This is a genomic window from Marinomonas gallaica (assembly GCF_049821165.1).
Taxonomy (GTDB): domain Bacteria; phylum Pseudomonadota; class Gammaproteobacteria; order Pseudomonadales; family Marinomonadaceae; genus Marinomonas; species Marinomonas gallaica.
In genome coordinates this window covers 3,698,186-3,755,856 of the sequence record NZ_CP187511.1, presented here as the reverse complement: position 1 = coordinate 3,755,856, position 57,671 = coordinate 3,698,186, and the positions used below count along the sequence as shown (strand labels likewise).

General features: G+C 44.8%; 55 protein-coding genes and 2 tRNA genes (2 of these 57 running past the window's edge). 37 read left to right on the top strand and 20 right to left on the bottom strand.

Annotated elements, in window-relative coordinates:
- The 12 genes from glmM to pnp all read left to right on the top strand — a co-directional run.
- Positions 1-110, top strand: partial view of a phosphoglucosamine mutase gene (gene glmM / locus ACPUEK_RS17800; RefSeq protein WP_425641674.1) — the 3' end only. Its footprint begins 1,249 nt before the window's first position; 110 of the gene's 1,359 nt are visible here — the last part of the coding sequence; the start codon falls outside the window, past its left edge; its stop codon occupies positions 108-110.
- A gap of 78 nt (positions 111-188) precedes the next feature.
- Entirely contained in the window at positions 189-932 is a 744-nt protein-coding gene (tpiA, locus tag ACPUEK_RS17795; RefSeq protein WP_425641672.1) for a triose-phosphate isomerase, read from the top strand.
- Between the two features lie 5 nt (positions 933-937).
- Positions 938-1,297 carry a preprotein translocase subunit SecG gene (gene secG, locus ACPUEK_RS17790; protein ID WP_067032268.1) on the top strand — a complete coding sequence of 120 codons (360 nt, stop codon included), beginning with the start codon at positions 938-940 and terminating at the stop codon, positions 1,295-1,297.
- A 19-nt stretch (positions 1,298-1,316) separates the two neighbouring features.
- A tRNA-Leu gene (locus ACPUEK_RS17785) sits at positions 1,317-1,402 on the top strand.
- Between the two features lie 47 nt (positions 1,403-1,449).
- A tRNA-Met gene (locus tag ACPUEK_RS17780) sits at positions 1,450-1,526 on the top strand.
- A 153-nt stretch (positions 1,527-1,679) separates the two neighbouring features.
- Positions 1,680-2,141, top strand: coding sequence for a ribosome maturation factor RimP (rimP, locus tag ACPUEK_RS17775; protein ID WP_067032266.1), 462 nt, complete (start codon positions 1,680-1,682; stop codon positions 2,139-2,141).
- Positions 2,142-2,171: 30 nt separating this feature from the next.
- Positions 2,172-3,662, top strand: a complete 1,491-nt coding sequence (nusA, locus tag ACPUEK_RS17770; protein WP_067216712.1) for a transcription termination factor NusA — start codon at positions 2,172-2,174, stop codon at positions 3,660-3,662.
- A gap of 25 nt (positions 3,663-3,687) precedes the next feature.
- Positions 3,688-6,261: a translation initiation factor IF-2 gene (gene infB / locus ACPUEK_RS17765; RefSeq protein WP_067032261.1), complete on the top strand. Its 2,574-nt coding sequence runs from the start codon at positions 3,688-3,690 to the stop codon at positions 6,259-6,261.
- 12 nt (positions 6,262-6,273) lie between these two features.
- A complete protein-coding gene (gene rbfA / locus ACPUEK_RS17760) occupies positions 6,274-6,657 on the top strand; it encodes a 30S ribosome-binding factor RbfA (protein ID WP_067032259.1) in 384 nt (127 codons plus the stop codon).
- 9 nt (positions 6,658-6,666) lie between these two features.
- Positions 6,667-7,596 carry a tRNA pseudouridine(55) synthase TruB gene (gene truB, locus ACPUEK_RS17755; RefSeq protein WP_082866112.1) on the top strand — a complete coding sequence of 310 codons (930 nt, stop codon included), beginning with the start codon at positions 6,667-6,669 and terminating at the stop codon, positions 7,594-7,596.
- Positions 7,597-7,682: 86 nt separating this feature from the next.
- Positions 7,683-7,952 (top strand): 30S ribosomal protein S15, encoded by a 270-nt coding sequence (gene rpsO, locus ACPUEK_RS17750; protein ID WP_067032253.1) that lies wholly within the window; start codon positions 7,683-7,685, stop codon positions 7,950-7,952.
- Positions 7,953-8,118: 166 nt separating this feature from the next.
- Entirely contained in the window at positions 8,119-10,230 is a 2,112-nt protein-coding gene (gene pnp / locus ACPUEK_RS17745) for a polyribonucleotide nucleotidyltransferase (protein WP_067032249.1), read from the top strand.
- A 111-nt stretch (positions 10,231-10,341) separates the two neighbouring features.
- On the opposite strand, the gene ACPUEK_RS17740 is transcribed toward pnp, so the two are convergent.
- Positions 10,342-12,804, bottom strand: coding sequence for an EAL domain-containing protein (locus ACPUEK_RS17740; RefSeq protein ID WP_425641670.1), 2,463 nt, complete (start codon positions 12,802-12,804; stop codon positions 10,342-10,344).
- Positions 12,805-12,943: 139 nt separating this feature from the next.
- On the opposite strand from ACPUEK_RS17740, the gene ACPUEK_RS17735 reads away from it, so the two are divergent.
- Complete coding sequence (locus ACPUEK_RS17735; protein ID WP_067216694.1) at positions 12,944-13,357, top strand: hypothetical protein; 414 nt, start codon at positions 12,944-12,946, stop codon at positions 13,355-13,357.
- A gap of 97 nt (positions 13,358-13,454) precedes the next feature.
- A complete protein-coding gene (locus ACPUEK_RS17730; protein ID WP_425641669.1) occupies positions 13,455-14,375 on the top strand; it encodes an AraC family transcriptional regulator in 921 nt (306 codons plus the stop codon).
- Between the two features lie 121 nt (positions 14,376-14,496).
- On the opposite strand, the gene ACPUEK_RS17725 is transcribed toward ACPUEK_RS17730, so the two are convergent.
- The 3 genes from ACPUEK_RS17725 to ACPUEK_RS17715 form a co-directional block, all read right to left on the bottom strand.
- Positions 14,497-14,811, bottom strand: a complete 315-nt coding sequence (locus ACPUEK_RS17725; RefSeq protein WP_425641668.1) for a DUF1840 domain-containing protein — start codon at positions 14,809-14,811, stop codon at positions 14,497-14,499.
- A gap of 242 nt (positions 14,812-15,053) precedes the next feature.
- A complete protein-coding gene (locus ACPUEK_RS17720; RefSeq protein ID WP_067216690.1) occupies positions 15,054-16,274 on the bottom strand; it encodes a phosphoribosyltransferase family protein in 1,221 nt (406 codons plus the stop codon).
- 373 nt (positions 16,275-16,647) lie between these two features.
- Positions 16,648-18,681 carry a methyl-accepting chemotaxis protein gene (locus tag ACPUEK_RS17715; protein WP_425641667.1) on the bottom strand — a complete coding sequence of 678 codons (2,034 nt, stop codon included), beginning with the start codon at positions 18,679-18,681 and terminating at the stop codon, positions 16,648-16,650.
- 210 nt (positions 18,682-18,891) lie between these two features.
- Between ACPUEK_RS17715 and ACPUEK_RS17710 the strand changes: the two genes are divergently transcribed.
- From ACPUEK_RS17710 to ACPUEK_RS17700, 3 genes are all read left to right on the top strand, one after another.
- Entirely contained in the window at positions 18,892-19,122 is a 231-nt protein-coding gene (locus ACPUEK_RS17710; protein ID WP_067032219.1) for a DUF2789 domain-containing protein, read from the top strand.
- Positions 19,123-19,272: 150 nt separating this feature from the next.
- Entirely contained in the window at positions 19,273-19,941 is a 669-nt protein-coding gene (locus tag ACPUEK_RS17705; protein ID WP_425641666.1) for an SDR family oxidoreductase, read from the top strand.
- Between the two features lie 66 nt (positions 19,942-20,007).
- A complete protein-coding gene (locus ACPUEK_RS17700) occupies positions 20,008-20,703 on the top strand; it encodes a phosphoglycolate phosphatase (protein WP_425641664.1) in 696 nt (231 codons plus the stop codon).
- A gap of 98 nt (positions 20,704-20,801) precedes the next feature.
- Here ACPUEK_RS17700 and ACPUEK_RS17695 read toward each other — a convergent pair whose 3' ends face one another.
- On the bottom strand, positions 20,802-22,268 hold the full coding sequence (locus ACPUEK_RS17695; RefSeq protein ID WP_425641662.1) for an anion permease: 1,467 nt from the start codon (positions 22,266-22,268) through the stop codon (positions 20,802-20,804).
- Positions 22,269-22,589: 321 nt separating this feature from the next.
- Between ACPUEK_RS17695 and ACPUEK_RS17690 the strand changes: the two genes are divergently transcribed.
- Complete coding sequence (locus ACPUEK_RS17690; RefSeq protein WP_425641661.1) at positions 22,590-23,288, top strand: DUF1287 domain-containing protein; 699 nt, start codon at positions 22,590-22,592, stop codon at positions 23,286-23,288.
- Positions 23,289-23,320: 32 nt separating this feature from the next.
- Here the strand turns inward: ACPUEK_RS17690 and ACPUEK_RS17685 are convergent, their stop codons facing one another.
- Positions 23,321-24,820 carry an FAD-dependent oxidoreductase gene (locus ACPUEK_RS17685; protein WP_425641660.1) on the bottom strand — a complete coding sequence of 500 codons (1,500 nt, stop codon included), beginning with the start codon at positions 24,818-24,820 and terminating at the stop codon, positions 23,321-23,323.
- A gap of 313 nt (positions 24,821-25,133) precedes the next feature.
- On the opposite strand from ACPUEK_RS17685, the gene ACPUEK_RS17680 reads away from it, so the two are divergent.
- Positions 25,134-25,616 carry an NUDIX domain-containing protein gene (locus ACPUEK_RS17680; RefSeq protein ID WP_067216667.1) on the top strand — a complete coding sequence of 161 codons (483 nt, stop codon included), beginning with the start codon at positions 25,134-25,136 and terminating at the stop codon, positions 25,614-25,616.
- Positions 25,617-25,626: 10 nt separating this feature from the next.
- Here ACPUEK_RS17680 and ACPUEK_RS17675 read toward each other — a convergent pair whose 3' ends face one another.
- Complete coding sequence (locus ACPUEK_RS17675; RefSeq protein ID WP_067032197.1) at positions 25,627-25,878, bottom strand: DUF2164 domain-containing protein; 252 nt, start codon at positions 25,876-25,878, stop codon at positions 25,627-25,629.
- Between the two features lie 204 nt (positions 25,879-26,082).
- Between ACPUEK_RS17675 and ACPUEK_RS17670 the strand changes: the two genes are divergently transcribed.
- The 3 genes from ACPUEK_RS17670 to ACPUEK_RS17660 all read left to right on the top strand — a co-directional run bounded on the left by ACPUEK_RS17670 (position 26,083) and on the right by ACPUEK_RS17660 (position 28,382).
- Entirely contained in the window at positions 26,083-27,546 is a 1,464-nt protein-coding gene (locus ACPUEK_RS17670) for an FAD-dependent oxidoreductase (RefSeq protein WP_425641659.1), read from the top strand.
- Between the two features lie 18 nt (positions 27,547-27,564).
- Positions 27,565-28,101 (top strand): DUF924 family protein, encoded by a 537-nt coding sequence (locus ACPUEK_RS17665; protein WP_067095399.1) that lies wholly within the window; start codon positions 27,565-27,567, stop codon positions 28,099-28,101.
- Between the two features lie 62 nt (positions 28,102-28,163).
- Positions 28,164-28,382, top strand: a complete 219-nt coding sequence (locus tag ACPUEK_RS17660) for a VF530 family DNA-binding protein (protein ID WP_067032191.1) — start codon at positions 28,164-28,166, stop codon at positions 28,380-28,382.
- Positions 28,383-28,394: 12 nt separating this feature from the next.
- On the opposite strand, the gene ACPUEK_RS17655 is transcribed toward ACPUEK_RS17660, so the two are convergent.
- A complete protein-coding gene (locus ACPUEK_RS17655) occupies positions 28,395-28,820 on the bottom strand; it encodes a hypothetical protein (protein ID WP_425641658.1) in 426 nt (141 codons plus the stop codon).
- Positions 28,821-28,946: 126 nt separating this feature from the next.
- The gene (locus tag ACPUEK_RS17650; RefSeq protein ID WP_231872552.1) at positions 28,947-29,348 is read right to left on the bottom strand and encodes an acyl-CoA thioesterase; all 402 of its coding nucleotides are present in this window, start codon (positions 29,346-29,348) and stop codon (positions 28,947-28,949) included.
- On the opposite strand from ACPUEK_RS17650, the gene ACPUEK_RS17645 reads away from it, so the two are divergent.
- A complete protein-coding gene (locus ACPUEK_RS17645) occupies positions 29,347-30,372 on the top strand; it encodes a DUF3080 family protein (RefSeq protein WP_425641657.1) in 1,026 nt (341 codons plus the stop codon). The two genes, ACPUEK_RS17650 and ACPUEK_RS17645, sit on opposite strands and share 2 nt — an antisense overlap.
- Here ACPUEK_RS17645 and ACPUEK_RS17640 read toward each other — a convergent pair.
- The gene (locus ACPUEK_RS17640) at positions 30,369-30,692 is read right to left on the bottom strand and encodes a hypothetical protein (RefSeq protein WP_425641656.1); all 324 of its coding nucleotides are present in this window, start codon (positions 30,690-30,692) and stop codon (positions 30,369-30,371) included. The two genes, ACPUEK_RS17645 and ACPUEK_RS17640, sit on opposite strands and share 4 nt — an antisense overlap.
- Before the next feature lie 208 nt (positions 30,693-30,900).
- Here ACPUEK_RS17640 and ACPUEK_RS17635 point away from each other — a divergent pair, with 208 nt between their 5' ends.
- The 5 genes from ACPUEK_RS17635 to ACPUEK_RS17615 all read left to right on the top strand — a co-directional run bounded on the left by ACPUEK_RS17635 (position 30,901) and on the right by ACPUEK_RS17615 (position 36,193).
- Positions 30,901-31,965 carry a GGDEF domain-containing protein gene (locus ACPUEK_RS17635; protein ID WP_425641654.1) on the top strand — a complete coding sequence of 355 codons (1,065 nt, stop codon included), beginning with the start codon at positions 30,901-30,903 and terminating at the stop codon, positions 31,963-31,965.
- A 108-nt stretch (positions 31,966-32,073) separates the two neighbouring features.
- Positions 32,074-33,048, top strand: coding sequence for a glucokinase (gene glk / locus ACPUEK_RS17630; protein ID WP_425641653.1), 975 nt, complete (start codon positions 32,074-32,076; stop codon positions 33,046-33,048).
- 19 nt (positions 33,049-33,067) lie between these two features.
- A complete protein-coding gene (gene zwf / locus ACPUEK_RS17625) occupies positions 33,068-34,543 on the top strand; it encodes a glucose-6-phosphate dehydrogenase (protein WP_067216645.1) in 1,476 nt (491 codons plus the stop codon).
- Positions 34,544-34,558: 15 nt separating this feature from the next.
- The gene (locus tag ACPUEK_RS17620; RefSeq protein WP_425641652.1) at positions 34,559-35,182 is read left to right on the top strand and encodes a bifunctional 4-hydroxy-2-oxoglutarate aldolase/2-dehydro-3-deoxy-phosphogluconate aldolase; all 624 of its coding nucleotides are present in this window, start codon (positions 34,559-34,561) and stop codon (positions 35,180-35,182) included.
- A 147-nt stretch (positions 35,183-35,329) separates the two neighbouring features.
- Entirely contained in the window at positions 35,330-36,193 is an 864-nt protein-coding gene (locus ACPUEK_RS17615; RefSeq protein ID WP_425641651.1) for an N-acetyltransferase, read from the top strand.
- Positions 36,194-36,199: 6 nt separating this feature from the next.
- Here the strand turns inward: ACPUEK_RS17615 and ACPUEK_RS17610 are convergent, their stop codons facing one another.
- From ACPUEK_RS17610 to ACPUEK_RS17600, 3 genes are all read right to left on the bottom strand, one after another.
- Complete coding sequence (locus ACPUEK_RS17610) at positions 36,200-36,640, bottom strand: pseudoazurin (protein WP_425641650.1); 441 nt, start codon at positions 36,638-36,640, stop codon at positions 36,200-36,202.
- Positions 36,641-36,706: 66 nt separating this feature from the next.
- Positions 36,707-37,801, bottom strand: coding sequence for an ABC transporter substrate-binding protein (locus ACPUEK_RS17605; protein ID WP_425641648.1), 1,095 nt, complete (start codon positions 37,799-37,801; stop codon positions 36,707-36,709).
- 215 nt (positions 37,802-38,016) lie between these two features.
- Positions 38,017-38,388, bottom strand: coding sequence for a glutathione S-transferase N-terminal domain-containing protein (locus ACPUEK_RS17600; protein ID WP_067032164.1), 372 nt, complete (start codon positions 38,386-38,388; stop codon positions 38,017-38,019).
- Between the two features lie 270 nt (positions 38,389-38,658).
- Here ACPUEK_RS17600 and ACPUEK_RS17595 point away from each other — a divergent pair, with 270 nt between their 5' ends.
- Entirely contained in the window at positions 38,659-39,180 is a 522-nt protein-coding gene (locus ACPUEK_RS17595) for an acyltransferase (protein ID WP_425641647.1), read from the top strand.
- 37 nt (positions 39,181-39,217) lie between these two features.
- Here ACPUEK_RS17595 and ACPUEK_RS17590 read toward each other — a convergent pair whose 3' ends face one another.
- Both ACPUEK_RS17590 and ACPUEK_RS17585 read right to left on the bottom strand, forming a co-directional pair.
- Positions 39,218-41,644: a putative bifunctional diguanylate cyclase/phosphodiesterase gene (locus ACPUEK_RS17590; protein ID WP_425641646.1), complete on the bottom strand. Its 2,427-nt coding sequence runs from the start codon at positions 41,642-41,644 to the stop codon at positions 39,218-39,220.
- A gap of 17 nt (positions 41,645-41,661) precedes the next feature.
- Positions 41,662-42,462 carry a substrate-binding periplasmic protein gene (locus ACPUEK_RS17585; RefSeq protein WP_156489026.1) on the bottom strand — a complete coding sequence of 267 codons (801 nt, stop codon included), beginning with the start codon at positions 42,460-42,462 and terminating at the stop codon, positions 41,662-41,664.
- Between the two features lie 357 nt (positions 42,463-42,819).
- On the opposite strand from ACPUEK_RS17585, the gene ACPUEK_RS17580 reads away from it, so the two are divergent.
- From ACPUEK_RS17580 to ACPUEK_RS17555, 6 genes are all read left to right on the top strand, one after another.
- On the top strand, positions 42,820-44,160 hold the full coding sequence (locus ACPUEK_RS17580; protein WP_425641643.1) for an aspartate aminotransferase family protein: 1,341 nt from the start codon (positions 42,820-42,822) through the stop codon (positions 44,158-44,160).
- 41 nt (positions 44,161-44,201) lie between these two features.
- Positions 44,202-45,698, top strand: a complete 1,497-nt coding sequence (locus ACPUEK_RS17575) for a CoA-acylating methylmalonate-semialdehyde dehydrogenase (protein ID WP_425641642.1) — start codon at positions 44,202-44,204, stop codon at positions 45,696-45,698.
- 134 nt (positions 45,699-45,832) lie between these two features.
- Positions 45,833-46,525 (top strand): aspartate/glutamate racemase family protein, encoded by a 693-nt coding sequence (locus ACPUEK_RS17570; RefSeq protein WP_067032136.1) that lies wholly within the window; start codon positions 45,833-45,835, stop codon positions 46,523-46,525.
- A gap of 114 nt (positions 46,526-46,639) precedes the next feature.
- Positions 46,640-47,173 (top strand): NADPH-dependent FMN reductase, encoded by a 534-nt coding sequence (locus ACPUEK_RS17565; RefSeq protein ID WP_067216600.1) that lies wholly within the window; start codon positions 46,640-46,642, stop codon positions 47,171-47,173.
- Between the two features lie 144 nt (positions 47,174-47,317).
- Positions 47,318-48,343, top strand: a complete 1,026-nt coding sequence (locus tag ACPUEK_RS17560; RefSeq protein WP_425641641.1) for a YjgN family protein — start codon at positions 47,318-47,320, stop codon at positions 48,341-48,343.
- A 12-nt stretch (positions 48,344-48,355) separates the two neighbouring features.
- Positions 48,356-49,393, top strand: coding sequence for a M48 family metallopeptidase (locus tag ACPUEK_RS17555; protein ID WP_425641640.1), 1,038 nt, complete (start codon positions 48,356-48,358; stop codon positions 49,391-49,393).
- Positions 49,394-49,440: 47 nt separating this feature from the next.
- Here the strand turns inward: ACPUEK_RS17555 and ACPUEK_RS17550 are convergent, their stop codons facing one another.
- The 5 genes from ACPUEK_RS17550 to rpsU form a co-directional block, all read right to left on the bottom strand.
- Positions 49,441-50,838 (bottom strand): PhoH family protein, encoded by a 1,398-nt coding sequence (locus ACPUEK_RS17550; RefSeq protein WP_067216589.1) that lies wholly within the window; start codon positions 50,836-50,838, stop codon positions 49,441-49,443.
- Between the two features lie 365 nt (positions 50,839-51,203).
- Entirely contained in the window at positions 51,204-53,048 is a 1,845-nt protein-coding gene (rpoD, locus tag ACPUEK_RS17545; protein ID WP_067216585.1) for an RNA polymerase sigma factor RpoD, read from the bottom strand.
- Between the two features lie 109 nt (positions 53,049-53,157).
- On the bottom strand, positions 53,158-55,185 hold the full coding sequence (dnaG, locus tag ACPUEK_RS17540; protein ID WP_425641638.1) for a DNA primase: 2,028 nt from the start codon (positions 55,183-55,185) through the stop codon (positions 53,158-53,160).
- A 9-nt stretch (positions 55,186-55,194) separates the two neighbouring features.
- Positions 55,195-55,641, bottom strand: a complete 447-nt coding sequence (locus ACPUEK_RS17535) for a GatB/YqeY domain-containing protein (RefSeq protein ID WP_067032114.1) — start codon at positions 55,639-55,641, stop codon at positions 55,195-55,197.
- A gap of 139 nt (positions 55,642-55,780) precedes the next feature.
- On the bottom strand, positions 55,781-55,996 hold the full coding sequence (rpsU, locus tag ACPUEK_RS17530; protein WP_067032111.1) for a 30S ribosomal protein S21: 216 nt from the start codon (positions 55,994-55,996) through the stop codon (positions 55,781-55,783).
- A gap of 291 nt (positions 55,997-56,287) precedes the next feature.
- Here rpsU and tsaD point away from each other — a divergent pair, with 291 nt between their 5' ends.
- Together tsaD and folB are read left to right on the top strand one after the other, a co-directional pair.
- Positions 56,288-57,328: a tRNA (adenosine(37)-N6)-threonylcarbamoyltransferase complex transferase subunit TsaD gene (tsaD, locus tag ACPUEK_RS17525; RefSeq protein WP_425641636.1), complete on the top strand. Its 1,041-nt coding sequence runs from the start codon at positions 56,288-56,290 to the stop codon at positions 57,326-57,328.
- 2 nt (positions 57,329-57,330) lie between these two features.
- Positions 57,331-57,671, top strand: partial view of a dihydroneopterin aldolase gene (gene folB, locus ACPUEK_RS17520; RefSeq protein WP_067032105.1) — the 5' portion only. Its footprint extends 13 nt past the window's final position; 341 of the gene's 354 nt are visible here — the first part of the coding sequence; it begins with the start codon at positions 57,331-57,333; the stop codon falls past the right edge of the window.

The following is a 57,671-nucleotide window of genomic DNA, read 5'->3' as shown; positions in this document are numbered from 1 at the left end:
TGATGGTAGAAGGTCGTGATCAGGAAATGGTTGACGAGCTTGTAGACTATTTAGCAGCTGAAGTTGAGCGGGTTGCTCAAGACAAGAGTAAGCAATTGGCTGATTCCTAACTCAAAAATCAAAAAATAGCGCTTGATCTAGGTAGTACAATTACCTAGAATAAGCGCCTCTAAATCAAGGGTATCGCTATGACACGTCGCAAGATAGTCGCTGGTAACTGGAAAATGAATGGCTCAGTAGAGTCGGTTGTTGAACTGGTTGAAAGTATTCAAGCCAATGATGCCGTTGATGTAGTGGTTGCACCGAGCTATGTATATTTGCCTTTGGTAGCCCAATCTCTGACTGGATCAGAGGTTATGTTGGCTGCGCAAAATGTATCAGAATTTGCAAAAGGTGCGTTCACTGGGGAAGTCAGCTTATCAATGCTGAAAGATTTCTCTGTGTCTCATGTTATTTTGGGGCACTCCGAGCGTCGTTCTCTGTTCGCAGAAAGTGATGCTCAAGTGGCGAGGAAAGTAGCCTCGACACTAGAAGCGGGTCTAACGCCAATATTATGTGTTGGTGAAACACTGGAGCAACGCGAAGCGGGAACAACCTTAACGGTCTGTAACGCTCAAGTGGATGCTGTGTTGGAAGAGATCGGCATTGAGTTGTTTGAAAAAGTGGTGATTGCGTACGAGCCTGTTTGGGCGATTGGTACCGGCAAATCTGCTTCTTCTGAACAAGCTCAAGAAGTACATAAAGGTATTCGAGATAACATTGCTAAACGTTCCTCAAAAGTTGCAGAGAAAGTTGCGATTTTATACGGTGGCAGTGTTAAAGCATCTAACAGCGCTGAGCTATTTGCTCAGGCTGACATCGATGGCGCGCTAATAGGCGGTGCATCGCTGGATGCTACAGAATTTAATTCGATTATAGAATCTGCGAAGTAAATTAAATGGAAGCTTTAGTTTTAGTTGTTCATGTATTAGCGGCCGTTGCTATTATCGGGTTGGTGTTAATACAGCAAGGTAAAGGTGCTGATGCAGGTGCTTCCTTTGGTGGTGGCTCTTCTCAAACTGTATTTGGTAGTCAAGGTGGCGGTAGCTTCTTTGGTAAACTAACTGCACTGTTTGCCGTTGTGTTCTTTTTGACGAGCTTTGGTCTAGCGTTTTTCGCTAGCGAGCAAGCCAAAACAGTTGGTGGTGGTTTGGAATACGTTCCTACAGCATCACAAGTTGAAGAAACTGTGGAAATGCCAGAGCTTGATAGCGCGGCAGAATCTACAGGTGGTCAAGATATTCCTACAGTAGATTAATTATCTACTCTACGATTATGCCGATGTGGTGGAATTGGTAGACACGCTATCTTGAGGGGGTAGTGGCCTACGGCTGTGCCGGTTCGAGTCCGGCCATCGGCACCATTTCTTGAAGAGTAACGCATTCCTGTAGTAGAATGTATTCTCGTTGTCGCGGGATGGAGCAGTCTGGTAGCTCGTCGGGCTCATAACCCGAAGGTCGTCGGTTCGAATCCGGCTCCCGCAACCAACCTAGTCTTATTATGGTTACATAGTAAGATTAAGGTCTGAGAAGATCTTATAGTTTGGATGGCCCCTATATGGGGTTTTTTGCTATCTGAACTGCAGTTAAATGGGCCTTGAGCCCGTTTTTTGTTTCTACGCTTTTTATCGGAGAAGTCATTTGTCTACTAAGTTCACACAATTAGAAGAGCTTATCAGGCCCGTTGTTGAAGGTTTAGGCTTTGAATTTTGGGGGCTCGAATACCTATCTCACGGCAAGGATTCTGTTCTACGTGTTTTCATTGAAACAGACTCCGAAGAAGGTATTGATGTGGAGGCTTGTGCATCGGTTAGTCGTCAAGTAAGTGCGATTATGGATGTAGAAGACCCTATTTCCGGCGAATACAACCTTGAGGTTTCATCACCAGGTCTAGATCGCCCATTATTTGAACTCAGCCAGTACCAACGTTTTCTTGGTTCTGTTGTGTCATTACGCTTGCGTGTGCCGTTTGATGGTCGCCGCAAATTTAAAGGTCAGCTCACCAGTATTGAAGGTGATGAAGTAGTGCTGCTCGTAGATAACGAAGAGTACTTGCTGCCAATCGAGTTGATTGAAAAAGCAAACATAGTTCCTCAGTTTTAATTTATTCAACCTTTGAGAGAGGCTAAAAGGATGAGCAAAGAAATTCTTTTGGTAGTAGAAGCGGTATCCAACGAAAAAGATGTGCCTAAACAGGTGATTTTTGAGGCCGTAGAAACTGCACTAGCAAGCGCTGCAAAACGACGTTTTGAAGGCGAAGCCAAAGTACGTGTATCGATTGACCAACGTACTGGTGATTACAAAACATACCGTCAATGGGACATCGTAGTAGATGAAGATTACTCTACTCCAGATTCTGAATTGACGACTGATGACATGGAAGAAATGGGTCTGGCATTGGGTGCTGGCGAAATTTTTGAAGAAGAAATCGAATCTGAAGCGTTCGGCCGTATCGCGGCACAAACTGCTAAGCAAGTGATCGTACAAAAAGTACGTGAAGCAGAGCGTGCGAAAATGGTGGCTCAGTACAGCGACAAAGTGGGCAAGCTTGTTCATGGTCAAGTTAAGAAAGTCACTCGTGACAGTCTGATTATTGATTTGGGTGAGAACGCGGAAGCGTCTTTACCAAAAGAACATTTAATCAATCGCGAAACGTTCCGTTTAAACGATCGTATTCGTGCGTTGTTATTAGAGATTCGTGAAGACAACCGTGGTTCTCAGTTAGTACTTTCACGTACGGCACCTGAGTACATGGTTGAGTTATTCCGTTTGGAAGTGCCTGAGATCTCTGAAGAAGTGATCGACATCCGTGGCGCGGCTCGTGATCCTGGCCTTCGTGCAAAAATCGCTGTGAAAACAAGCGATCGTCGTATTGACCCGATCGGTGCCTGTGTCGGCATGCGTGGCGCACGTGTGCAAGCGGTTTCTAACGAAATGAACGGTGAGCGTGTTGATATTGTGCTTTGGGATGACAACCCAGCACAATTAGTAATCAATGCGATGGCACCTGCAGAAGTTGACTCAATCGTTATTGATGAAGACTCACACGCTATGGATGTAGCGGTTAAGAGTGACAATCTTGCTCAAGCGATTGGTCGTAATGGTCAAAACGTTCGCCTAGCGTCAGCTTTGACAGGCTGGACTTTGAATGTAATGACTGCTGAAGATGCTGAAGCGAAACAACAAGAAGAATCACAAAAGCTGATTGATCTGTTTGTGTCTGCTTTGGACATTGATGATGACCTAGCGATTCAGCTAGCGGAAGAAGGCTTTGCATCTGTTGAAGAGATTGCATATGTGCCTATGGAAGAGATGTTAGACATCGACGGATTTGATGAAGATTTAGTAAACGAGTTGCGTACACGTGCTAAAGAAACGCTATTGAACCAAGCGCTACAAGAAGAAGAGCAGCTAGACAGTGCAAAACCTGCTCAAGACCTGCTTGAAATGGAAGGTATGGATAATCACCTTGCTTTGGTTCTAGCGTCGAAAGGCGTAGTTACGATGGAAGATTTGGCAGAACAGTCAGTTGATGAATTAATCGAAATTGATGGAATGGATGAAAAACGTGCAGCGACATTGATACTGACAGCGCGTGCGCCATGGTTTGCTGAATCTGAATGAAATCTGAGTAAAAAGGGGGAACTTAATGACAGTTCAAACCGTTAAGATACTATCCGAACTGGTAAATACGCCAGTCGAGAAATTATTAACTCAGATGAAAGATGCTGGTTTGCCTCATAAGAGTGTTGACCAAGAAGTATCTGATGTTGAGAAGCAAATACTGTTAAACTATCTTAAACGTCAGCATGGCGATGCAGGTGAGACGGAAGGTGAGCAACGCATCACTTTACAGCGTCGCACCAAAAGCACATTGTCTGCTGGTGGTGGTGGCAAAACAGTAAATGTTGCTGTAAAGAAAAAGCGCACCTACGTAAAACGTCCGGATGCTGATGATGCGTTGACACGCGAGCAAGAATTGCTTGCAGAGCAGCGCGCAGCAGAAGAACAAGCACGTATAGAGGCTGAGAAAGCTCGCGAAGAAGCAGCTAAACTTGAAGCCGAACAGGCAGCCAAAGCAAAAGCTGAAGCTGAAGAACAAGCTCGTAAAGAAGCGGAACGTCTAAACACAGAACGTAATGCAGAACAACGAGCAACAAAGCAAGCGGAGCCAAACGACTCCGATATGGGAGCGGATAAACTCGTGGAAAATTCGAAAGAGACCAAAACCAATCGTAAGGTTTCTCAAGCGCCTGGCGAATCTAAGCCAAGTGCACCAGCACCGAAAGGTAAGAAAGCTGCGGCACCTGCTCGTGATAAAGAAAAAGCTCGTGGCCGTCAGCCAGACTCTAAGCGTAGCGGTCGTATTTCTTTGAATGATGACGATGAATTTTCTCGTCGCGGCGGTAAGCGCAAGCTTAAGAGACCTTCAAAACAAGAGCACGGTTTCCAAAAACCGACCGCTCCAATGATTCACGAAGTAGCACTTCCTGAAAGCATCACTGTTGCTGAATTGGCCGATAAAATGGCAATTAAAGCAGCAGAGGTGATTAAGGTAATGTTCAAAATGGGTGCTATGGCAACCATTAACCAAACAATTGACCGTGATACTGCGACACTTGTGGTTGAAGAAATGGGCCACAAAGCGAAATTTATCGATGAAAATGCTGTCGAAAATGACATGCTAGAAGCGATTGATTACGAAGGTGAAGCGATCAAACGCGCACCTGTTGTTACGGTAATGGGCCACGTAGACCATGGTAAAACATCGCTACTTGACTACATTCGTACAACACGCGTAGCGGCTGCAGAGTCTGGTGGTATTACACAGCACATTGGTGCTTACCACGTAGAAACGGACCACGGTATGGTAAGTTTCCTTGATACACCTGGACACGCGGCGTTTACGTCTATGCGTGCACGTGGTGCTCAAGCGACAGATATCGTTATCCTAGTGTGTGCGGCAGACGACGGCGTTATGCCTCAAACCATTGAAGCGATTCAGCATTCTCGTGCTGCCGGTGTGCCAATGGTTGTGGCGATGACTAAGATCGACAAAGAAGGCGCAGACATCGACAAAGTGAAAAACGAATTGGTAGCACAAGAAGTGGTACCAGAAGAATGGGGTGGTGACATCCAATTCGTAGGCGTTTCCGCTAAGTCTGGTGAAGGTATCGACGCACTTCTAGAAGCAGTATTGCTTCAAGCAGAAGTACTAGAGCTTACGGCTGTACCAAGTGCGCCGGGTCGTGGTGTGGTGGTTGAATCTCGTCTTGATCGTGGCCGTGGTTCGGTTGCAACGGTACTGGTACAAAATGGTACGCTTAAGAAAGGCGACATCGTATTGGCTGGCCTACAAATGGGTCGTGTACGTGCGTTGTTGGATGAGAACGGTAAGGCGGTAACGTCTGCCGGCCCATCTATTCCTGTAGAGATCTTAGGTCTAGACGGTACACCAGAATCGGGTGAAGAATTCATCGTTGTTGCTGATGAGCGTAAAGCGCGTGAAGTGGCTAACTTCCGTCAAGGCAAATACCGTGAAGTACGCTTCGCACGTCAGCACTCTGCTAAGCTTGAAAACCTATTCTCAGGAATGGGTGCAGACGAAGTCGGTACTCTGAACATCGTATTGAAAGCGGACGTTCGCGGTTCATTAGAAGCTTTGATCAAATCGTTGAACGATCTAAGCACTGATGAAGTAAAAGTGAACATCATCTCGAGCGGTGTAGGTGGTATTACTGAAACGGATGCGACGCTAGCATTGGCATCTGAAGCGGTAATCTTTGGTTTCAACGTTCGTGCGGACAGCTCGGCTAAGCAACTTATCGATCGTGAAAGCGTAGACCTACGTTACTACAGCGTCATCTACAACATCATCGATGATGTGAAAGCGGCTCTATCCGGCATGTTGTCTCCTGATCTTCGCGAAGATATTGTTGGTACTGCTGAAGTACGTGACGTCTTCCGTTCACCTAAGTTCGGTCTTGTGGCCGGCTGTATGGTACTTGAAGGTACGGTTTTCCGTAACGAAAGCATCCGTGTACTACGTGACAACGTAGTAATTTACGAAGGTGAACTTGAGTCGCTACGTCGCTACAAAGATGCTGTTAACGAAGTTCGTCAAGGCATTGAATGTGGTATCGGCGTGAAGAACTACAATGACGTGAAAGAAGGCGATAAGATCGAGGTCTTCAAGACCATCGAAGTCGCTCGTACACTTTAATAGGGATACATAATGGCAGGCGAATTCAGTCGTACTAGTCGTATCGGTGACCAGCTCCAAAAAGAGCTGGCATCCCTTATACAGTTTGAAGTGAAAGATCCACGCCTTGGCATAGTAACCATCAACGAAGTCCGAGTCGCTAAAGACTTGGGCTACGCTGATATTTACTACACAGTGCTAGGTTTGGACGACAATGCAGAGCGTTTGGCAGAAAACCAAACGGCTTTGGACAGTGCAAAAAGCTTTTTACGTCATCGCTTAGCGAAAGAAGTAAAATTACGTGTGATGCCACATCTACGTTTTCACTACGATAACAGTGTAGTGAACGGCGCACGTATGTCTGCTTTGATCGAAGAAGCGGTCCGTAATGACCAGAATAAAGATTCAGAAGAGTAAGCGATTACCATGGGTAAAACGCAATGGCGCGCCATCGATGGCGTCGTGCTACTAAACAAACCTCTGGGTCTGAGTTCTAATCAAGCGCTACAAAAAGTCCGTCGTGTGTTCCGTGCCGCTAAGGCTGGGCACACGGGGGCTCTTGATCCTCTTGCTACTGGCATGCTTCCTCTTTGTTTAGGTGAAGCGACCAAGTTCTCCCAATTCCTGCTTGATGCCGATAAACGCTATATCACCTGTATTGAACTGGGGATACGCACAACCACCGGCGACAAAGAAGGCGATGTTTTAAGCAACGAACCTGTGCCGCAACTGACCGATGATGAATTGGAAAGTTTGCTTAATCAGTTCCGTGGTGACATCGAACAAGTCCCACCCATGTATTCTGCGTTAAAGCACGAAGGCAAGCCATTGTACGAGTATGCTCGTCAAGGAATTACCATAGAGCGTAAGCGCCGTAAGGTCCACATTTCGAATCTAGCAGTATTAGAGCGCACAGAGAATACTCTGACGCTGGATATTAGCTGTTCGAAAGGCACCTACATTAGAACCATTGGTGAAGATATCGGTGAGGCGATGGGCTGTGGTGCGCATTTGAAAGCCCTTCATCGTGTGTCAACGGCGGATTATGATCCGGCAGACATGCTGAGCATCGAAGAGTTTGAGGCATTGGCAGAGCAGGGCGAAGACGTTCTTGATCAGAACTTAATGGGCTCAGACACGGCCGTTTTGCATTTACCGGAGATCGTCATGTCTTTGCAAGAATCGAAAGATATAGTCTTCGGTAGACTGTTGGACAACAGCCGTGGTTTTGACGAAGATCAGTTGCTGCGTTTATACGTTGAAGGCACGCGTGCTTTCATGGGCTTAGGGGTCATTAAAAATGGCAAAATTAAGCCTCAACGACTGGTAAATACGAGTGAGTTAGCCAAGAATTAGTGCTATAATCCTCGCTACTAGAGTGACTGAAAATATGCTCGGCCACCCTGGATTTTTAATAGCATATTACATTGGAGATTAAGATTATGGCATTGTCTGCAGAATCAAAAGCAGCATTGGTTGCTGAGTTTCAAACTAAAGAAGGCGACACAGGTTCACCAGAAGTTCAAGTTGCATTGCTAACTAAGAACATCGAAGGTTTACAAGGTCACTTCAAGTCTCACAAAGGCGACCACCATTCTCGTCGCGGTCTTATCCGCATGGTAAACCAACGTCGTAAGTTGTTGGATTACCTTAAGCGTAAAGACGCAGCGCGTTACACTAGCCTAATCAAAAAGCTAGGTCTACGTCGCTAAGACTGAAGAAGGGCCATAGAATCTATGGCCCTTTTTTCTTATAGGCCTCTCAAGAGACAGCCTGTACTTCAAATGTATTTTTTATCTCTGCAAGAATGCATTTGAGTACTGGCTAACAAAGAACGTCTTTGAGAGAAAGTTACAAAAAATAAGTTAAGGAATACGAGTGAGTATTACGACAAAAACGTTTCAATACGGAAATCAAGAAGTCACACTAGAAACAGGTCGCATTGCACGTCAAGCGACAGGTGCTGTTCTATGTACAATGGGTGATGCGCAAGTGCTTGCAACCGTGGTTGGCTCTAAAACGGCTAAACCAGGTCAAGACTTTTTCCCTCTTTCAGTACATTACCAAGAACGTACTTACGCAGTAGGTAAAATCCCAGGTGGTTTCCTTAAGCGTGAAGGCCGTCCTTCAGAAAAAGAGACGCTAACGTCTCGTTTGATCGACCGTCCAATCCGTCCACTTTTCCCAAAAGGCTACATGAACGAAGTTCAAGTAGTTTGTACGGTTATGTCGACTAACACTGATCTGGACGCTGACATCGCAGCAATGCTTGCAACATCAGCAGCGCTAACGATCTCTGGCATCCCATTCAATGGCCCAATCGGTTGTGCACGTGTTGGTTTCAGTGATGAAACTGGCTACGTACTAAACCCGTCTAACTCTGAGCTTTCTGAGTCTCTACTAGACATGGTTGTTGCGGGTACAAAAGATGCTGTCCTAATGGTTGAGTCTGAAGCACAAGAGCTGACTGAAGACGAAATGCTTGGCGCGGTACTTTACGCACACAAAGAAATGCAAACAGCGATCTCTGTGATCAATGACTTCGCCGCAGAGGCTGGTAAGCCTCGTTGGGAATGGTCTGCTGAACAAGCAAACGCTGATCTAGTTGACGCGGTTAAACTTGGCTACGCGGATCAAATTGAAGAAGCCTACGGTATTTCTGAGAAATTGGCGCGTTACACCAAACTTGGTGAAGTGCGTGAAAAAGCAATCGCTCAGCTTGTTTCTGAAGAAGGCCCATACTCTGAATCAGATGTAACAGGTGTCTTCTCTAAACTTGAGAAAAACATCGTTCGTCGTCGCGTAATCGACGGCAAACCACGTATCGACGGCCGTGACAATAAAACGGTTCGTGGCATCAACGTTGAAGTGGGCATGTTGAAGAAAACTCACGGCTCAGCTTTGTTTACACGTGGTGAAACACAAGCCATTGCGACTTGTACACTAGGTACAAGCCGTGACGCACAGATCGCTGACGGTCTTGCAGGCGAATCAAAAGACAGCTTTATGCTGCATTACAACTTCCCTCCTTACTCTGTAGGTGAGTGTGGTCGTATGGGCGGTGTTGGTCGTCGTGAAATCGGTCACGGCCGTTTAGCACGTCGTGGTGTTCAAGCGGTTCTTCCGTCTGAAGACGAATTCCCATACACCATCCGCGTGGTATCTGAGATCACTGAATCTAACGGTTCAAGCTCAATGGCGTCTGTATGTGGCGCGTCTCTGTCTATGATGGATGCGGGTGTTCCTCTTAAAGCACCGGTTGCGGGTATCGCAATGGGTCTTATCAAAGAAGACGACGGCTTTGCAGTTCTAACAGACATTCTAGGTGACGAAGACCACCTAGGTGACATGGACTTTAAAGTAGCAGGTACTGAAGAAGGTATCACAGCGCTTCAAATGGATATCAAGATCGAAGGTATCAACGAAGAAATCATGGACATCGCGCTATCTCAAGCGATGGAAGCACGTAAGCACATCCTACGTGAAATGGCGGAAGTGATCGGCTACGCTCGTCCAGAAGTTTCTCCGAATGCACCTTCTATGGCGACATTCAAAATTGATCCAGAGAAAATTCGTGAAGTAATCGGTAAAGGCGGTGCAACCATCCGTTCTATTACTGAAGAAACTGGCGCTTCTATCGATCTTGACGACGACGGTACCGTACGTATCTACGCACCTGATAAGTCTGCTTCTGATGCGGCAATGCTACGTATTCATGAAATCACTGCAGAAGCTGAGATCGACAAGCTTTACCAAGGTAAAGTAGTTCGTCTAGCGGAATTCGGTGCATTCGTGAACATCCTTCCTGGTAAAGATGGTCTAGTACACATCTCTCAGATCGCTGAAGAGCGTATCCGCGCAGTGGCTGACGTTCTACAAGAAGGCCAAGACGTAATCGTTAAAGTCCTAGACGTTGATGCACGCGGCCGTATCAAGCTATCGATCAAAGAAGTCACTGAAGAAGAAAAAGCCGGCTTTGTAGCGGGCTAATCTTCTAACTTCTGGTTAGATCCTAAAAAGGAGCACCTCGGTGCTCCTTTTTTATTGCCTGTAGGATAGACGCCAAATAAAGACTTTACGTCTATCTAACGTCCATTGCTCTCACTTCTCTCTCAATAATACCAAGTAGTCTTCAGGGGGCATGGGTTTGTGGAAGTAGTAACCTTGGCCTATTTCGCAGTTTAGCGCTTTCACCGTCTGCATTTCTTCGTAGGTTTCAATGCCTTCAGCGATGCTTTGAGCGTGGGTTTTTTGGCATAGGTTTATGATGCAGTCGCTCAAGATATGGTTAATGCTGGAGGTATCAATTGAGCTGACAAACATGCGGTCCAGCTTTATCTCAACGGGCGAGAGTGAAATGACATTGCGCATGGAGCTGTAGCCGGTACCAAAGTCATCAATCGAGAAGTTAAATCCGTGCTCTTTTAGACGTGATAGGTTCGCTTTGAAAACGCTGCTGTCATCAAAGATCGCGGTTTCTGTGACTTCTAATAAAATTTGATTAGCAGGGACTTTGTAGCGTTGTTTCAATTCAACGATCTTGTCGCAAAAACCTGGTTGTAATAAATCTTTGGCGGAGATATTGATCGACAAACTCCGGCCTTTAATAACATCTGGGTTGTCACTTACCCACAAAAAAACGGCGTTAAAGACATATTGGGTGATTTTAACAATCAGCCCCATCTTTTCAGCAAGCGGGATAAAAAGTGCCGGGGAGACGTTCCCCAGTTCTTTGCAATGCCAACGCAGTAAGACTTCTGCGCCGATGATGCGCTGATCGTTTAGGTCCACTTGTGGCTGTACCGCAAAATTCAGTTGGCCACTCTTAAGGTCTCTGTTGAGTAACGACAGTACATGTAAGTGGTGTTTATGATCAGACTTCATGTGTTTGTTAAACATGCTCCAATCATCATGACTATGCTGATTCACTTCGGCCGCTAGCTGCGCATTTTGATATAACTTCTCAATCGTATTCGCGCTTTCTGAAAAGGTGGCGATCCCGATTTTGATGGGGTAGGAAAATTCTAATCCTTCAATCGATAGGCTTTTCTCCAGTGTTGGCATTAATTTAGGCATGATGTGCTCGACATTGCGTAACGCAGTAACAAACACGCCATTACTGGTACTGGCTCGTATAAGCTTTACTTTGCTGTCTTCTTGCCAAGGTATGTTTTGCACCTCGTGCATAGGCATGAGTGCTCGGTTGATGTTAATAAACATTTGTTTTACAGCAAGATCGGCTTTTGCTGGCCCTACCGCTTGTATTAAAGAGTGGTGGCCAGACAGAACGATCAATACAAGACAATCAGCATTGCTTTTGTCGTCTATGGGACGGCATGAAGACGGCATTGCTGTGAGTAAGAACTGGCGATTTGGAAGCCCCGTTAACGAATCGGTTAAGTTCGTAAAGTGTCGGTCTTCGTTGAGCTGTCTAATGCGAGCGCTGTAGGCAAACGAAAACCCTAGTAACTGACAAAGGGACGACAATAAAAACGCGTATTCTGTCCAACTGTTGTAGGGCATCAGTTCCCAATAAATGAGGGAGCCAGTCAGCGCACCTAAGATAAAAATACTCCACGAAAACAAGTACAGACGTGTTGCTAAGGTATGAACGGATTTTGTATAAAATGCCCAGTAAGTACACAACGCAGAGCCAGCTATTTGCATAGCTAGAAAAATCGGCGCCATTTTATTTTCTTCAAGCAAACCACTGATCACGATTAAAGCGGCAAAAATTGCATCCATTTTAAAGCGATGAGTCCAGAAGAAAGGGTGGTGCTTTTCAATATTGAGGAAGCTGAGGCTAAAACGGCACACGGTCCAAAGCAATATTGAGTGCAGCGTTAAAATATTCACCGAAAGCCACTCATGTACCCGATCATTTGGCACTAAGTAGCGGCTAAACCCTAAGACAAACCCGAGAGACAAAATCAATCCAGCATTGAACAATACGTAATAGAAAAACGATCGCTCACGAGTCAGTAGATAGATCAGAATGTTGTAGCCAAGCAACAAGATTAACGCGGTCAGCGACATGACCCACAGAGTATTTTGCTGTTTTTTGGCTTGATAGATCACGCTCTGATCATACAGTGCAATGGGCAATAGAATAGGGCCACTGCTACTACGGCGAATCAGTAAACTGGTCTTTTTATTGGCGTCCAAGGTAATGGGAATCCAAATACCTTCGTAAGTTTCATTGTCATTCCAAGCCTGACGATCGCCCCTTGCCCACTCCTTTACTAAGCTCGTTCCGTGGAACAGATAAAAATTAAGCTCATCGATCATAAAGTTACTGGCTTTAAGGTAGTACGTTGTAGCATTACTGTGTCCAGAGGCTGGGAATGTCAATTTATGCCAGTAAGCGTTATCTGAGAACCCACTAGTAGGATAATGCTCAGTTAAATAGACTTGCTTCAATGCTTCCGTAGGTGAAATGGGCTCGTTTTCAATCCATGTGGGCAAGGGCTCGTTAAGATACGCGCCATTTATATCAGACCTGTCTATACCGTATGCCTTGATCGACATAATTATAAGAGTGAGACAAAAGAGAACAATCTTCATCCGTGATGTCCTGAATGCTTGGTACAGTAAGTGTATATCGTATCTAGCATACGTCAAAAAAGAGGCACATCTAGACAAAGAAGTGAGGGAGGATGAAAATAGAGTCTATTTTAAAGGACATTAAAGTTGGAGAGGGTGCATGGGACTAATAATTGGGCCAGTGATTCTTTTATGGGTAGCGGCTTTCTCTTTTACGTTGCGTATGGGCTACGTTCTGCTGGAAGGTAAGGCTTTCTTTCCTTACGTTTGCGTCGTATTGCTGTTGGCTGTTGCTGGTTCAGTACTGTATGTATTTGGAGGCTTATCTACGTTTCAAGGTCGAAGCGAGCTTTGGGCTTTTGAAATACCATGGTTTTTCCTTGTGAATAAATATACTTTTTTAGTCTTCGCGTTGTCAGTAATGGCGTATTTATTTGGCGGTAACATCTTCGTAGGAGATGTTTCAAAAGCGATTATTTTTATTGTTGCATTTTCCATCGCTTCAGGAAGTCTTATTGGGTGCTTCAGTTCCAGTGCATTCATGAAAAAGTACAATATATCAGAGACATACTAATGAGTTTCTACTCAAATCAGCGAAGTGATTATACTGCTGTGTCCATTGATGACGAACTTAAGCGCGAGCTAGATTTTCATTCGTCTATGTGTCTAATATGAATAAAAAATACAAAGCTCGTATCGATCGAGCAATTCAATACATTGAAAGCAATCTAGCGAATAAAATTTCGCTGGCTGACGTTGCAAGTGTGAGTCATTTCTCGGACTACCATTTTCATCGAATTTTTACCGGTATGGTTGGTGAAACGGTCAATGATTACATCGTTAGACGTAGACTTGAGTGTGCTGCCAATTTATTGATCTTTAGAACTGAATTATCGGTTACGCAGATCGCTTTAGAAAACGGCTTCTCGTCAACAGCCAATTTTTCAAAAGCAATAAAACGTCACTTTGGCTTCAGTCCGTCTGAGATACGAAACCCTGACAAAATTAAAAATAGCAAGATTGGAAAAATCTCTAGCAAGTATGGAAAAGAGTTTAGCCCTTTAGATTTGTATCCTGCTCGTATCACTAATGAGGTGATGAATTACAACATAAAGGATACAAAGATGAATGTGGAAGTAAGAGAACTTGATTGTTTACGTGTATGTACATTGGCTTCTGAGCGAGGCTATGAACTTGATGCCATCTATTCTGCTTGGGATAGACTGATAGATTGGGCGACAAATCATGGCATACAGCAGGATGAACAAAAGCGTTTTGCCTTGGCGTTTGACAACCCAATTGTCACCCCAATTGATAAATGCCGTTATACAGCTTCGATCGTCATTGGTGATGAGGTTTCTGTTCAGTCTCCATTTATATCCTCTGAAATACCCAAAGGAAAATATGCGGTACTATATTATAAAGGGGCGCCTGAAGATGCTATACAAGCTCAACTTAGCTTGTATTCTAATTGGTTGCCTGAAAGTGGGTTTGAGCCAGATGACTTTCCAATGATGGAACGTTATCTAAATGATGTTAGAGCGGATGGCTATCTTGAAATGGAAATCCACGTAAAGCTTAAAACATTATAAACAGTTTGAAATGGAAGCTTGGCTTTAGAACGTTTAATAGAGCCAAATGACAACCATAAAATCCCGTCTAAGACTGGATTTTATGGTTTCAACGGACAGTACTTCTTCAAGGGGGAAGTGGTTATTGGCACTGCCACATGATTGGGCAATCTTCCTGAATCGCAGCGTTGAGCATCTCGATCAAGGGGACGGCACGGGTTGCGAGGCTTACAGTTGGCTCTTCTTGCTCAGCATTGTTATTCGATTTCATCGATTGATCATTTTCTTTTTCATGCGTGACGGCGGCTTTTAGCTGTTCTAGAGCATGTGGGATATTCTCTGCTTTAATCGCACCTGACTTTGTTTCAGGTTGTCCCATCATCGTTACCATTTTCAGTCCTACTGAGCCAAACATTGTAATGTCGGCGGATGCGTTGCACTGGAAAGTCATTAACATAATCTAGCCTCATAGTTCGTTGGTTTGCTTAAGTAGCAACTCAAAGATAGTTGGTTATTTCCCATAGCGCTGACTGTCATTGGTCTGGGAATTGTTTTTCTCGAAGTACCTTGGTAAAAACGATCACCTAAAAGCTACGAATACTGTTTCCTACGTCACTCAGAGTATTGTTGGAGTCAAAGGCTTAGTCTTTGAACATATTCTAGAAACAATAAAGCCAGTCTAAGACTGGCTTTATTTGACTACTTACCGAGCTTGTTAAGTTCTTCTAGCTCTTCGCTGTGCCAGATTTTACGTTTAAAACGCGGATTCTTAGATGACATGTCGATCTTGTAAGGATTTTGTTCGTGCGCTTGCGGTAGACCCAGAATATTGCACAGTTCTTGAGCGAGCCATTTTTCTACTTTCAACACGACGATTTTCTTACGTAGGCGACCCTGTTCATCACGGTTTAAGATCGTAGGGAGAGTGTTCAATGTTAAAATTTCACCCAGTGCAGGGTGCGCCATACGTTCACGGCCTTCATTGCTGGCGTAGAAGTGTGACACGGCAAAGACCATGCGCTCTGGGTTTATTTGCTTCAAGAATTGGCAAGACTTGATGATGGTTGAGCCGGTGCGAACCATATCATCAAACAGTACGATGCTGGCACCGTCTAGGCCTTCAAATGTATTCTCACTTTCTTTGTGCAGCGTGATTTCAACTTTGCGTTCTGCTGTACGCTCTTTATCGAGCATAATGAATTTCGCTTTCGTCAAACCAAGCGTGTTGTACATTTGCTTAACGAAGTCACGGGCACCTTTATCTGGCGCACACAATACTAGACCTTCGCCATCTTCGCCGTAGCTTAAAATATCTGAGTTCAGTAGATAGTGGGCGTAGATTTCGTATGGAATCAGGTTGTGGAAGTCACCATCAAACACTTCATTGAAGATATGCTGAACAGAATCTGAGTGGTTGTGGATCGTCATGACGGTATCAACGCCAGAGAACTTTAACATTTGAGCGTAAAGTTTAGCGGTGAACGGCTGTCCATCAAACTTTTTGATGTCTTTCACATCACGCTCAAAGCTTGTCTTACCAAGGTTTTTATCAGGGCCACGGTCTTGTGCACTGTAGAATAGATCGGGTTCTACGAGAATCACACGCTCGGCGCCGTTTTCTTTGGCGGCACGGGCAATGATGAAGTTTGTCATGGCAAGCTCTTGGCGGCTCTGCACATGGCTGGTCGTGCTGACAATGATGACTGATTTACCTTTTAGCTTGCGTCCGATGTTATCGAAGTCGGCTTCGTCAGAAATGAAGCGAGGGCAGAACTCGGAGTTCATAAAGTGCTTCATACTGATGATATCAGCGATGTCTTCATGTTGGCCCATTGCATAGGCGACATCAATGGCAAAAGGGTTATCAGAAGAGTTGCTAACAACGACGACGTTGCTTGGGTAGCTGGTAGACAAAGTCATTAAAGATCCTTAACGAGAAGAGTAAAGCTGCGAGCAATTTTAATATGTATGGGCGTTAAGTAATAGGCGGTCAGTCGCTTTAATGACAACAAATATCTCAATATGGGGCTACTTAACAAGATATCGCACTTTCATTGGGCGTATTGCCCCGTTTTAGTGATGTGTGTAACAGGAAAAAGAGGCCAACTAAGGTATGAATGCCTCCTTAAGTTGGTCAACTTTGCCCATCGAATTTAGCCCATATTGTTACAGTCAGTCGAAAATAGCATGCTTGAATACAGCATTGCTTGAAAAGGCGACTCTGAATAGGGGCTCGCTATGTTAATCATAGTCAGTAGCCAACCCCATAAATATTCATAAGCAAGAACAAAGCTTACACTTTAAAGCTGCTGACATGGTTTTGCAGAGCTTGATAAAGCTGAGATATATTTTTTGACTGATGATTGATCGTGTTTGAAACCTCTTGTACTGCGTCGGTTTGGTCTTTTAATGAGACCAAACTTTCATTGATATCATTGGCCACTTGAGATTGTTCTTGGGTGGCTTGGGCTGTTTGAGCCGCCATCGTTTCTACTTTGGTAAAAGAAACATGCAGAGACTCAAAAATGCTGATGACTTTGTCGAAATTTTCAGAGGTAGCGAGTGCATTGTCGCGGCTATTTTGAGTCGATTGGGACGATGCTTTAACACTTCGTTTAAGTTGCGCAATCATGGTTTCGATTTCATTAGTGCTGTCTTGGGTTCGTGTGGCTAGGGTGCGCACTTCATCGGCAACAACGGCAAAGCCTCGACCTTGCTCGCCAGCTCGAGCGGCCTCTATTGCTGCATTAAGCGCTAAAAGATTGGTTTGTTCCGCAATATTGCGAATAACTTCTAGTACGGAAGATATGGATTCTGAGTTTTTCTCCAGCTCGTCTGAGTGAGCTAATGCTTGTTTAATTTCTTTTACGAGCGTCGAAACAGCGTGTTGTGAAGCATGAACGGCTTTGGTGCCTTGCTCTGTTAATCGATTCGAATCAGTCGCTTCTTTAGCTGCATTGCTCGCAATACTCGACATTTCTTGGTTCGACATATTCATTTCATGACCGGCACTGACAATAAACTCTGACGACGTTACTAAAGCATTGACGATGTCTTCGGTTTGGTCAGAAGCCGATTTTAAATGTGTGGTCATTGAACCTAGAGAATGTGATTGCTCACTTATATTGATGATCATCTTCTGTAGGCTTTCAACAAAACCATCAAATTCATGCGCTAGGTCGCCGAGTTCATCCTTAGAAGAAGATCGAATACGCTGAGTCAGATCGCCATCGCCTTCTGCGATTTCTCGAATACGTTCACTGATGTTTTGGATGTTACGAGTCAAACGAAGCGGCACAATGTAGCCAAATATCAAAGCTGAAATGAAGGCAATGCTAATGACAACAATTGCAATGGACTGGTAATTAGCAAGTTGCTGGTTAGTATTTTTCTCCATTTGACGAGAGTAGTTTTGTACTTTCGCCCCAGCATTATCCAGAATCTTCCGTATTGCAATGAAGCTATCTTCGACTTCTGAAAACTCTGAAGAGTTGATCAATGAGGTAGAATTTACGTGATTTGCTATATAGTCTGAGCTGTTCTGATACCAATCATTAAATTTCATATCAAAGTTTAAGTATTTATTGATTAGTTTGGGTTCGCTTTTTAAATAGATACGATACTCATTAAAGTGTTCGATGACTTGTGCCGCGTTAGTGTGAAAGTTTTTACTCGCTTCACTGTAAGGAACCAAGCCATTGCGACTGTGTTCAAAAGCTAACCGTGCTTGGTACAGATCTCGATCGGCATTTAAGACTGCAGATATGGCTTCTAAATGCCTTTCAAGCTTTGCTTGTGTTGTGTCATCTGCTGAGTCTCGAGTGTGTTGTCTGAGCGTCTCGCCTGCATCATCCAGTATCGCTCGAAGTACTGAAAACTGCTGCTCAATTTCAAGGACAATGTCAGAGCGTTTTTTTAGCGAATCACTGGCGAAGCTTAAATTTTTACTTCGATTGATCCATTCTTGATACAGCTGATCAAAATGACTAAATGGCTCAACCAGCTCCTTAGGCTCATCTTTTAAGTAGTTTCGATAAAGTTGAAAACGATCAAAAACTTGTTGTGCATTTTCAGAAAATGTCGCTTTATTTTGAGAAATATCCCCTTCGCCCGTGATGAGTTTTTCTTGGGCTAGTCGAGCTTGGTATAGATCTCTATCGGCATTTAGAACCTCTGATATGGCTTCGAAGTAATGTTCCGCTTGGGTTCTCATTGCGTTAGATTGGAAGGAGCTTATTAGCATCATAAACCCGAATAATCCTACTAGAACTAATGCTAAGCATACGATGGGAAGCATAACTTTTACTCGAATAGAATGTAGACGCATGATCAGATCCTTTGCTTGCGAGTGTTGATATAAAAGCAGGTTAAAACTTAGCTTAGGATAGGAATACGAAGTGTGCAAAAAATAGACAGTTGATTTGATCAATTTCTTTGTAGGCGTTTCTTTCTAAGAAACCATAGCCTCTGAGCTTTTAATCTTATAGGCTATAAAATGAGCGATTTTCGAACGAAAAACAATTTTTTGGAGGCGAACATGGAAACTCACGAACATTCGTTAAAAGCGTTGTTTGATCAGTTAGGATTAGATAGTTCAGAGCAGGGAATTGAAGCTTTTGTTTCTGAGAATGATTCTATTCCACAAGGTGTGCTTCTTTGGCAAGCGCCAATGTGGTCTGAGTCTCAAGCTCAAATGCTTAAGCAAATGAAAGACGAAGATGCGGATTGGGCTGAAGTCGTCGATGAACTTGATTTGATGATGCGTTAACCAGCCTTACTAATTTGGCATATGACTTTCAAGATAAAGCACAGCGTAGGCGCAGTCCTACGCTGTGCTTTATTGGACCAAAATTTTACCTTGATCTTCCTTTTATTGCCCCCAGATAACGCCTATCTATTTTAAATAACGAGTAATTTTATGTCTGCTAAAAATGTCGTCATTACGGGAGCCAGTCGCGGTATTGGTTTGTCTTTTGCGGGGCTTTATCAGTCGCGTGGCTATCATGTTTATGCGGCCTGTCGCAATGCCAGTGCCGAGTTAAAGGCATTGGGCGTCACGGTGATTGATGGCGTTGATGTCACACAAGAATCGGGTATTGCACACCTGGTTGAAGCCTTAGATGGCGTCGAAATTGATTTGTTGATTAACAATGCGGGTATCTTGGAAAACGAAAAATTGGGTTCCATTGATAAAGCCTCGGTGCGGCGTCAGTTTGAGACAAATGCTTTGGCGCCATTGGCCGTGACTGAAGCATTGATGGGACAGTTTAGTGCGCGTGCGAAACTGGCATTGATTACCAGTCGTATGGGGTCTGTGACAGACAATACCAGCGGTAGCCGCTACGGCTACCGCATGTCAAAAGCCGCTCTTAATATTGCTGGCATGTCTTTATCACACGACTTAAAACCGCATGGTGTCGCGGTGGCAATTTTGCATCCTGGCTTAGTCGGCACACAAATGATTGGTGGTTTCGGTGATATTACACCCGATCAAGCTGCGGAGCGTTTGGCACAACGTATCGAAGAACTAACACTTGAGAACTCGGGGACTTTTTGGCATTCCAATGGTGAAGTGTTACCTTGGTAAATAGGACGAAAGGGCTTTTTTGCATCCCTTTTTATTTATCAGCGTATTCAATCGTAGAGAGCTAGCGTGATTTTAGAAGATAAACAAGTATTGTTATTTGATTTGGACGGCACGCTGGTAGACAGTGCGCCCGATTTAGCCGCTGCGGTTAACCAAACGCTTATTCATTTAGGTCGAGAGCCGTTTCCTGAAGCGACAGTTCGTAATTGGGTGGGTAATGGTGCTCTGACCTTGATTTTACGTGCCTTAAGTGGAGATAAAGACGTCGATCCCGAATTGCCTCAGACATTGGTGGATAACGCGTTGGCGGTATTCTTAGACTTTTATGCGAAGTGTGTGTGTGATAAGTCTAAGCTGTATGGGAATGTGAAAGACACTTTGCTGGCTCTTAAAGCACAGGGCTATCGCTTAGGCATTATTACCAACAAGCCGGAAAAGTTTGTTGCACCAATATTAGATGGGTTAGGTTTATCAGGGATCTTTGAGCTCATTTTAGGGGGCGATTCGCTTGCAGAGCGAAAACCTCACCCATTGCCACTGTATACTGCGTGCAAATGGTTTGAGGTATCGGTCGATCAATGCGTCATGATTGGTGATTCTAAAAATGATATTCTGGCTGCTAAAGCCGCCAACATGGACAGTATTGGCTTAACTTATGGCTATAACTACGATGAAGATTTAGCCGTCCATCAACCCAATCATCTTTTCAGTGATTTTAAGGGATTATTGTCGGTTCTAAAGGGGATTCAAGAGCCTGCTTAAGAATGATAAAACGAAAAAGCTTGGTCAAACGGCCGAGCTTTTTCCGTTGTATGAGCTTAAATATGGCGCTATTCAAATGCGCTAAACAATGTGTTTTATTACCAAAACCCCAATAGTTTCCACCATAGTCCACCGACGCAGCCCCAAATGGTCAAATTAACTAGACTCATAATAAAGCCCATGAGCCACCAGTCTTCCATCGACACATAACCAGAGCCAAAGATGATTGGCGAGGTACCTGTAGCATAATGTGTTAAAGACATCATCAGTGACGACGCGCCGGCGAGCAGCAACCCTAAATAGAGTGGTGGTGCCCCAAGCGCTAATCCGGCCGCGTAGAAGGCTGCAAACATAGCGGTAATGTGTGCGGTGGTACTGGCAAAAAAGTAATGCGTATAGAAGTAAATGGCGACTAGAATCATCACAGAAATAGGCCAATCAAAGCCAAAATGCTCAATGTTGTTTTCTACGACTGAAGAGAACCAGTTGACCAATCCAAGCTTGTTAAGAAAGGTCGCCATCATCACTAAAGCTGAAAACCATACCACTGTGTCCCATGCGGACTTTTCTTTGAGCACATCTTCCCAACTGAGCACCCCGGTGACAAGCAAAATGGACAATCCTAAAAAAGCGACTGCGGTGGTGTTGACGATAAAGTCATCACCAAACAAAAAGGCCGGAACACCTGCCCACAGTAATAATAGTAGTGTAAACACGAATACCATTACTTTCTCACCGTAACTCATGACGCCCATTTCGGTTAATTTTGATTGAGCGTAGGTTTTTGCGTCAGGTGTGTTTTTAATTTCAGGCGGGTAGACGGCGTATACCACCAGCGGAACCAACGCGATACATACTAAACCAGGCAATAACGCGGCGAGCGCCCAGGTTCCCCATGTAATACTGATGTCGGCACCTGTGGCGTCTGCAATAAACTTGACAATCAATGGGTTAGGCGCCGTGGCGGTAATGAACATAGCCGATGTGATAGGGTTAATATGATAGTTTACCAGTGCCAGATAATGGCCGATCTTACGAGAGGTGCCCGCTTCGGGTGAGGAGCCAAAGCTGTTGGCAATAGACTTCATGATAGGGTGAATAACACCACCACCACGAGCCGTATTGCTGGGTGTTACCGGGGCAATTATGAGTTCTGACAAAGCCAGTGCGTAGCCTACACCAATGGTTTTTTTGCCAAAAAGCGCAATAAAATAATAACCTACACGGTTACCGAGCCCTGTTTTTGATAACCCCCGAGAAATGACAATTGCGATACCAATGAGCCAGATGAGCGAGTTAGAGAAGCCGCTTAATGCATCTTTAATGGCACCGGATGGGGAATCATTGGTTACACCGGTTAAAGCTACTAGCGTAATGGCTAAAATCGCTATAGCGCCAATGGGCATGACCTTACCAATAATGGCCGCGATGGTGCCGACAAATAACGCCAATAAATGCCAAGCATTGACTGAAACGCCATCAGGAATGGGGACGACAAACCAAAGTCCTAAGGTTAAAACGACCGACAAAATTCCGGGAACAACGTTTACTCCACCCGCTTTCATGTTCTCTCCTTAGTGTTCAGTGCTTCTCTGTGTGAAAAGACTGGTGCATAGCATAGGGCGTTTATGCTCAGAGAGTGATGATCTAAATCATATAAGTATAATTTATGATCAAGAGTGTCACACGCCAGTGCTGTGGCATTCTTGTGCGATAACGCGCATGTGATGGGGCTATGAGGTTAGGGCCAATCGACAGTGTTATATGTCATGTTTGTCCGTCTGAAAAGTCAGGTTAGTGTAATGTTGAGATGGAGAGATTGAATGTCAGCATAGACCTCTCTATTAATGATTAATTCAGAGCAGAAAGGGCTTTAAGGGATTAATATGAGACGCTTTAACGCACTCTTTTTCATACTATGTGCAACAACTTACTCGTTTGCTGATCAACCCGATATTGTGACTCTTTCCGACGCCGCGAAAGAACGCACAAAGCATTATGTCATTTATCATGGCAGTTATTATAAACTGGATTACCCCAATGGCGATGTTCCTGCGCATTTTGGCGTATGCACTGATGTAATTATTCGCAGCTATCGAGCGTTGGGGATAGATCTTCAAGAGCGGGTGCACGAGGATATGACGGCTAACTTTTCACTCTATCCGTCGAATAGAATTTGGGGACTAAAGCGCCCCGACGCTAATATTGATCACCGGCGTGTCCCGAACCTACAAACATTTTTCAGTCGTCATGGTAGTGAGTTGCCTATTTATGAGCAGGGGGCTCAGTATCAATCAGGAGATATTGTCACATGGATGCTACCAGGCAATAAGCCACACATTGGCATCGTTTCAGATCTCTGGTCAAAAGACCAAGAACGGCCATTAATGGTTCATAATATTGGTTATGGGCCAGAACTTGAGGATATGCTGTTTGATTACCCAATTACGGGTCATTATCGCTATCTGCCAAAGTTAACGCCGTCGTGTATCTGGTTCATGGCATGCAAACCCCGATGCTTCAATGATCTATTATTGCTTCTAAGAGCTAGGTTCAAAATGTTAAAACAAAGCTTGGCCAAATAACCAAGCTTTGTTTATGACGTACTCTTTAAGTGTTAGCTGAAGTTCCTCGCCAGCGCATCTGGATAGTGACGGTCGCGGGCAAATTGTTCCGCCAGTTTAGTAATCTCATCGCTTCGGCATTGCTTTGTCACTGGGAAGTAATGCTCAGTTAAGTAGTGCTGCGCCAGCTCCGATTTGATCACACCTGTTTCGAGTAAGTCCTTCAAAATGGCATCAGCCGTTGCTAAAGCTGAGGAGGCTTTGACAATTTCGGCACGTGCGTAGCCTTGCTGATCAAACGAGACATCCGCTGCTCGTAAATCTGGGTCTTCCCCTGGAATTTGCTGCGCACCAAATAACGGTTTTGACGCGGTTTTTGCGGATTTAAAGTCAGGGATAAATTTAGCAATATGCGCAATATTACTAACCGTACGCTCTGTCACTAAGTGCTCTGGCCATTGCTCATCAATTTTTTTAATAAAATGTGGCGCCAATCTAGGCTGCGCACTTTGCTCACTACTGGCAACTAAACCGCCTTCAAATAAAGTGATCGCTTGCGTCATACCATGTAATTGGAAGTAACCACCAGGGTAGGGCGTTAACTGCGCCATGCCTTGAGGTGTACCGCGTTGACCATGAAAAACAATTTCAGGCCATAGGCCTTGGCACTCTGGCCAATGTGTGACAAAAGACGCTTTGAATTCGACCATACGTTGTCGTTTGGCCTTGATCATATCGTCTAGCTCACCACTTTTAAAACCGCAGGCGTTTACTACGTAATCGTACTCAGTCACTTGAACGTCTTGATTGACCGTTGATTCTGAATTTCGGGATGCCGGTTTGGTGATGATTTGCCAGCCTTTACCGGTTTCGCTGCGGCGAATGTCGACAACACTGGTATGAGTTTGAAGGTGACAACTCGGCAAACGGTCAATCGCGAGGTTCGCGATTGCAGCCCAACGAAAAGCGGATAAACCGTACTCCTGAACGACAACCAAAGGAAATTTTATCGTGTCTAAATTTACCTGTTTGGCAAACGCGACCAACCAATCTTCGTCACATTGTGCTTGTTCTGGTAGAGGTCTTTGCCCAATGGCTTCAATTTCTGCTCGGTCATACAAACGAAAGTAATCAGCAGGTTTGCCTAATACTTCGTTGCTGGCATCTTGATCGACCAGTACTTGATACTGTGTGCGTAGTTTTTCCAAGCGAGGCAATAAGTCCAAAGGTTCACTTGGATCCGATGTTGGTACGGCCAAAACCGTTGGACGTACATTGATGCTCTGCGCGTAGACTTTTGTTGTGTCGATGGATTGCTGCAACAAGGTCAAGCACTGCTGGTCTGAAATTTCACGGTAGAGATTACCGCCCGCATGTAAATGGCAAAATGGAGGGCCATTGACTAAGCTTGGACCTTTCTCGATTAGGGTTGTATCGATTCCCAGCTCGGCCAGACGTAATGCGATGGTCGAGCCCGCGACTCCTGCGCCAACAACAGCTACTTTCTTAGCTTTAGCTGCGCGCAAGTTTTCACCTGTAAGTGTTTGAGTCATTAACTTCGCTCATTCTGTAAAGGTTGAGTTATTTGGCGCCATTCTACGCGGCTAATGCTTGTTTTTATAGCAGCATGCCGTATGCATTTGCTGTAAAAAAGGCATTTACTTTTATCGTGCTAAGAGTGCAAATAAAGCTAATCTAAGTACATCGATTTAAGGTCTATTTGCGTCACTGCAGATTACGCCACGGTTAGGCGTAATGGTACGAAAGAAGTCTAGAAATGGTTCATAAAAAAAAGCTAAGATTTCTGATTGTTAATCTAAGTTGGTCACAAGTACTTGTCATTTATTCGATAGGGAGAGAGTAAACGTGGAGCATCGTATTCGCGCCGCTGGAATATTGATTCGGCATGACGCTATTTTATTACTTCGAATAGAAGATGAAACCGGTGAGTATTGGGTGCCGCCAGGCGGTGGATTTGAGCCTGAAGACGTTACAAGCAAAGGCTGCCTACGCCGTGAATACTTCGAAGAAGCCGGTATTGAAACCACAATCGGCGAGCTTATTTGTGTCCGTGAATTTTTAGAATGTGAGACGAATCGCTATAATATCGAGCTTTACTATCATGTGACGAATTACACTGGGGAACCTCATTTAGAGAATTTAGAAGGCTTAAACGATGAGTCCGTTATCCAAGCGGTAGAATGGGTCCCATTTAGCGAGTTGCCTCAACGTCGATCTTATCCAGATGACTTGCTATATCTAGTCGATAAAGTGAGGCAAAAGGACTTCAGCCATCATGTAGGGAGTTATATCCAAGGGCCAGATGAGACAATGAATCGTTTAATTTAGACAGGCTAACTTATAAATAGCCTTCTGGTTGCTCCAGCTCATGGATGAGGTAATTGGCTTCTTCCATTTTGTCATTCAACGCTTGCTGCGCGTCTTGTAACCCGCGATTATAAAAATAGGGTCCAAGTTCTTTAGCCAAAAAATCGATTAGAAACTCTGCCTCAAAGGCACCAATGTCTTGGTCTAATTCATCGTCAAAATAACGTTTTACTTTATGCACCATATTATCTTTTTGATCTTTTGAAAATTCGATGTCTTTCATTTCTTGTCCTACGTTAACGCATTACTCATGATTTACCGTGATTGCGTATCATACCAAAACACTTTCTTTACTGACTCATTCAGTCGTTATTTTCTGACCTTAATGCCAGTGTCGGTTGAAAAAAGCATAAGCGAGTCCCCCAGTTGTGTCTGGATCAGCTATCATTCGCTTATTAAAGAACAGGATAATCAGGCGACTTAAACTGTGACCAATGTAGAAAGTGAAAAGCGCTGTTGGGCGATGTGCTCCGAGTGCCAAGGCCGAGGCAAGCGTAGCCGACGGTTGCGCAAAAAAGTACGTTTACAATATCAAAAAGAGTTGGCTGCCTTCGAAGATCAAGGCGGTGAAGGCGAAGCACCAGAGCGCCCCAAAGGGCACCCAGAAACATGCTGGAAGTGCCACGGCAGCGGTTTGCTTGCTAGTAATCGTTTTTTACCAGTGAATGAAGCGTATCCGCACGTGGCCATTATTGGTGGCGGTATCGGCGGGGTGGCATTAGCAGTGGCGTGTTTGCATCGCGGTATTCCCTACACACTGTATGAGCGTGACAGCAGTTTTGATGCGCGCTCTCAAGGCTATGGGTTGACGCTTCAGCAAGCCAATAAAGAGATGGCGGGGTTAGGCATCACTGCGTTGGCTGAAGGCGTTGTGTCGACACGACACGTGGTTCACACCCCTGAGGGAAAGGTCGTTGGTGAATGGGGCATGCGCAAGTGGGTACACGAAGGCACTAAAACAGCGCCTAAGCGCACGAATATTCATGTGGCGCGTCAATCGTTGCGACAAGCGTTGATTCAACAACTTGATCGCCAAAATAACGTGCAATGGAACCATCAATTAATGTCGTTTGAAAGGTCACCGGAAGGGCGTGTCGATCTGACGCTGAATGTGTCTGGTGAGGTAAAACACGCCAAAGCAGATTTAGTCGTCGGAGCCGATGGCATTCGCAGTATTGTGCGCGAGCAGATCATTGGGGAGGCGCAAACCCCATTACGTTACCTTGGCTGTATTGTGATTTTAGGCATTTGCGCTTTAGAGGCGCTTGATGATCTGCAAAGTGATTTGTTAGATGCGGCGACGGTATTTCAGACCGCCAATGGAAATGAGCGAATCTACATCATGCCTTACAAAGCCAATTCCGTGATGTGGCAGTTAAGCTTTAGAATGAGTGAAGAAGAAGCGCTTCAGCTTAGTGGAAAAGGACCAGTGGCTTTAAAAGAAGAAGCGCGCCGTCGAACTCAATGGCATGATCCGATTCCACAAATCTTATCTGCTACCGATGAAGCTTTGGTCTCCGGTTACCCTGTTTATGACCGAGAACTGTTAACGCCTGAGCACTTTTTTGATGCACAGCAAGCGACGCTTATTGGTGACGCAGCGCATCCGATGAGCCCCTTTAAAGGTCAAGGCGCGAACCAAGCGTTACTGGATGCGCTGGGGTTGGCGCGAGATATTTCTACTGGATGTTGGCCACTGTCTGCTTGGCGAGACAAGGGCATTCGAGAGGCGATCCTCACAGACTTTGAAGCGCAAATGTTGGCTCGCAGCTCAGTGAAAGTACAAGACTCTGCCGCGGCGGCAGAATTTTTACATTCGGACATCGTATTGCAAAAAGTAGATGAGCCTCGTGGTCGTAGCTTAAACATTGTTAAACGAACAACACCTTAAATGATGTGGGAGTACTCTATGTATCAATCGGTTATCGACTTTTGGTTTTCCGAGCTTGAAGCGAAGCAATGGTGGCAAAAAGATGCGGCATTGGATGCAGCGATTAAGCATCGATTTGAAGCGCTTCATGTTCAAGCTAAGGCATGCGAATTGTTTGAGTGGCGCAGTACCGCATTAGGGAGCTTGGCGGAAATCATTGTATTGGATCAGTTTTCTCGCAATATTTTCCGCGATAAGCCTGAGTCTTTTGCCAGTGATCCACTCGCGTTGGCGTTGGCACAGACGGCCATTACAAAGGGCTTTGATCTTGAATTGCCCGAGACGCAACGAAGCTTTTTATATATGCCCTTTATGCACAGTGAATCCAAGCAGATTCATGAGCAAGCACTGGTATTATTTACCGCACTTGGCAATGACAATAATTTAAAGTTTGAGCAGCAACATAAAGCCATTATCGATCGTTTTGGGCGTTACCCTCATCGCAATGAAATCTTAGGGCGTAACTCTAGCCAAGAAGAGCTGTCATTTTTACAGCAGCCAAATTCGAGCTTCTAACACATTCTCTGTTAGACTGCCTTTTTGCCTAATTAGGCGGTCTCATAGATATAGGAATCCCAATGAGCCATGCGCAACAGAACAACCCACTACACGGGTTAAGCCTAGAAAAAATTCTCACACGTTTGGTTGAGCAATACGGTTGGGAAGGTCTTTATAAAGAGGTCAATGTAAAGTGTTTTAGTAATGATCCATCGGTTAAGTCTTCGTTAAAATTCCTGCGCAAAACCCAGTGGGCAAGAGACAAGGTCGAAGCGTTGTATATCAATACATTTGCCTAGCGACCATAGCGCTCAAACTTTAATATTGATCAGTGCGCCCATATCAAGCGCAGTGATATCGGTTTTGGCTTGATCGCTGTCTTCTCGATTAGGGTTGTTTCGTTGCTCGCGTTTTTCTGTTTCTTGCTTTTCTAGCTCACGAATCCGAGCGTTTATTTGATCGATCTTAGCTTGAATCATTTGGATCTTTTGCTGTGCTTCATCGCCACCGCCTTCTTGAAGCGCGGCTTTTAGTTCTATTTGTAGATCTGCCAATTCGCTCTTTAGTTTGCGCATTTCTGGGCTGCCTGATGAGGCGCCACGTTGTTCATCAAGTGACTGGCGTGACTTTTCAGCATAGCTTGTGACATTGCGATCGCCTGAAAGCTTCCCTGTTTCAGAAACCATGGAAGAGGCAGGTCTAATCGCTTTGAGATTCATTGATAACGAATCACTCATGTGACACTCCTTGTATACGATATAAAAATATATGTGTTTTTATATCGGCTGGTCTTCGATGTTAATGAGTGTATTGGCGTCATTTCCTTTTTTTGTGCTAATCATATGCGTTATAAATATATGGCACTACTCTTCAAATATAGGCGTCGGCTTTTTATGCTCATCGATTGCGACAAAATTAAAATGGCCGGTAATGGCTTTTTCTCGCTTATCGCTGTAGAGCTCTTCTAGGAAGATATTGACCTCGACTTTCAAAGAAGTGCGGCCAACTTTTACGACACGGGCGACAAGCTCGACTAAAATTCCGGATGGGATAGGGCGTTTGAAATCCACTTGCCCTGTCGAAATCGTAACCACTTGCTTGCGGGCAAAGCGTGTTGCGGCAATGTAAGCCACTTCGTCCATCCACTTGAGTGCTTCACCACCAAAGAGCGTGTCATAGTGGTTTGTGGTACTTGGGAAGACCATTTTAGCGACCCGCGTTTCAGATATTTCTTCGCGCTTTTGAATTAAAAGAGTGTTCATCATGACGTTATTGCTCTCTCGAAAATCGATTATATTATTGCTATTGGGTGTGCTGCTGGCAGGTTGTGATCGCCGTTTCGCTCCACAGGCGCTTTTTGAATCCTATTTAAATGACCTGAATCGGTCAGCGTTTGTTCAAATCGAGGTGGATTCAAACGTGTCATTGCTGCCAATGCCAGCATTGAGGACACGGCAGATGGAGTTGAGTCAATTTGATGTTGGCTTATTAGAATTTTTGTCTCTGCAACGCTGTGATGTTGGCGCTTTAGCTGGACAACGCAATAGTATACTTGGACGGGTCATGGCGACAAGTCAGCGTTTTGTATACGAGCTGGCGATTATTCATGCGATTCGAACCTGTGAGATAGAGAATACCGAACTTGCGACAAAGTTGACCAATGTGGCGCAAGTAAAAGCCAGTGAACTGCCGTTCGCTTTGTCTAATATGCTCTGGGCCGGAGAAGAAACGGCCTCATTATTTAGCATGGCTAATGGTTATCTTCCGCTTTCTCCTGCTGAGTCCCACTACCAAGAATTGATCACTGCGTTACAGCATCTTAAACGTGTTAGTGATCATTTAGATGAGATTCCGCAAGTAAGCAGTGCTCAAATCGAAGCCGACATGAAGGCTATTTATGAAAGTGAGTATCTGGGGAAGTTGTTGTACAGCATGAGTCATATTCGTCATTACTTAGAGCAAACCAGTGCGGCGCTTGAACCATTAAGCCAAAGTCAGGAAATATGTGGTGCTCCATTAAACTTTCTTAGGCAGCAGTTTGAAAAACATTATATCGATGTTTTACAGCCTTACATGGCGCGTATAAACACTGTGGCTTATCAAGTATTACCTGTGGTGCAACAGCTAGGGGTACAAAGTCCAATTGATCATTCCGAGTGGCGCGAATTTATTGGTCAGTTTGATATGAAGTCGTCAAGCAGTGAGTGGCAGCGTTATTTAATGGCTTCTCGGGAGCACGGTAGAGCGTGGAGTCGTATTTTTGCAATGTGTGGAGAAGGTGTGGGTTAGGCTTGAGCTGTCAGTAAGTTGTCGACTGCGTCTACGGCGTTGTAAGCAGAGGCCGCACCTTGCGCTAGAGGTTCGTGGCTGAGAGCTTTAAGCAAAGCAATGTTGGCCGTTGGGTTACTGCCAATCCCTGCTGAGAACTGGATTGGACGGTTGACCGCATGAGGTTGGTGTTGGTTCAGCGTGTCTTCTGCGTTGCGTAGACTTGGCCCTGGCTGGCTAAAGAGACTCATGAACAGTGCAAAGTTGGCGTTCCCGGATACCCGAGCGCCTGCTTTCACCTCATGGGTTAGCTGTGTTTCTAAAACGTCTCTAATATTCATAAATGCCACGTCTCTTGGATAGTTATGTTATCGGCATTTATATAAATTCTTTAATAAAGTCAGCAAATTAAGCTAAAGTTTTTCATAGACAGTACGTTTATAAAGGTATTGAATAAAGTGATGTTTGCGCAAAATCTAGACACTACCAAGAGAGGATAGTGCTTAGCTAGCAAATCGCTTAGTTCCCAAGTCTGATTAGGTTGGTTGGATGCACAATATAGATGAGCTAATAGATAACGTAAGGCATAACGAGCAGATCGCGCTGAAGTTTTTTGACATTGAGCGTTGTATTCTATCGATTGGCCGTTGTGATCAGTTTGTCTCCACGCTTACTAAAGAAGTGCAAAAACAATTTAATGTCCCATTCGTTTGGGTCAACCTTATTAATGAAGCCCCTCTTGCCCATCTGATTGAAACCTTAGAAAAAACCGTTGGTTTAAAAGATCGCGTTTTGTTCACGCGACGCAGTGCAATGATCGATGCAATCGGTACGGGCATTAAAACAGTACAGGTCAACCAAGATATCGAGCGTTATTGGGAAGTGATCCCACAGTCTTATCGAGGCATTGTTGGGTCCGTAGCGATTTCTCCATTGACCATAGACGGTGAGTTAGTGGGGCTATTTTGCCAAGCTGACCAAGACCCAACCCGCTATGATTCTGCCACCAAGGATACATTCCTGTTGGATCAGTTATCGATTAAAATATCCATTTGTTTGAGCAATGTGACCGCTCGGGAGAAATTAGAATATCTAGCGACCCGCGATCCCCTTACTGGCTTACTTAATCGCCGCCAACTAGAGTTGATGCTTGAGCGAGAATTTGCTCGCTGTAAAGGTCAAAATCGGGATTTAACCGCTGTCTTTATTGATTGCGATGCTTTTAAATCGATCAACGACACTTTAGGGCACAATTGTGGTGATGAAGTGCTAGAATACATAGCGAAACGTCTTTTGCGGCATGTGTATAAGCAGGGTTTGGTGTTCCGTTTTGCCGGAGACGAGTTTGTTTTTGTAATACCTGGGAAAAGTTATGAGCAAGCCATCGCGATTGCGGAGTCTGTTCATGACTACTTGCAATCGAATCCTTTACGTTACAAAAGCAATCTTGTGCCAATCACCATCAGTTATGGTGGTGCTAGCGTATTATCTGATGCCCCTAGTAGCTATAAGCAATTGCTGAAAATAGCGGACGAGCGTCTCTATAACTACAAAAACAACCGCAAGCGATCTGTTCCTACGAAAGTCTTCAAATTTCTGAACAAAATACGCTAAATGTAATAAAATTACATTTTTGGCCGGTATTATTTTTCTGTTCAGGTGTTTTTACACGCTTTTTCGTTGTAAAATTTCAAAAAAATTAAAACTCCTAAGAGGTTTACTATGTCTCATGCTTTGATCGCGGATTTGGGAGGGACAAACGCACGTTTTGCCTTGGTACCGATCAATCAATACCAACCACAGGAAGTGAGCGTTTACTCATGCAAAGAGTATGAGTCTTTCTTTGATGCCGTTTCTGCTTATGTTGATCAATGTAGTGTGGACTTTGACTCTATTAATGCGATTGTCTTAGCTATTGCAGGGCCAGTGAACCAAGATGTGATTCGTTTTTCTAACAATCCGTGGCATTTTACTCGCCAGCAGATCCAAGAGCATTTTGGTGCTGATAAAAAAATTGCGTTGCTGAACGACTTTGATGCCATTGCTCACAGTCTTGAAGTGATTCCTTCGGAAGAGTTGGTGCAGATTGGTGAGCCTTCAGCAGTCGATCCTAAAGCCGCAGCTTGGGTATTGGGTGCGGGGACGGGACTCGGTGTTGCGTGTGTGGTTCCACAAGAGAATAGCGTAAATATTGTTTTGCCTAGTGAAGGCGGACACGTGGATTTAGCGACGTGTAATGACCAAGAAGACTATATTTTACATTTCCTTCGTGATCGTCATCATCGTGTCTCCGCTGAGCGTGTTATATCCGGCATGGGACTGGAAAACATTTATGAAGCACTGGCTTTAAGAGAAGGTACGTCAAAACGTTTATCTGCACCTGAAATAGGTGCAGCCTTAGAGCGAGGCGATGACCCTATAGCTGACGCGACACTTGCTCAATTTTTTACCTTTCTAGGACGCTTCACTGGAGATTTAATTTTATCTGTTGAAACACGCGGTGGTGTATACATCGCAGGCGGTATTGTGCCGCGTTATCTAGAGCATATTAAGCGCAGTGCGTTTCGTGACGCAATGCAAGATAAAGGTCGTATGAAGGCATTTGTATCGCCGATCCCGACGTTTGTTGTGATGTCTGAATACCCAGGGCTGGTAGGGTGCGCCAACTACGCATCGTATCTTGTAGATCAAGCCTAATAGAACCGGAGAGAAAAAGATGAAGGCAAGTTTAAAAGCCTGTGATGTGGTAATTTTTGGTGGCGGTGGTGATTTGGCCATGCGCAAACTTCTTCCAGCTCTCTATCATTTAGACCAAGACGGTCTGCTGGCAAAAAATACCCGCATTATTGGTGCGTCACGCCGTGACATGAGCGCGCAGGATTACCAAGACAAAGTGCGCGAAGCCTTGAATGAATTCGTACCTACCAGCGTTGGTGATAAAAACACGTGGCCACGTTTTAAAGAGCGTTTGAGCTATGTTTCTGTTGATGCGCAGGAAGAGTCTGACTTTGCTCGGTTTAATGAACACAATGTTGGCGACGACGAGAAAGATGTCGTGTTTTACCTAGCTACGTCACCGGATCTATTTGGTTCAATTTGTTCGTCGCTTGCCAATCATGGCTTAAACCAAGAGCGCATGCGTGTGGTGCTTGAGAAGCCGTTAGGCCGTGATTTAATTTCGTCACGTGCGATCAACGATGAAGTGACGCAAAACTTCGGTGAGAAACAAATTTTCCGTATCGACCATTATCTAGGTAAAGAAACGGTACAAAACCTCCTCGCGATCCGTTTTGGTAATACCTTGTTTGAGCCATTATGGGACAGCGCGCACATTGATAACGTTCAGATCACTGTATCTGAAACCGTTGGTGTAGAAGGGCGTTGGGGTTACTACGACAAAGCGGGTGCGCTACGTGACATGGTTCAAAATCACTTAGTGCAGTTGTTGTGCTTGGTGGCGATGGAACCTCCTGGTCGCAACGACGCCGATTCAGTTCGTGATGAAAAGATCAAGGTGTTAAAAGCTCTGCGTCCTATCGAAGGGGCGAATGCTTACACCAAGACTGTACGTGGCCAATATGCGAAAGGCATGATTAACGGTAAAGACGTTAAAGGGTATTTCGATGAAGAAGGCTCTAACCTTGAGTCTCGAACTGAGACCTTCGTTGCGCTACGAGCGGATATTGATAACTGGCGTTGGGCTGGTGTGCCTTTTTACCTGCGTACTGGCAAACGTTTAGGTCAGCGTTATTCTGAAATCGTGATTCAGTATAAGTCGGTCCCGCACAGCATCTTTAATGATGAAAGTAACCGTCAGCTGCAACGTAACCAATTGATTATTCGCCTGCAACCAGAAGAAAAAATCTCTTTAACGGTCATGAACAAAGTACCGGGTGCGGGAGAAGGTATGAATCTGCAGCCCGTTGATTTGAACTTAAGTTTAAGTGAAGCGTTTAATAACAAGCGCAGCCCTGAAGCCTACGAACGTTTGTTACTTGATGTTATGCGTGATGATGCAACATTGTTTATGCGTTACGACGAAGTGGAAGCCGCTTGGAAATGGGTAGATGGCATTATGGCCGCTTGGAGCCAAACCAGTGAGCGTCCAAAAGAATATGCTTCTGGTTCTTGGGGACCCGCTGCGTCTATGGCGCTTCCGATTAAAGATGGCCGTAACTGGCACGATTATTAAGTTAAGGACTTTATTATGACAACTTATACCGCCGCTCAAGTGATGACAGCAACGCCAGTTGTCCCAGTTATTGTTGTGGATAATGTGGAGCAAGCCGTCAATCTTGGTAAGGCATTGGTTGCAGGTGGCGTGCCTGTTTTAGAAGTAACGCTTCGTACCGACGCCGCACTAGAGGCAATTACTGCACTGCGTAAAGAAGTACCTGATGCGATCGTCGGTGCTGGAACAGTGTGCTCACGTGCGCAATATTTACAAGCGGTTGAAGCAGGTTCCCAGTTTATTATTAGTCCTGGCCTGACACCTGATTTGTTAGCCGTCGGCAAAGAATATGATATTCCCTACTTGCCGGCTGTGGCGACCATCTCTGATATCTTGTTGGGCCTTGAATACGGCTACGACCACTTTAAATTCTTCCCTGCGGAAGTGAACGGTGGTGTAAAAGCGCTTAAAGCGTTTTCTGGCCCGATGCCTCATATCCGTTTTTGCCCAACAGGCGGCATTAATGAAAAGAACTACAAAGACTACTTGGCACTTGAAAGTGTACTGTGTGTTGGTGGTTCTTGGATTGTACCGACGGATCTTGTACAAGCGGGTAAGTGGGACGAGATTACCGAGCTGGCAAAATCGGTTCAACAGTAATTCTTCAGCGTTCCAGTGCTTTTCTAAATGCCCTTCTGTGAAAACAGCGGGGCATTTTTTGATTTGAACTTTTATTTTTATACTTTACTAAGACATACTGTATTCATAGCGCGATTGCCGATAGACAGCAAATGATGGAGGAGTGGCATGTTTAATAAGCTGACGTTTAAGCGAAAGAGTCATGATCCTCAGATCGATGATGATCTACTTGAGCAGCCGATGAGCGTGGCGGAAGCCGCCGAGGAATACGCTTGTGCCTACGATGACGTGAGCTTTTGGACGAAGTGTAAGCGTTATGCTGGTTCGATTGGTCGATCAGGGTTAGAAAAAGCGTTTACGTTGTATTACGCGACGGAGCACAAAAACTGTACTTTCGCTCATAAGACTGCAATCTATGGGGCGTTAGGGTATTTACTGACGCCGATTGACGCGATTCCCGATTTAACACCATTGCTCGGGTACACCGATGATATCGGCATGATTGGAGCGGCGTTAGTGGCTGTCGGTTCGTGTATTGACGATGGGGTAAAGCACCAAGCGAAAGATCGTGTAGGTCGATTGTTGGGCGAAGGTGCTTTAGACGGCGTGCGGGCGTTTGAAGACTGCGATATGGATGTGGTACTGAGTATCTGGTTAACCGCTTCTATTAAAGCGCATGATTTTGTGGCGCCTGATTTTTGGGCTTCGCAAGTTGAAGCGATGCGCGATATTTACTTACCTTCTGCAAAAGTGTACGTGTACGAAAAACAGGGCAAAGTGGTGGGTTTTTACGCACTGACTAATAGCACTTTGGCGGCATTGTTTGTGGCACCAGATGAGCAAGCTAAAGGTGTAGGTAAGTGCTTACTAGCGCATGCTAAAGCTCAGCAAAAAGCGCTGACGTTAACGGTTTATGCTGCGAATGAGCCGAGTATAGGTTTTTATATGTCGCAAGGTTTCAAAGTAGCCAGTGAGCAGCTGAATGAGCACACAGGCCACAGAGAATATGTGATGGCTTGGGCGAGCGCCTAGTAAAAATTAGCGGATTTTAGCGATGGTTGTATCGACTCGTTCAGGTTGTAATGCAATCTTGGAACGTAAACGAGGGTATTTACTAGACACTTTTTCAAGGTTTTTGGCATTGCCAACTTGAATAACGCCTACCATCCCCATCATTAAATGTGGTGGGCAATAATACACGTGAACACCTTCATTTTCTAAAGACAGGGTATGCTCCTGATTTAACTTACTTGACCAAGCCGAGCTGTCTTCAGGGACAATATAAGACTTGGCGTTGTGCCCTGATTGAGTTGGAATAAAGGTCACTGTATCGCCAACGTTGGCATGAATGTAATCTGGTTCGAAGACCATAGATCCTGATTCACCGTAATTTAGCATTTGAATTTGCCAATCTTTGGCGAGGCTATTAGTCGCTATCAATACCATACTTAAGAGTATAGGCGTTGAAAATTTAATCATGTTCACATCTTCCTAATGTCGCATAGCAAAACATGAAAGTCTGCCTTGCTATGCGTTCTTATTGAGTTACTTATCAAGACTGACGGTGAAAGTACCTTTTGGAACAACAGGTAAATAGCGTTTATAAAAATCCAGATAGTGTTGTTCAGGATCTAGCTCCTTAAACAATTTAGGGTATTGAGATTTAGCGATAAACTGCAACATGCTACCATCAAGGATGGTTCGAGAAGCGCCTTGATAAATTCCATATACGCGGTTGTTTTCTACCGCTGATAAGCTTTCCCAGCCTGGTCGTTTAGTAAAACCTTCAAGTCTTTCTTTAGCTTGTTCTCGTCGAATACCTTGGCCCATGACCATAGCGTTCGATTGTTTTCCTGTTTCAGTACCAGTAATGAAGATGACTTCCGGGTCTGATGCTAACACTTGCTCAGGATTCATCGGCCCCCACCACTCAACAAAAGGCGCGGCAATATTGTCGCCCCCTGCGCTGGTTACCATAGCGCCCCACATGTTTTTACCATAGGTAAATGAATATTCACTTGGTCCTTGATTACCAAACTCTATATAGGTTCGAGGTTTGGGCTGTTGGGCGTTTTCTATGGTGGTATGAATGTGTTCCACCAATGCTTCGTATTCGTCAGAAATTTTTTGCGCGCGGTCTTCTTGGTCGGTCAGAGCACCAATGATTTGTGTACTTTTGAGATGGCGTTCAAGTGTTTGAGCATTATAGTCCACCACGACAATAGGAATGCCTGCCTCTTCCAAGGTGTCCACGTCCATGCCTAAACCTTTGTATTGCCAGTCTGCTAGTAAGATAACATCAGGGTTTAGACTAATGATTTTTTCAACGGAAAACGTCTGAGACTCGACTTCGCCAACATCGGGAATTTGTTTAAGTGATGGGCGGTAATCTGTATATAACTTCCAGCTGGCAGGGCGCCAAGCTTCCCATGTATCTCGAGAGATACCTACAACGTGATCAAAGGCCTGTTCGGTTCCAATAGCCATATAGTCTTCAGCATAAAAACCTAGAACGACGCGTTGAGCGGGGACATCAACGTTTACGCTGCGCCCTAATACATCTTCAATGGTTTGGATGTCAGCATGAGCAGATGCAGCCATAAGCGAGGTTGTTAACGCTGCCAAAACGAAACGTTTCATAGGTATCCTTATAGTGTAAACGAGAATTATTGGCGTCTATTGTAGGGAGAAAATCTTTGTTTTCAAGTGATATTGAGATTCGTTTTCATTTTATATGATGGCATTCATGTGATGGAATGTGGTTCTTTATTGAGCGTGGAGAAGTACGGTGGAAATAAAAAATGCCCCGTTGATTTATCTCAGGGGCACTTTAAGGGGACGCTTATTTAAAGTCATTAAGCGAAGCGGTTTTCTAAGTAGCGAATGATTTCTTTCGAGTCATACAGCCATTCTGTCTGGCCGTCTTTTTCAATGCGCAGGCAAGGTACTTTTACTTTACCACCGCCTTGTTTTAGCTCTTCTCGGTAAGGCGATCCTTCGGAGGCACTGCGTTTTTCCACTGGAAGGTTGAGCTTGTAAATCGCGCGTCGAGTCTTAGTGCAGAACGGACAAGCAAAAAATTGGTAAAGGGTAAGATCTTGTGCTGCTTGATTCACTTCCTGCTGCTGCTCAGGAGTACGCTTCTTTTTAGACCCACGGGTAATTAAGTCAAGTAAGGCTATGATGCCTCCAAGTAAGTTACGGATCAGTTTAATGAACAATTTCATAGATGGACTCGCTTATTCGTATTCTAGGGTGTTTCTCAGATTTTGCGCCATTCTAGCTTGAAAGCAGCTGCTGTTTAAGTATTAGACACAATGTTTTTTATCAGCGTCGTATTTTAGTCGATATCATTGCTCTAGCTTGCGTGGCTTAGTCGCTCAAGCGTATTCTTTGCTTTTATGTTGTCGGATAAGTGCTTTTTGTGCTGCTGGTTGATTTGAATTGGACCCTTTATGAACGTTATTGATTTTCTAAAATTAAACCTGAGAAATAAGATGAAGGTAGCGCAAGGCAATCATGTATCGATTGATGCTTCTGCAAAAATTCGCGGATGTAAGATCATAGTGAAAGGTCGAAATAACCATTTACGAATTGCGAAAGGGTGCAATCTCCGTAATGTACACATAGAAATTTTGGGTAACAACTGTTCGATTACGATCGACGAAAGGTGCGTGATTGGTGAGAATTGCTATCTGTCATCCCGTGAAGAAGGCACACGCTTAGCACTTGGTGCTGATTGTATGTTGTCGCGTAACGTAAAGCTGATGACCAGTGATGGCCATGATATTTTGAAAGCGGGACAGCGTGTTAATTTTGCTAAAGACATCACTGTAGGTTGTTCTGTTTGGTTGGCTGATAATGTTACGGTACTAAAAGGGGTTACCATTGGCGAGGGCTCTATCGTTGGGATCAATTCCACGTTGACAAAAAGCATTGCCAATAATGAAGTCGCTGCAGGCTCTCCAGCGAAAGTTATCGCCTCGGATATGTCGTGGCATGAGGCGTTAACGTTCTAGTTTTTGTTTCAATATATCAGGCTTTAAGAGTGTCAATTTAGGATGTGGTAGACACTTCATTAAGCTGCAACGGGAAGCGTTTTTTTTCTATTAAGCATTGTGTAGCCGTATGCTTGTCTAAGGGTTTGGAGAAATAGAACCCTTGGAATCGATGGCAGCCAATGCTGCTTAGAATGTTTTCTTCAAAGTTAGTTTCGACACCTTCTGCGATGACGGACAGCTTCATATGTTTTGCCATGGAGATAATCGTATTAATGATTTCGTAGCTGTTGGGGTCTTCTGTAATGTCTCGAATAAAAGACTGATCAATTTTCAACTGATCTAATGGTAAATGCTGTAAATAGCGTAAAGATGAATAGCCAGTACCAAAGTCATCAATAGAAAAACGAATACCGCGATGTTGTAAGGCATGCATTTTTGCGGCCACGGCTTTGATGTTTTCAACCAACATGCCTTCGGTGATCTCTAAATCGAGCTGAGCGGCATCAACTCCTGTGGTATCAATAACGTGTTGAATTTGCTCGACAAAGTCTTCGCTTGAAAATTGAAATGGACTGATGTTTACCGCTAGGCTTTTAAAGCTTGCTGGTAGACCAACGACATGTTGCCATGTGCGCAATTGACGACACGCTTCCATCAACACCCATTCACCTAAAGGCGCTATTAAGCCAGTTTCCTCTGCGATAGGAATAAATTCAGCTGGTGAAATCGGCCCAAGCTCAGGGCTTAACCAGCGCACCAGACTTTCAAAGCCGATGAGTTCTCCCTGACCATTTACTTGAGGTTGGTAGACTAAATAGAGCTCGTCCCGTTCTAATGCATGATGTAATGCTTTTTCCATTTTTAAGCGTTCCGTTGCAAACTGTTGCATTTCACTACGGTAGAAATGGAAGCCACTACGGCCGCTTTCTTTGGCTTTGTACATCGCGGTATCGGCTTGTTGTAATATACGCATGCCATCTGATTGATCCAGAGGGAACAGGCTGATACCAATACTGGCTGATACATAAAGTTCTACATTTTGAATGACAAAGGCGGTACTCAACGTGCCCAAAAGTTGCTCTGCAAGATGAGACACCATGGCTTGTGCATCCTGCATATCGTGGCAGATATCTGGTAACAGTAAGACAAACTCATCGCCGCCTAGGCGAGACGCGGTGTCTCCTTTAGAGATTAAGGTGTTGATACGCTTTGATACTTCAATAAGCAGCTGATCACCCGCATGGTGTCCCATGGAGTCATTAATGGTTTTAAAACGATCTAGATCGATAAACAGAACACCACCAATATGACGATGTTCTCGGGCGACAGCGATCGCATTTTCTAAGCGGTCATGCAGAAGGCGTCGGTTAGGCAGGTTGGTTAAAGCATCATAGTAGGCGAGGTATTTGACCTGCTCTTGATCCTTTATTCGCTGAGTGATGTCACGAACAGAGACAAGATAGCGGGGAATATTCTCCAATGTGATCATGCTGGCACATACTTCAACGGGCACCATGGTGCCGTTATGACGTACATAACGGGTTTCAAACGTAGAGACTTTTCCGAGCGCATTTTGTGACCAATCGATCAATACTTCTTGGTTAAATTTATGATCAATGTTTTTTAGGTTCATCGATTTGATACTAGATTCTCGATAGCCTAATAAATGTATCGCCGCGTCGTTATAATCTAGTATTTGCCCTGTTTGAGACGTCAGTAGCATACATTCACGTGATTGTTGCATTACGGCGCGAAAATAGGCCTCGCGCTTTTCGAGCTCTGCCTCTACGGTTTGACGTTGGTGCCATAGCGTTGTGAAGGTCCTAGCCAGGACGCCGAGTTCATCGTCACGTTTAATTTCAGTGAAATGCACATCGCCATCGCTGAATTTACTACGGCCAACACTTTCAAGCTGTTGAATAAATCTTGATAAAGGTCGCGACGTTTGAAGGTAAATTAAGGTGAGGAACGCAGCGCTTAATACGAGCGTTGCCAGGATTGCGGTCGTGATCAAGCGAAGATTGCGACGAATAAAGTTTTCTGTGACGGCTCCATTATCGATGTTGGCAATCAGTTCACCGACTTTAAGCTTGCCTCGCTTGAGCTCTAGGGTATACGTCTGCTTTAAATCAATGGCTAGGTAATGAGACACCCAACTGAAAGCATTGGAAGAGGCAGGCCTACTGTAGTAAGCCATTTGGTTGTTTAAATCGTCTGTTAGTACGATTTCAATAAATACATTGGTTCGCATTAATCCTGCAACAACTTGCTTAGCCAAGTTGGCGTCTAATGTATAGGCTGACTCGGTTGCGGCGTTTTCTACGGTCTCTAATGTCCCTATTATGCGGCCTGTGATATTTTCTTTTTCTTCGTGCCAATCCGTATATATTTGAAAAGAGCTACCTAAGATACCCATAGCAATCAGGAGTACTAAGGCCCATTTAGCTTGTTTATAGGATAAGCGTTTGTGAAGTGCCAACATAAAGAGTCTTCGTAAAGTTAAGAATCAACGTTGGGATTCGTAATCCCATACTTTGCATACAAGGCATTGATTTTTCCTGATTCTCGAAGAACCTGTAAGCCTTGATTTAAAGCGTGTCGTAGGCGTTTTGACTGTTCGTATCGCTTACTAAAGCAAACGCTATAGTCTGTATAGTCAATGTTATCAATGTTGTAGAGACTAAATTGATCCTTTACATCCATCTGATCCAATACGTAAAGCAGACTTTCTTTGTCTGTCATAAAGACATCTTGATTGCGATGTAATATAAGTGAAACACCTTGGTTTATACCATTGACCACGGTGTAGCTGATATTGTTGCGTGTTAAAATATGCTCTTGGGCCCACCCCGCCATCACGATATTTTTGTAAAAGTTCAGTTTTTCCAGTGGGTAAGAGTTCTGATCTCCAAATTGGCCTTTTTGTGTTGCCATTACCATAGTGGAGTAGCTAACAGCATCTGAAAAGTAGCTAAAAGGTGCTCGCGCTGAGATAGGACGACATGATACAACCCCTAGGATAAGCCCAGCTTTTACATCACGCATCATGCGTTTCCAAGGCGCGCTTTTAAATGTGACCTCGATTTCTTGCGAAGCGTAGGCTGCTCGAATGACTTCAATGTCAACGCCATAGAAACCATCTTCTCCGACGTCAGCCTCGTACGAAGGCGCAACGCGCGCATCAATGGAGTAGGGAGGGAAGTGCATGCTGTAAAGCACTATTTCTTCTGCCGCGTAAACCGAGGGGCTGCTAAGAAGTAAAAGTCCACTACACAGTAGGTAACTATGACGATACTTCAAATCCCCTCTCCCATTTTTACTAACAGATTACGAGTAGTTGCTTCAGGTTTTTTCCTGTTTATTTGCACCATTATTACACACAAAAACATATTACCTTTTATCTGTAAAGTAATAAGTCGCTTATGGATAAGTTTTTGTTATATCGGTTAACGGTGCTTTTCTCATTTAAAAAATGCTTATAAACCAATGGAATCTACTAAATTGACAGAAAACTTCGGCCTGATATTAAGCTTTTGCTGCGAGTAATGAGCGACTCAGTTTCGTTTTTACTTAAGCTGAGTAAAGTAAGTTTGTATTTAATAGCAGCCGAACTCATGCGAAAAAGACTCCTACAGAATAGAAAAATATGGGGTTAGCATGAGTCATTATCGATTTTCGCAGGGAGAAACTGAGGTTGATTTGAGTGCGCATTGGATGCCGTTTTCAGCCAATCGCCACTTTCATAGCCATCCTCGTATTATTGCATCGGCAGCTGGATCTTGGTTCAAAGACCAGCATGGGCGCGATGTCTACGATTCTCTGTCAGGGCTTTGGACTTGTGGTGCGGGTCATGCACGTCCAGAAATCCAGAAAGCGGTCGCAGAGCAACTAGGGACTCTCGATTACTCACCAGCCTTCCAATTTGGGCATGCGTTGTCTTTTCAGCTTGCTGAGCGCATCGTTGCGAAAATGCCAAAGGGTCTTGATCACGTGCTTTTTACAGGGTCTGGCTCCGAAAGCGCTGATACCTCGTTAAAACTAGCTCGTGCCTATTGGAGGGCGAAAGGTAAGCCCAGCAAAACTAAGCTAATTGGTCGAGCAAGAGGTTATCACGGGGTGAACTTCGGTGGCACCAGCCTAGGCGGTATAAATGGTAACCGTAAAACCTTTGGCCAACTCCTAGATGCAGATCACCTCCCACATACTCTACAGCCAGAGTTAGCTTTTACCAAAGGTATGGCTGAAACCGGCGGTGTGGCATTGGCGAATGAGTTTTTGAAACTGATTGAACTTCACGATGCCTCAAACATCGCTGCAGTGATTGTTGAGCCTATGTCAGGTTCTGCTGGTGTTTTGGTGCCGCCAGAAGGGTATTTGCAACGCCTACGTGAAATCTGTGATGCACATGACATCTTACTTATTTTCGATGAAGTCATTACTGCGTTTGGCCGAATGGGTCGCTGGACGGGAGCGGAGTATTTCGGCGTCACGCCGGATATTTTAAATACGGCTAAGCAGCTTACCAATGGCGCCATTCCGATGGGGGCCGTAGTGACTTCAGAGGAGATCTATAAAACATTTATGGAGCAACCTCTAGCCGATCATTCGATCGAATTTACCCATGGTTATACGTATTCCGCTCACCCTGTGGCTTGTGCAGCAGCGTTGGCCTGTTTAGATTTACTTGAGCGCGATCATTTAATTGAGCAGTCGGCGGAATTAGCCCCTATTTTTGCGAATAAATTGCATGCCCTTAAGGGAACCGATCACGTGATAGATATACGTAATTGTGGTTTAGCGGGCGCACTTCAAATTCAATCTAAAGAAGGTGATCCAACCATTCGCCCCTTCAAAGCCATGTTGGCACTTTGGGACAAAGGCTATTGTGTTCGAGCAGGAGGTGATACGTTGCAATTTGGCCCCACTTTTAATGCCGATCCAGAAGACTTAGAGCGTTTGTTTAGTGCCGTCCATGAGACGCTACACGAGTTAGATTAAGTCATCACATATTTAAACCGTATCAATAGGTATACAAAGTTATGGAAACAGTAACGCATTTTATCGCAGGTGAAATGATCAGCCACAGTGAACAAGTCATCGATGTATTTAACCCTGCGACAGGTAAAGTTACGTGCTCTATGGAAATGGGCAATGCTCAGACCGTTGCCGCAGCCATAGCAGCGGCCGAAGAGGTGTTACCTGAGTGGAAAGCCACACCGCCGTTAAAGCGTGCACGCATCATGTTTCGTTTCAAAGAACTGCTGGAGCAGAACAAAGAAACGATCGCAAAGCTGATCAGTGAAGAACACGGTAAAACGCTTCCTGATGCATTAGGTGAATTGCAACGTGGTATTGAGAATGTTGAATACGCTTGTGGTGCACCTGAGTTACTTAAAGGTGAGTATTCTTCTAATACAGGCCCTGGGATTAATGCGTGGAGTGACAGTAAACCTGTTGGTATTGTGGCGGGCATAACCCCCTTCAATTTCCCTGCTATGGTGCCCTTGTGGATGTATCCGTTAGCCATAGTATGTGGCAATTGCTTTATTTTGAAGCCGTCAGAAAAAGATCCAAGTTCGACGCTTTATATTGCGAAACTTCTCGTGGAAGCGGGGTTGTCAAAAGGCGTATTGAGTGTCATCAACGGCGGCAAAGAAGTTGTCGATGCGTTGATCGAGGCGCCTCAGGTGAAAGCCATGAGTTTTGTCGGCTCGACGCCAGTAGCGGAGTATATCTATTCTCAAGGTACGGCGAAAGGCAAGCGAGTGCAGGCGCTAGGCGGAGCCAAGAACCATGCGATCGTTATGCCTGATGCAGAGCTAGAGGGTGCAGTCAGTGCTTTAATGGGCGCTGCTTTTGGTTCTTGTGGTGAGCGTTGCATGGCGATCTCCGTAGCGGTATGCGTTGGCGATGAAACAGCAGAACGTTTAATAGAAAAGCTTATTCCGCAAATTCAAGCGTTGCGAGTAGGCGCATACACTCAAGAAAGCTCAGAAATGGGGCCGCTGATCTCTAAAGAGCATTTTGACAAAGTGACTCAATATGTCGATGAAGGTGTTTCCAGTGGCGCTAACTTGTTAGTAGATGGCCGTAGATTAAACATACCCGGATATGAAGAAGGTTACTTCATTGGTGGTTGTCTGTTTGATCGAGTGACCACAGAGATGAGTATTTACCAAGAAGAAATCTTTGGGCCTGTGCTTTGCATTGTACGTGTGAACTGCTTAGAAGAGGGCATCGCGTTGATTAATGAGCATGAGTACGGCAACGGTACCTGTATCTTTACGCGCGATGGTGAAGCGGCTGAGATGTTTTGCGATGAAGTTGAAGCTGGCATGGTCGGCGTCAATGTGCCATTACCAGTCCCTGTTGCTTCACACAGTTTTGGTGGCTGGAAGCGCTCGCTTTTTGGCGACTTACACGCATACGGCCCGGATGGCGTTCGTTTCTACACACGACGCAAAGCAATCAGCCAGCGTTGGCCAAAACGTGCAACTCATGAAGCAGCACAATTTGCCTTTCCAAGTCAGCAGTAACCTTTAGCTTATGATGATTTGAAGCGCCTTCTGTGAACGCCGAAGGCGCTTTTTTTACTATTTGTTCTTGCTAATCAAATTTAGGGTAGTCAAAGTGGAATCGTGTCACTTATGTAGAGAGAAGAGGCGATTAGATGAAAACGATTGGTATGTTAGGTGGTATGAGCTGGGAAAGTACGCAGAGCTATTATCGAGCTCTGAATGAAGGCATCAAGGCGTCTTTGGGTGGTCTACATTCTGCGAAGATTGCGTTGTACAGTGTCGATTTTTCTGAAATAGAAGAGTGCCAGCGCAATTCTGATTGGCAGCAAGCAGGCTCAATTTTAGCGCAAGCCGCTCGTGGTGTAGAGTCTGCCGGAGCAGACTGCCTTTTAATTTGTACTAACACCATGCACAAAGTGGCGGATCAAGTCGAAGATGCTATTAATATCCCGCTTATCCACATTGCGGATGCAACTGGAGAGGCGTTAGTTCGCGCTGGTATCGAACGTGTTGGTTTGCTTGGTACGGCGTTTACAATGGAGCAAGACTTTTATAAAGGTCGCTTGACTGATAAGTTTGGCTTGGATGTGATGGTTCCGGAGGATGGCGATAGAGCTTTGATACATCGAGTTATCTTCCAAGAGCTGTGTCTAGGTATTACGACTAACGCCGCTAAAGCTGAGTACCTACGTATTGTCCAATCTCTAAAAGAGCAGGGCGCTGAAGCTGTGATTCTTGGTTGTACTGAAATTGGTATGTTGGTTGAACAAAAAGACACAGATGTGCCTTTATTTGATACAACAGCGATTCATACGCAAGCCGCAGTGACTTTTGCATTAAAGTAAATAAAGTATTAACTAATCGGTTTTCTTTTAACATATTTGATCCTTAATAGCGTGCTATCGTAGTCTCTATTAAGAGTAACCAAGATATTTAAATACCAATTTGAGGGACAATCTGTGAAAGTATTAGCCTTTGCCGCAACAAACCATAAAGCATCAATTAACAAACAACTGGTTACCTATGCAGCTAACGTGTTGGCTGAAAATAAAGGTGCTGACGTTGAAGTACTCGATTTAAATGACTATGAGTTGCCTATTTATAGCATCGAGCGTCAAACTGAAAATGGCATGCACCCGTTGGCGCAGCAGTTTTTCGATAAAATAGGTGCAGCGGATGTCGTGCTTATTTCATTTGCAGAGCACAATGGTTCTTACTCAGCAGTCTACAAAAATTTGTTTGACTGGACATCGCGCATCGACATGAAAGTCTACCAAAACAAACCAACCGTATTATTGTCGACGTCGCCTGGTCCTGGTGGTGCAAACAGTGTCTTGTCGGCTGCTGTAGGGTCGGCAGAGTTTTTCGCAATGGATTTAAAGGGCAGTCTATCTGTGCCTTCGTTTAACGATAACTTTGATACCGACAAAGGCGTGCTAACCAATGCTGAGCTGACAGCGACGTTAAAGGATATCCTGTCAAAAGTAGAATGACGCTTGTAAAGGTAGTGTAAAAAGCGGCGATTATGCCGCTTTTTTATTGTATATTTAAGATTGATTTTCATTTGCATATTGTTTTTTAGTAACGGTTGTGGATAATTCCGCTTCGAATTTTGATTGCTAAATGGACAATTTGATATGGATTCATCTCTCTCAACTGACACGCGTGTCAGCGCTATTTCTTTTTCTGCTGGTAAGTGGGAATACTTTAAACTTTGGATTGTGAACTTGGTTTTAACCGTCGTTACTCTAGGCATTTACAGTGCTTGGGCGAAGGTTCGCAACACTCAGTATCTTTATGGTCATACGCAAATTGAAGGCCATCGCTTACAATACCTAGCCACTCCGATGCAACTGTTAAAAGGGCGTTTAATCGCTCTAGTGTTGTTCATTATTTACATGTTAAGTTCGGCTTTTATGCCGCTCGTTGCGGCCTTGTTAGCGTTAGTTGTGATGTTTGCGACGCCATATTTGATGGTTAAAGGTCTACAATTTAGCTTGCGTCATACTGCCTACCGAAATGTACGATTTGGTTTTACCGGATCGATTGGTGGTGCTTATATGAACTTTATGTTGCTGCCTTTGCTTGGTGTACTAAGTTTGGGGCTTGCAATGCCTTGGGTGATTTTTCGTACCAGTCACTATATTTACAACAACATTTTATTTGGTAAGCATGAATTCGAAGCGGATCTGTCACTGAAAACTTTCTACAAAGCAGGGCTTATTGCGTTTGCTTTGTTCATGGTACCAGTAGTTCTGCTGTTTGTTATCGGTATGCAAACAATGAGTGCTGCTGGCGGTCCACCATTGGGTATGGTTTTCGCCTCTTATGCATTATTCTTTGTTGCTTTCAGTGTTTTTCATGTGATCATCCGCAACCATATTATGAACGGTCTAAGCGCTCGCAACTTAGTTTCATTCCGCTCGGACCTTCAGATCGGTCGTTACCTAGGGGTGATGGCAAGTAATGCTCTGATTGTGGTTTTCACCTTAGGGTTAGGCTTTCCTGTAGCGCAAGTTCGTATGAATAAGCTATTGGCCGACGCGACAGAAGTTCATCTAACGCCTGAAATTGATCGTCTTGTGGCCTCTTCCAGTGAATTGGACTCCGCGTTCGGAGAGGAAATGTCTGGTTTCTTCGACGCAGACTTGTCTATCACCTAAGGGGCTCCGTCTATGACGGCCATTTCTGAGCCAATAGTCGGGACATTTCAGCACGCAGCATCGTCACGTATTGATGCTGCTAAGCTGTGTATAGATCTTGATGGCGATCAGATCATTGTATCTGATTACTTGTCAGACGGTGTCTTACAACAGCAGTCGTATTCAAGCTGTAGCATGTCGTCACGCTTGCCTGGTGTTCCGATGACGCTTTCTTTTGGAGATGGAGCAAGCTTCACGCCAGCTGATCCTGATTTTTCTTGGCCTAATAGCAGCAAATCTTCTTCCTTCATCTATTGGCTAGAGCGTAAATGGCTCTACGGGTTACTTGCCATTGGGTTAATGATTGGTTTTTTGACTGGCATGGTAAAGGTGGCGATTCCTTTTGCCGCTGTTCAAGTCGCCTCGGTTGTGCCCATGACGATTTCTCAAGAAATGGGTCAGCAGAGCCTATCATTGTTAGACCAACTATACTTTGAAGAGAGTGAGCTGGAATCGGATACGATGGCTCAAGTACAGGGCAACTGGGATGTTTTACTTGAACGCTTAGAGTTACCTCAAGAGCATTATCAATTACAATTTCGTAGCTGGCATCTAGGGCCGAATGCAATGGCGCTTGCTGATGGTACGGTTGTTGTTACAGACAGTATTGTTGAGTTGATGCAGGACGATTTGCATCTATTGGACGCTATTCTGTTGCATGAAATTGGGCATGTGGAACATCGACATAGTCTTCAAGCTGTCATTCGTACCACCATCACCACGGTATTGTACGCCATTATTTTTGGCGACATAGAGGGGGCAGGAGAGGTTGTTTTGGGGGCAGGGGTTGGCTTGGTCGATCTTTCTTTTTCACGGGAAATGGAGCGCGAAGCGGATCAGTTCGCGTATCAGCATTTGCTTGAAATAGAGCGTTCAAGCAATGACTTTGCGATGGCATTACGCAAGCTAAAAAGTGCCTATCCAATGACTGATAGCGATGATAAGAAGGGTTGGAACTATTTACAGTCTCATCCTGATATTGATCAGCGTATCGAGGCTCGCCCTCACTAGAGGTAACATTAAGAGCGCAGGTATACTGCGCTCTTAATAGTGAGTCCTTATAAGTTTTCTTCAGCAAACTCCGCTAAGCGGCTACGTTCGATGCCGTTTACATGCATAATACTGGTGTATTTGAAGGGCTTACAGCGCTCAACCAGATAGGTTAAACCTGAGGTTAGTGGCGTAATATATTTGTTATCAATCTGCGCTAGGTTACCCAACACGATGATTTTTGAGTTTACGCCAACACGGGTGACGATGGATTTAAGTTGGAACTGGGTTAGGCCTTGCGCCTCATCGACAATGATCAGTGCGTTGTTAAACGAGCGGCCACGCATAAAGTTCAGCGACTTGAATTGTATGTTGGCTTTCTGTTTCACGTATTCAATGCTACTGACGGAGTGCTCATCGCTGCCGTGCAGTATTTCAAGGTTATCGTCAAAAGCGGCCAACCAAGGCGCCATTTTCTCTTCCTCTGTCCCAGGTAGAAAACCGATGTCTTCCGCCAGTGGTGGAGTTGATCGGGCTACGATGATTTTATTAAAGCGTTTCTCTTCCATGGTGACATGCAGACCATATGCCAAGGCGAGCAGTGTTTTACCAGAGCCTGCGGGTCCAGTCATAATCATCATGTCGCTGTTCTCATGGCGGAGTAGATAAAAAGCCATGGCTTGCTCTAAGTTGCGCGGCTCAATTCCCCAGAAGCTTTGATGCATCAGGCTTTGACGATTTACATCTACCAAATAGATGAATTCCTCGTCAATATTGACTACAAAGCCACTGAACTCCTCATCATCAATAACGAACATGTTTAAATACAGTTCGTCTGGGAGTTCTGTTTTTTTGATTTTATGAACTGTGTGAGAGCCATGACTCTCTGTTTCTACGTTTGAAATACCGTCCCACAAACGGCCCTCGATGTGTACGTAACCTTTATTTAAAAGGTCAACATCGTCTAAGACTTTGTCTTTACGATAGTCTTCAACACGCTCAAGCCCCGAACCTTTGGCTTTGATACGCATATTAATGTCTTTAGTGACTAGGCATGCACTGGCACGTGGATTAGTGGCCTGTAAGCTCAGTGCGACATTGATAATACGGTTATCGTTGGCATGATGGTGATTGCCATTTAAGAATGGAACGTTGTCGATGTTGGTAATTTGTTGGTCCGGGAAAATAGCCAAAGTACCAAAGGTTTTTGCCACTTGCTCCGTTTCGGCGGTATGGATAGGGACACCGTTTTGCAGTTCTTTAGGTGAAGCGTCCCCAACAATTTTATCAATGATATTAATTGCTAGGCGTGCTTCTCGGCTGACATCTTTATCTCTGCGATCCTTAATTTCATCCAACTCTTCCAAGACTGTCATAGGAATGACGACTTTGTGTTCCGCAAAGGCGTAGATGGCCATTGGGTCGTGAAGTAACACGTTGGTATCTAACACATAGATCTTTTCCATAGTACTTCTCTCCTCTACTTAGAGATAAATAATCCTTTAGATACGCTTGTGTAGTATGTGAGGAATACGGCGAAGTGCTGCGTACAATAACGCGTGGGCAGGGAGGGGTGTCGAGTCTCTTGGGTCATTAAGTATCACCTTTCCCTTGTGGATGGAGGTATACGTTGCGCATTGTCGTTAACGGCATTCACTAACATTAGACAAGCTAACTTGCTTCTTAACCTTGAGCATATTTTCAGTGTATGACAAAAATGCGACAAGTGTGAAGTTTAACAACAAAATAAAACATTAAGACTTAGATACAAAAAAAGCCCCTAGTAGTGTGAACTACTAGGGGCTTTAAGAGCTTGTCTCTAGATAACTTATTAGTCGTCTAGGAAGCTACGTAGGTGCTCGGAGCGGCTTGGGTGGCGTAGCTTACGCAGTGCCTTTGCTTCGATTTGACGGATACGCTCACGTGTCACGTCGAACTGCTTGCCCACTTCCTCTAGGGTGTGGTCAGTGTTCATATCGATACCAAAACGCATACGCAATACTTTCGCTTCACGTGCAGTCAAACCAGAAAGAACCATTGTTGTTGATTCTTTTAGGCCTTCGCTAGTCGCAGTATCACTTGGTGATACGGCACCATCATCTTCAATGAAGTCACCTAGGTGCGAATCTTCGTCATCACCGATAGGCGTTTCCATTGAAATAGGCTCTTTCGCAATCTTCAATACTTTACGGATCTTGTCTTCTGGCATGTCCATGCGCACAGCCAACTCTTCAGGCGTCGCTTCACGCCCCATTTCTTGTAGCATTTGACGAGAGATACGGTTTAGCTTGTTGATCGTCTCAATCATGTGTACAGGAATACGAATTGTGCGAGCTTGGTCTGCAATCGAACGAGTGATTGCTTGACGAATCCACCATGTCGCGTAAGTAGAGAATTTGTAACCACGACGGTATTCGAATTTATCAACCGCTTTCATTAGGCCGATATTACCTTCTTGGATGAGATCCAAGAACTGTAGGCCGCGGTTGGTGTATTTCTTAGCGATCGAGATAACCAGACGTAAGTTAGCTTCAACCATTTCTTTCTTAGCGCGACGAGCACGAGTTTCACCAATCGAAATACGACGGTTGATCTCTTTAAGCTCTGTGATCGTTAAGCCAGTATCTTTCTCGATGCCACGTAGTTTACGTTGGCAACGCATAAACTCAGCTTCGTTTTCACGTAGGCCTTCAGAGTAGGCAACACCTGCTTCGATACGCTCTTGAATCCAAGTAGGATTCGTTTCATTGTTCGGGAAACGCTTCAAAAACTCGGTACGAGGCATGTTTGCTTTACGTACACACAGTTGCATGATTAGACGTTCTTGCTCACGCAGTTTGTCCATACGTGAACGTACACGATCGATTAGTTCATCAAACAGTTTAGGCGCAAGTTTGATGGGGGCAAACATGATGCTGAGCGTTTCTTGCTTAGCCACCACATCTGGATTTTTGCGATCGTAGTTGTGTTGTTCAAGTAATGCTTGCAGCTCGCGATGAGTGCGGCGAATCTCTCCAAAACGTAAAGCTGTTTCCTCTGGATCAGGACCGCTTTCAGTTTCGCTATCATCATCGTCGTCACTTTCTTCGTCGTCGCTGTCATCAGCGTCGTCTTCAGCGGCTTCTACAACAGGCTCTTCTAGCTCTTCGAATACTGGCTCTTCGCCATCACCGTCAATAAAGCCACTGAAGATATCGCTTAGGCGACCTTCTTCTTCAAGTACTCGATCGTATGTATTGATCAATACATCGACAGCGCCTGGGTAGTAAGACAGAGCTGCCATTACTTCACGCGTACCTTCTTCGATTCGCTTAGCAATAGCGATTTCGCCGGCACGAGTAAGCAGTTCTACAGTACCCATTTCACGCATGTACATACGTACAGGATCGGTGGTGCGGGTTACATCACCTTCTACAGCAGCAAGTGCTGCAGCAGCTTCTTCAGCTGCGTCGTCATCGGTTGAGTCGCCTTCTTCCATAAGAAGGCTTTCTTTATCAGGCGCGTATTCAGAAACCACGATGCCCATGTCATTAATCATGGCAATGATTTCTTCAACCTGCTCTGGATCAGAAAGGTCATCAGGTAGATGGTCATTAACTTCCGCAAAAGTTAAGTAACCTTGTTCTTTACCTTTGGCGATCAGCTCTTTAAGACGTGACTGTTGAGTGTCTGGCATTCGACAACCTATCGTTTAGAAATTCGTTTGGGAGATTAGCAAGCCGCGTATTATAACAAAATCTTCCGATTTTATCCAGATATTCTCGATTACATTGGGCAATAATTAGTCAAAACTTAGACTTCTTTTTGCGTAACTGTTCCATCAATGCGCGTAGTTCTTGCTGTGCTTCAGGGTTGTTAATGGCGTCATTGCCACGACTTTTCAACCGTTGGATACTAGAATTTAAACCAAGTGCATCAGATTGTTCTGCAACCATGTCTAAAACTTCTTGTTTAGCGTTGGTGAGCTGCTGCTTTGTGGTGGCATCAGGGTGGTTTAACAGGGCATAAACAGTGTTCAATAAATCTTGATTGCGCTCTTGATATAAAAAATGCCCAGCATTGTTGTTTGGGTGTTTAGCAAAATAGCGCCACACTCGGCTAAATGCTTGGCGTTCAGGGGTATCGCCCGTCAACAAGGGGTCCGGCACTTCAATCTCGTGAGCGATAGCCGGGTGCATCAATATACAAAGTGTGGCATGGGCAATGCGCCCTAAGCGTGGTTGTTGCGACATTGGTGCAAACTGCTCGCGGTCACTATTGTTCTGCCACTTACCTTTACCTTGCCATTTACCTTGCTTGGATTGACCGCCTCCTTTGAACGGTTTGCTCCCTGTGACACCTTTTGGGCTGTGGTGTGGAATAGGGGCTTCGTCAGGATAAGGGGTGTAATCACCCTCAGGATAATCCATTGGCGCATAGCCATCATCGTATCCGTAGGGGTCGTATTGACCGCTGCTTGTGGGAGGGTGCGCATCACTAGTTTGTGGCGAGTATTCTTGATGTCTTGGGATTGGCGCATTAGCGGTTAACGTATCTGAACTTAAACCAGATTGCTCAGACAGTTGCTTGACCAGTAAAGACCTTAAGGTGCTTTCGGCTGGAATGCTTTGGATCAGCGCCATCGCGTTTTGTGTAAATTGAGCCTCACCTTCTTCATCTGCCAGTGTGACTAGAGATCGAGCATGTTCAAACAGCACGTGGGCAAGGGATGAAGAGTCTTCTAAGAGCGTTAGAAAACCATCTGAGCCTTCTTTACGAACAAGAGAGTCTGGGTCTTCGCCTTCAGGTAAGAATAAAAAGCGTACCTGTTTGCCATCTTGAATCACCGGCAAGGTGGCTTCTAGGCCGCGAATGGCGGCTGAGCGTCCCGCTTTGTCACCATCAAAACACAGTGTGACTTTATCGACCAGTTTGAACAGTTTTCTGAAATGTTGACTGTTGACCGATGTGCCAAGAGTCGCGACCGCATTGGTGATGCCGTACTGAGCCAGTACAATGACATCCATATAGCCTTCGACCACAATAATATGGTCAAGGACTTGGGTGTTCTGCTTAGCTTCGTAAAGACCGTATAGTTCTTGGTTTTTATGGAAAACAGGTGTTTCTGGTGAGTTCAGATATTTGGGTTTTTCGTCGCCAAAGGCTCGTCCACCGAAGGCAATCACGCGTCCACGATTATCGCGAATCGGAAACATGATTCGATCACGGAAGCGATCGTAATAGTGTCCGGCTTGTTCTTTTTTCTCGATTAGCATGCCGCCATGTAGGAGCTGCTCTTCGTGCTCAGCACGATGGTTACCAATCGACTTTAGTAGGTTATCCCACCCTGGAGGGGCATAGCCAATGCCATATACTTTCGCAATTTGTCCAGTGAGACCACGTTCTTTAGCAAGGTAATCGCGGGCTTTTTCCTTAGTAGGGTGTTTCACCAGTTGTTCTTGGAAAAAGGTAGCGCTTTCGCTTAAGCGCTTTAGTAGCTCCGCATTTTGTTCATAGCGATCCGGTGCGCCCTGATCTCTAGGGACTTCCAAACCTGCGTCTTTTGCGAGTACTTCAATGGCGTCAACAAAATCTAAATGATCATGCTCCATAACAAACGAGATCGCATTACCGCCTGCGCCGCAGCCAAAGCAATAATAAAACTGTTTGTTAGGGTTTAGGCTAAAGGAGGGGGATTTTTCGTTATGGAAAGGACACAGCGCTGAGAAATTTTGCCCAGTTTTTCTTAAGGTTATGCGGGACGCGACAACATCTGTGATGTCTGTGCGAGCCAATAGCTCATCAATAAATTGATCTGGAATGCGTCCCGACATAGTGTTGTATTAGCCTAAAAGCGCTTTAACTTGCTTGCTAACAACAGACATGTCACCACGGCCTTGTACCTGTGGCTTAACGATGGCCATTACTGCGCCCATTTGTTGCATACTGGTAGCGCCTGTTTCAGCAATCGCTTGTTTAACGATTTCCGTCACTTCTTCGTCGCTCAGTGGCTGAGGAAGAAACTCGGCAATGATGTCCATTTCTTTCTTTTCAATCTCGGCAAGGTCAGCGCGGTCACCATCGGTAAACTGTTGGAAAGAGTCTTTGCGCTGTTTAACCATTTTATCAAGAATTGCCAGTACGCGATCGTCTTCAACTTCGATACGCTCATCCACTTCAACGCGTTTGATTTCGGCTTGAATGGTACGAATTACGGTAACACGCTCTTTTTCTTTGGCGCGCATAGAAGCTTTTAGAGTATCGGAGATCTGTTTTCTCAATTCTGACATTGGGGTCTTCCTCTGGAATGGTTAATCAGGTTATTGAAACAAAAAAAATCGGCTAGTTGTAGAACTAGCCGATTTCGTATCGTAAAGCTTTTCGACTCTACTGCAATGCGTTAGTTGCTAAACTGCAACTCGCAATTGCCTAGTACATGCGTTGGAATTTCTTCTGCTCGCGAGATACTTTTTTAGCGTGACGCTTAACAGCTGCTGCTGCTGCGCGCTTACGTAGAGTTGTTGGCTTCTCGTAGCATTCACGACGACGAACTTCAGCAAGAACACCTGCTTTTTCACAAGAGCGCTTGAAGCGACGTAGAGCGATGTCAAATGGTTCGTTATCTTTAACTTTAACTTGTGGCATATCTAATTACCTATAAAAGAGTTTAATTCGTTTAGTAAACACAAAACGGCGCGAATCATACCGATTTTTCTTCATAAAATAAATTGGTATGAGCCTTTATGTGTGGCTTATACAGTGTGTCCCATCATGTAGGGGACAATAATAAAAAATCACCTGCCTTTTAATTAAACGATTAAATCGGGCGATAGTGTATGCGATCTAATCGAATATGTCCAATGCTTTCATCAATGTGACTGCTAAGTGAATCAAGATTGGGTACAATGGCGGCATTAACACTTGTGTAGGAATACCATGATAGTTTTAGGTTTAGAAACATCTTGTGATGAGACCGGTATTGCCATTTATGACACCGATAAAGGCCTACTGACCCATAAAATTTACACTCAGATTGCTCAGCATGCCGAGTACGGTGGTGTCGTGCCGGAGCTTGCCTCTCGTGATCATGTGCGTAAAACGCTGCCTTTGATTGATGAGGTGCTTGAGGATGCCAAATTAACGAAGTCGGATCTTGATGCTGTTGCTTATACATCTGGGCCAGGTTTAGTTGGCGCTTTGATGGCAGGCGCTACAATAGGTCGTTCGATGGCGTATGCATTGGGAATTCCTGCGTTAGGTGTGCATCACATGGAAGGCCACTTGCTAGCGCCAATGCTAGAAGAGAAACAGCCTAAAATGCCTTTTATTGCTTTGTTGGTCTCTGGTGGTCATACACAGCTTGTGCGTGTGGATGCTATTGGTGAATACAAACTTCTAGGTCAGTCATTAGATGACGCAGCCGGTGAAGCATTCGACAAAGCGGCGAAAATGATTGGTTTACCTTATCCGGGTGGTCCATACATCGCTAAGCTTGCTCAACAAGGTAATCCAGGCTCGGGAGTTAAGTTCCCGCGTCCGATGACAGATAGACCCGGATTGGATTTCAGTTTTAGTGGCCTTAAAACCGCGTTTTTAACCGCGGTGCACGATGCATTGGACCGAGAAGCGTTTAATGACCAGTTTCAAGCAGACATTGCGTTAGCGTTTGAGCAGGCCGTGGTCGACACATTGGTTATTAAGTGTCGTCGCGCATTGGAGCAAGAGGGCTTAAATCAGTTGATCATTGCGGGCGGTGTGAGTGCAAACAAGCGTTTGCAAACGCAGTTGGAAACGCAATTGGCAAAGATTAATGCCGGCGTATTCTATGCGCGCCCAGAGTTTTGTACCGATAATGGGGCAATGATTGCTTACGCAGGGGCTCAGCGTTTGTTAGCGGGCCAAAGTTCTCCCCTTAATCTTTCTATTCGTGCTCGTTGGCCATTGGCTGATTTGCCAGACATCACAGAGGCAGTGTAATCATGCAAGACATCGTATTTATTGAAGGCCTACACACTAAAGCCGTGATTGGTGTATACGAGTGGGAAAAAGTTATTTGGCAAGATTTGGTGTTCGACATTGAGATGGAGCATGATAACCGTGTGCCAGCTGCAAACGATGACATTCAGAAAACGCTAGACTATGAAGCGATCTCGAATGCCATTATTGGTTTTTGTAAAGAACATCAATTCGAGTTGATTGAGACGTTAGCGGAGCGCCTTTGTGCGGTATTGATTGAGCGTTTTGGTTTGACCTCAATTACGATGACATTGCGTAAGCCCGGTGCAGTGCCATCGGCTCGAGCGGTGGGTGTCAAAATTCG

Excerpts from the sequence above, each read along its gene's own strand:
- tpiA (WP_425641672.1), top strand. The coding sequence starts at position 189 with ATGACACGTCGCAAGATAGTCGCTGGTAACTGGAAAATGAATGGCTCA.
- secG (WP_067032268.1), top strand. The coding sequence starts at position 938 with ATGGAAGCTTTAGTTTTAGTTGTTCATGTATTAGCGGCCGTTGCTATT.
- nusA (WP_067216712.1), top strand. The coding sequence starts at position 2,172 with ATGAGCAAAGAAATTCTTTTGGTAGTAGAAGCGGTATCCAACGAAAAA.
- infB (WP_067032261.1), top strand. The coding sequence starts at position 3,688 with ATGACAGTTCAAACCGTTAAGATACTATCCGAACTGGTAAATACGCCA.
- rbfA (WP_067032259.1), top strand. The coding sequence starts at position 6,274 with ATGGCAGGCGAATTCAGTCGTACTAGTCGTATCGGTGACCAGCTCCAA.
- truB (WP_082866112.1), top strand. The coding sequence starts at position 6,667 with ATGGGTAAAACGCAATGGCGCGCCATCGATGGCGTCGTGCTACTAAAC.
- rpsO (WP_067032253.1), top strand. The coding sequence starts at position 7,683 with ATGGCATTGTCTGCAGAATCAAAAGCAGCATTGGTTGCTGAGTTTCAA.
- ACPUEK_RS17740 (WP_425641670.1), bottom strand. The coding sequence starts at position 12,804 with ATGAAGATTGTTCTCTTTTGTCTCACTCTTATAATTATGTCGATCAAG.
- ACPUEK_RS17735 (WP_067216694.1), top strand. The coding sequence starts at position 12,944 with ATGGGACTAATAATTGGGCCAGTGATTCTTTTATGGGTAGCGGCTTTC.
- ACPUEK_RS17730 (WP_425641669.1), top strand. The coding sequence starts at position 13,455 with ATGAATAAAAAATACAAAGCTCGTATCGATCGAGCAATTCAATACATT.
- ACPUEK_RS17725 (WP_425641668.1), bottom strand. The coding sequence starts at position 14,811 with ATGTTAATGACTTTCCAGTGCAACGCATCCGCCGACATTACAATGTTT.
- ACPUEK_RS17720 (WP_067216690.1), bottom strand. The coding sequence starts at position 16,274 with ATGACTTTGTCTACCAGCTACCCAAGCAACGTCGTCGTTGTTAGCAAC.
- ACPUEK_RS17715 (WP_425641667.1), bottom strand. The coding sequence starts at position 18,681 with ATGCGTCTACATTCTATTCGAGTAAAAGTTATGCTTCCCATCGTATGC.
- ACPUEK_RS17710 (WP_067032219.1), top strand. The coding sequence starts at position 18,892 with ATGGAAACTCACGAACATTCGTTAAAAGCGTTGTTTGATCAGTTAGGA.
- ACPUEK_RS17705 (WP_425641666.1), top strand. The coding sequence starts at position 19,273 with ATGTCTGCTAAAAATGTCGTCATTACGGGAGCCAGTCGCGGTATTGGT.
- ACPUEK_RS17695 (WP_425641662.1), bottom strand. The coding sequence starts at position 22,268 with ATGAAAGCGGGTGGAGTAAACGTTGTTCCCGGAATTTTGTCGGTCGTT.
- ACPUEK_RS17690 (WP_425641661.1), top strand. The coding sequence starts at position 22,590 with ATGAGACGCTTTAACGCACTCTTTTTCATACTATGTGCAACAACTTAC.
- ACPUEK_RS17685 (WP_425641660.1), bottom strand. The coding sequence starts at position 24,820 with ATGACTCAAACACTTACAGGTGAAAACTTGCGCGCAGCTAAAGCTAAG.
- ACPUEK_RS17675 (WP_067032197.1), bottom strand. The coding sequence starts at position 25,878 with ATGAAAGACATCGAATTTTCAAAAGATCAAAAAGATAATATGGTGCAT.
- ACPUEK_RS17665 (WP_067095399.1), top strand. The coding sequence starts at position 27,565 with ATGTATCAATCGGTTATCGACTTTTGGTTTTCCGAGCTTGAAGCGAAG.
- ACPUEK_RS17660 (WP_067032191.1), top strand. The coding sequence starts at position 28,164 with ATGAGCCATGCGCAACAGAACAACCCACTACACGGGTTAAGCCTAGAA.
- ACPUEK_RS17655 (WP_425641658.1), bottom strand. The coding sequence starts at position 28,820 with ATGAGTGATTCGTTATCAATGAATCTCAAAGCGATTAGACCTGCCTCT.
- ACPUEK_RS17645 (WP_425641657.1), top strand. The coding sequence starts at position 29,347 with ATGACGTTATTGCTCTCTCGAAAATCGATTATATTATTGCTATTGGGT.
- ACPUEK_RS17650 (WP_231872552.1), bottom strand. The coding sequence starts at position 29,348 with ATGATGAACACTCTTTTAATTCAAAAGCGCGAAGAAATATCTGAAACG.
- ACPUEK_RS17640 (WP_425641656.1), bottom strand. The coding sequence starts at position 30,692 with ATGAATATTAGAGACGTTTTAGAAACACAGCTAACCCATGAGGTGAAA.
- ACPUEK_RS17635 (WP_425641654.1), top strand. The coding sequence starts at position 30,901 with ATGCACAATATAGATGAGCTAATAGATAACGTAAGGCATAACGAGCAG.
- glk (WP_425641653.1), top strand. The coding sequence starts at position 32,074 with ATGTCTCATGCTTTGATCGCGGATTTGGGAGGGACAAACGCACGTTTT.
- zwf (WP_067216645.1), top strand. The coding sequence starts at position 33,068 with ATGAAGGCAAGTTTAAAAGCCTGTGATGTGGTAATTTTTGGTGGCGGT.
- ACPUEK_RS17620 (WP_425641652.1), top strand. The coding sequence starts at position 34,559 with ATGACAACTTATACCGCCGCTCAAGTGATGACAGCAACGCCAGTTGTC.
- ACPUEK_RS17615 (WP_425641651.1), top strand. The coding sequence starts at position 35,330 with ATGTTTAATAAGCTGACGTTTAAGCGAAAGAGTCATGATCCTCAGATC.
- ACPUEK_RS17610 (WP_425641650.1), bottom strand. The coding sequence starts at position 36,640 with ATGATTAAATTTTCAACGCCTATACTCTTAAGTATGGTATTGATAGCG.
- ACPUEK_RS17605 (WP_425641648.1), bottom strand. The coding sequence starts at position 37,801 with ATGAAACGTTTCGTTTTGGCAGCGTTAACAACCTCGCTTATGGCTGCA.
- ACPUEK_RS17600 (WP_067032164.1), bottom strand. The coding sequence starts at position 38,388 with ATGAAATTGTTCATTAAACTGATCCGTAACTTACTTGGAGGCATCATA.
- ACPUEK_RS17595 (WP_425641647.1), top strand. The coding sequence starts at position 38,659 with ATGAAGGTAGCGCAAGGCAATCATGTATCGATTGATGCTTCTGCAAAA.
- ACPUEK_RS17590 (WP_425641646.1), bottom strand. The coding sequence starts at position 41,644 with ATGTTGGCACTTCACAAACGCTTATCCTATAAACAAGCTAAATGGGCC.
- ACPUEK_RS17580 (WP_425641643.1), top strand. The coding sequence starts at position 42,820 with ATGAGTCATTATCGATTTTCGCAGGGAGAAACTGAGGTTGATTTGAGT.
- ACPUEK_RS17575 (WP_425641642.1), top strand. The coding sequence starts at position 44,202 with ATGGAAACAGTAACGCATTTTATCGCAGGTGAAATGATCAGCCACAGT.
- ACPUEK_RS17570 (WP_067032136.1), top strand. The coding sequence starts at position 45,833 with ATGAAAACGATTGGTATGTTAGGTGGTATGAGCTGGGAAAGTACGCAG.
- ACPUEK_RS17560 (WP_425641641.1), top strand. The coding sequence starts at position 47,318 with ATGGATTCATCTCTCTCAACTGACACGCGTGTCAGCGCTATTTCTTTT.
- ACPUEK_RS17555 (WP_425641640.1), top strand. The coding sequence starts at position 48,356 with ATGACGGCCATTTCTGAGCCAATAGTCGGGACATTTCAGCACGCAGCA.
- ACPUEK_RS17550 (WP_067216589.1), bottom strand. The coding sequence starts at position 50,838 with ATGGAAAAGATCTATGTGTTAGATACCAACGTGTTACTTCACGACCCA.
- rpoD (WP_067216585.1), bottom strand. The coding sequence starts at position 53,048 with ATGCCAGACACTCAACAGTCACGTCTTAAAGAGCTGATCGCCAAAGGT.
- dnaG (WP_425641638.1), bottom strand. The coding sequence starts at position 55,185 with ATGTCGGGACGCATTCCAGATCAATTTATTGATGAGCTATTGGCTCGC.
- ACPUEK_RS17535 (WP_067032114.1), bottom strand. The coding sequence starts at position 55,641 with ATGTCAGAATTGAGAAAACAGATCTCCGATACTCTAAAAGCTTCTATG.
- rpsU (WP_067032111.1), bottom strand. The coding sequence starts at position 55,996 with ATGCCACAAGTTAAAGTTAAAGATAACGAACCATTTGACATCGCTCTA.
- tsaD (WP_425641636.1), top strand. The coding sequence starts at position 56,288 with ATGATAGTTTTAGGTTTAGAAACATCTTGTGATGAGACCGGTATTGCC.